We start from the raw sequence: 57,671 nt of genomic DNA on the forward strand, positions 1-57,671 counted from the left end.
GGTAGCGGACAAGCCCATCGCCATGACGATGATGGCCGCGCTGCTGTGAACGACGGCCGTAATGATCATGCCGGCCGCAAGCGCCCAGAGCAGACTGTCGTTGGACCGCTCGAGGAACCAGGTGAACATGCCGCGGTGCTGCAGCGGCCCCCCGATCTGCTTCATCCATTCGATGCCGAGCAGAATGAGGGCGAAGCCGGCGGCGGCCAGCGAGCCGAACTGCAGCGGATGCAGCAGGGAGGCGAGCCGCTTCGGCAGGGGCAGGCGGTATTCGCCGCCCAGAATCGCCGCGCTCCAGCAGGCGAGCGAGCCGATAAGCAGCGGCAGCGCGTAGCGGCTGATGTTGAGTCCGATCAGCTCCGTCGTCAGGCAGGTGCCGACATTCGTACCGAGAATGATGCCGAGCGAGCGCGAGAAGCTCATCAGCCCGGCGTTCACCAGCCCGATGGTGATGACCGTGATGGCGGTGCTGCTCTGAAGCAGCGCCGTCATGCCGGAGCTGAACAGCATGCCGTGCAGCGGCGTCCGCGTGGAACGGTGCAGGAAGCGGTTCAAATAAGGCCCTGCCCATGCGTGAAGGGCGAGCTCCATCGTTTTCATGCCAAAAAGAAACACAGCCATTCCGCCTAGCAGCGGATACCAGATTTCTGCAAACATATGCCGGACTCCTTCGTCATTCCACACAAAATGCGGGTTCTATCATTCGAGCTGGAACAGCTTGAGAGGGAATAAGTGAACAGCCTATACTGTCACTGTATGCTTGCGGATGGACAACAATGACAAGCCCGGCTGAAGCCGAGAGGGGACATGCAATTGAAGCAATCGACAACAGCAACAGTAATCTTGAGCCGGAATCGCAAAAAACGGACGGAGCACGGGCACCCATGGGTGTTCCATTCCGAAATCGAGCGCGTGGAGGGCAATCCGCAGCCGGGGGCGCTGGTCGACGTCATGAATGCCCAAGGCCAATATGTGGCAACCGGATACTATAACCCCGCTTCCAAAATCATGGTGCGCGTCATCGGCTATCAGCCTGCCGACGCGATGGATGCCGGCTTTTTCAAGGAGCGGCTGCGTCAGTGCCTGGAGCATCGCAACCGGTTCCTGCCGGGAGCGACGGCATACCGGCTCGTCTATGGCGAGGCCGATTTTCTGCCGGGGCTGATCGTCGATCGATTCGGCGATGTGCTCGTCGTGCAACTATTGACGCTCGGAATGGACCTGGCGCGCGATGCGATTGTGCAAGCCTTGGTAGAGGTTATGAATCCGCGCGGCATTTACGAACGAAGCGATGTGCCGATTCGGGAAAAGGAAGGCCTCGAACAGAGAACGGGCGTGCTGTACGGGGAATGCCCGCGCCATGTGCAGATTACAGAGAACGGACTGCAGCTTGAAATCGATATTGTCGAAGGGCAGAAGACAGGCTATTTCTTCGACCAGCGCGAGAACCGGGCAGCGATAGCGCCGCTGATGACCGGATGGGGCGCCCGCAGCGGGATTACGCTCACGGATATCGAGACGGAGGCAGGGATACGCACCGTGCCGGTCAACGCGAACGGCAAGGAAGTGACCTTTCCTTGGTGGGACGGAGCCACCGTGCTGGAATGCTTCTCCCACACGGGAAGCTTCACTTTGCATGCTTGCAAATATGGGGCCAAGAAGGTGACTTGTCTCGATATTTCTGAGCATGCGATCGAGAGCGCAAAGCGCAATGTGGAGCTGAACGGATTTGCGGATCGGGTGGAATTCGTGGTGGCGGACGCGTTTGCGTATTTGCGGGAGCAAGTGCAGGGGAGAGAGGAGCGCATCCAGCGCGGCGCAAGCCAAAAGACGGATACGTCGAAGCCGATGACCGCGGGCGGCGGCCGCACCTGGGATGTCGTCATTCTCGACCCGCCTGCGTTCGCCAAGACGAGACAGGCGGCGGACGGGGCGTACCGCGGCTACAAGGACATCAATCTGCACGGGATGAAGCTCGTTAATGAGGGCGGATATTTAGTGACGGCGAGCTGCTCCTATCATATGAAGCCGGAGCGCTTCCTGCAGGCGATCCAGGACGCCGCCCATGACGCGGGCAAGGTGCTGCGCCTCATCGATTGGCGCACCGCAGGGAAGGATCATCCGCAGGTGGCCGGGGTCGAAGAAGGACATTATTTGAAATTCGGCATTTTCGAAGTCCGCTCCAGACGATAGCATGATGAAGAAGCACCTCATGGCCAATCCCGCCGCGAGGTGCTTCTTGCGATTCCGGTATATTGTTGATTGACAAGCTGTGACTTATGGAGTCGGATTGGTAACGAAAGCGCCGCCAAGCCAGCGCGCGTATCCCCGTTCGCGGGCCCAATTGCTCTCGCCGCTTCGCACTCTCCGGCCCGCCTCGGTGAGCAGGAGCCGTCCGGCGGACGATTCGACCGGCCGCAGCGGCTCCGGCAGCGGATCGGAAGCCGCGGACAGGGACAATAGCGGGACTTCTCCGGAAGTCAACCGGCGCAAATATCCCCAATACTGCATGTCGCCGAGTCCGTACTCCGGCACATGCGGTCCGATATGCTGATACAGCTCCAGGAAGGAGCTGGCTCCATCGGCGACGGCATCCAGCGTAAGCCGCTCCACGACGCCCAGCCCGTCGTCGCGTGAAGGGAAGCGGCGGAGATGGAACCGCATCGCTTCTACGATGGCGTCAAATGGAGCCTCCACTGTGCCGGATTCCTCGATCCAGCGCACCAATTTGCGCGGATTCGGGCTCGTATAGGCAAGCCAGGCATGGTGCATCCATGAGATCGCTTCCACATTCAGCCGGATGCCGTGCTCGCGGTAGAGCGCCAATTGGTCCGCGTCGAGGGCTCCGAAGCCGTGGTAACGGTCATGCCCGGGCACGGCCGAAATGTCGATCCAGTAGACGGCGGCCTCCGGATGCTCCCGGGACAGGCGCTCAGTCAATCGCAGCAGCATCGTGATATCGAACAGATCATGCTCGAACCAGAGGGCGATTTCCGGGTGCTGCAGCACCTCCGCTTTCCAGGACCGCTCCTGCTCGTTGCTCATTTGCAGGTAGAGGGATGCGGGCAGGCCGCACATTTTTTCCAATTGAAGCGCGCGGTACGCCAAATAACGTTCAAAAATGGGATAAACGGGTCCTTCGGTCAACAGCTCGCGATAGACCCATACTTCTTCGTTCCAGCGCTCCCGGGCGACCGGGCGAAGCCGTTCTGCCACAATATCTCCATTCACGATATGAATCACGCGGTGTGCCTCCTTTTCTCTCCGGCGGTAACGTCAGCCAGGGGCTTGAATTCCTTCCTGCACATTCCAAACGTGTGTTCCAGTCTGCTCGCGATAATATGCTATAATAAAGCAAGGTTTCCGTAAAAGAGACGATTTGCGCAGTCTCTGTCTAATGAGGAAATACCGGGATCCGGCCTTTTTGGACTTATTCTTATTTTTAATCCTTTCTTGCGATTTGTAAATACACTTTTACACACGGCTTTTTTGGAAAAAGTCAGCATACGGCATGGCAGCGTACATATTCAGTGGTCAGTTGTACGGGAAAGCGGGGGATATACATTGGCTTTGCATTTCGTAATCGGACGCTCGGGGAGCGGCAAGTCGGCGCATCTGCTGAATGAGATTCGGCAGAGGCTGGAGACTCAGCCCGAAGGTCCGCCGATGATTCTGCTCGTGCCTGAGCAGGGAACGTTCCAGGCGGAGCATGCGCTCGTCACCTCGGAGCGCCTGTCGGGGATGCTGCGGACGCAAGTCCTGAGCTTCCGGCGCTTGGCGTACCGCGTCATGCAGGAGACTGGCGGCACGGCGCTCACGCCGATTGGAGAGGAAGGCAAGAAGATGCTGCTGTACAAAATTTTGCAGCGGCGCAAGTCCGACCTGCCTCTGTTCGCCGGAGCGGCGGAGCAATTCGGCTTCATCGAAAAACTGAATGATCTGTTCGACGAGATGAAGCGGTACCGGATCCAGGCTTCCGAGGTGGATGAGCATGCCGCGTTCGTCCAGGAGCATGTGGACGGCCAGCCGCTCCTGTCGGCCAAGCTGCACGATTTGTCCGCCGTGCTGCACGAGTTCGAGACAGAGCTGGAGCAGCATTATTTGGACGGCGAGGATGTGCTTGTCCGGCTGGCGGAAGGCATTCCGCACTCGGACTATGTCCGGCAGGCGGAGATATGGATTGACGGCTTCAACGGCTTCACGCCTCAGGAATATGCCGTGCTGGCATCGCTGCTGCTGCATGCCCGCCACGTCACCGTAGCGCTCTGCCTGGATCGGCCTTACGCCTTGGGGGAGGAGCCTCATGAGCTGAACCTATTCCATCCTACGGCGACGACCTTTCTCAAGCTGAGCAGCATCGCCGGTACGCTCGGCGTCGATATGGGAGAAGTCATACAACTGGGCGGACAGGGCAGGCTGCCAAGATTCGCTTCCTCGCCGATGATCGCCCATCTAGAGCGTCATTTCGACCGGCGTTCGGCTTATCGTCCCGCCTCCCCGGCCGGCGAGCGGGCGGAGATTCGCGTCCATGCCGCGGTCAACCGCCGCGCGGAAGTGGAAGGGGCAGCGCGCGACATTTTGCGCCGGGCGCAGACGGAGGGCGTTCGCTGGCGGGAGATGGCCGTCATGGTCAGGAACTTGCCGGATTACGCGGAATTGATCGATACGGTCTTCGGCGATGCGGGCATTCCTTATTTCACGGATCAGAAGCAGGCGGTGCTCCATCATCCGTTCGTCGAGATGACGCGCGCCGCGTTGGACATCCTGATCGGTTGCTGGCGCTATGATGCGGTATTCCGCTATGTGAAGACGGACTTCGTCCTGCCGGAAGACGGGAGCGTGACGAGGGAATCCTTCGATCGGCTGGAGAACTATGTGCTGGCCTGCGGCATCGAGGGCTCGAAATGGACGAACGGACGCCCGTGGCCGGCCGAACCGCGGCAGTCGCTGGATCCTGACGATCCGGCCGCCGCCGAGACGGCCGAGGCCGTGCCGCAGCATGCGCCGGAATGGGCGGAGCAGTGCCGCCGCCGGATTGTCGAGCCGCTCTCTGCGCTGCAGCGCTCGCTCGCGCGAAGCCGGCATGTGCAAGACATGTGCGAGGCGCTGTACACGTTCTGGATCCGTCTTGGGGTGCCGGACAAGCTGGAGCGGATGAGTCAGGAGGCGCTGCTGGACGGCGATGTGCAGCGTTCCCGGGAGCATCGCCAGATCTGGGGCGAGATGCTCAATATATTGGACCAGATGGTGGAGATGCTGGGCGGAGAGAAAATGCCGCTCGAGCTGTTCGCCGGGATGCTGGAGACAGGCTTCGAGAGCGTGAAGCTGGCGCTCGTGCCTCCCGCGCTTGATCAGGTGCTGATCGCGTCCATGGATCGGACGCGATCAAGCCAGATCAAGCATCTGTACGTGCTTGGGGTCAACGACGGGGTGATGCCTGCGCGCCCGATAGAGGATGGGCTGTTGACCGAGTATGAGCGGGATCTGCTGCTCACGATCGGGATGGAGCTGGCGCCCGGCATCCGGCGCAAGCTGCTGGACGAGCGCTTCGTCATCTATCATGCCTTCACTTCTCCGAGCGAGAGCTTGTGGCTCAGCTACGCGCTGGCCGACGAGGAAGGCCGCTCGCTGCTGCCTTCGGAGACGGTGCGGCAGATCCGTGGCCTGTTCCCGGGCATGCAGGAAGCGCTCCTGTTGGCGGAGCCGAATGAGTTTCTGCCGGAAGCGGAGCAGGCCGATTTCATCGCCTATCCGGAAGCGGCGCTTAGACAATTGATTGCCCAGCTGAGGGAATGGCGGCAGGGCCGCCCAATCGCGGATCTGTGGTGGGACGTGTACCGGTGGTTCGCAGGGCAGCCGGCTTGGCGGGATCGGCTGAAGACGGTGCTCGGATCGCTCGCCTACCGCAATCAGGCGCAGGCGCTGACGGCCGACACGAGCCGGCAGCTGTACGGGCAGCTGCTGCGGACGAGCGTCTCCCGCATGGAGCGGTTCGTTGCCTGCCCGTTCTCGCATTTCGCCTCGCATGGCTTGAAGCTGAAGGAACGAAGGCTGTATCGGCTGGAGGCGCCGGATATCGGCCAGCTGTTCCATGCGGCGCTAAGCCGCTTTGCCGGCGAGCTGCAGGCCCAGCACCGCTCCTGGGCGGAGCTGACGCCCCAGGAATGCGAGGCGGAAGCGGATCGCATCGTCGATCTGCTGGCGCCCCGGCTTCAAGGGGAGATTCTGCTCAGCTCCGAGCGGTACGGCCATATATCGGGCAAGCTGAAGCGCATCGTCGGCCGGGCCGCGGCCGTGATGGGCGAGCATGCCAAGCGGGGGCAATTCGAGCCGGTGGCGCTGGAGATGGATTTCGGCCCCGACAAGCCGCTGCCGCCGCTTCGCTTCACGCTGGACAACGGCTGCACGATGGAGATCATCGGCCGCATCGACCGCGTCGACAAGGCGGAGAGCGAGCGGGGCGTCCTGCTGCGGGTGATCGATTACAAGTCGAGCCAGACGGATCTGGCTCTTCATGAAGTGTACTATGGGCTGTCGCTGCAGATGCTCACCTATTTAGACGTGCTCCTTACGTATGCGGAGGAGTGGCTCGGCACGGAGGCGCTAGCCGCCGGAACGCTTTATTTCCATGTGCATAATCCGCTCCTTCAGGCGGCCAACGGCTTGAATGAGGAGCAGGCTTACGAGCAGCTGCTCAAGCGATTCAAAATGAAGGGACTCGTCCTGGCCGACCGCGAGACCGTCCGCCTGATGGACGGATCGGTCGAGCAAGGGCATTCCCAGGTGCTTCCGCTCGCGGTGAAGGCGGACGGATCCTTCTACAGCAATTCCTCCGTCGCTACGGAGGAGCAGTGGGACCTGCTTCGGGGGACCGTCCGCTCGGTCATCCGGGATATCGGCACGCGCATCACGAACGGCGATGTGGTGATCGATCCGTACCGGAGCGGCACGGCGACGGCATGCGATTTCTGTTCCTATAAGCCGGTCTGCCAATTCGACGAATTGGTCGACGGCAATCAATATCATCTATTGCCGCGGCTGGGCAAAGACGAAGTATGGGCGAAGCTGAAGGGAGGCGAAGCGAACGATGGACAATAACCGTGATGAACGGAATAGCCGTGAATACGAGAGCGGCAGCGAGGCTGGCGGGGCTTCCCGCTTGCCTGTTGCTGGGGAGGACGGCGAAGGACGCGTCCTGACAGCCGCAGCGGCGTCTGTGGGCGAAGCAGAAGCGCCTGCGAAGCTGCCGCCGAGGCCGCCCGAGAGCACGTGGACCGAGGAGCAGTGGCAAGCCATCGTCGACGGCGGCGAGAACATTTTGGTCGCGGCGGCAGCCGGTTCCGGGAAGACGGCCGTCTTGGTCGAGCGCATTATCAGCCGCATCAGCGATGAAGCGGCGATGCTGCATGTCGATCAACTGCTCGTCGCCACCTTCACCAAGGCGGCCGCCGCCGAGATGCGGGAGCGCATCCGGCTGGCGCTGGAGCGCAAGCTTGAGGCGAACCCGGATTCGGAGCATTTGCGCCGCCAGCTCGCCCTGCTGAACCGCGCCTCGATCACGACGCTGCACTCCTTCTGTCTGGAGGTGATTCAGCGGCATTTCCAGGCGGTCCAGTTGGATCCGGCCTTCCGGGTCGCGAACGAGACCGAGATCGAGCTGCTGCGCCAGGACGTGCTGGAGGAGCTTTTTGAAGAGCGCTATGCCAGTAAAGAGCCCGCCTTTGCGCGGATGGTCGATTGGTTCAGCGGAGAGCGCAATGACGAAGCCGCATTCCGGCTCGTCCACCGGCTCTATGATTTCTCCCGCAGCCATCCGTGGCCGGAGGAATGGCTGGACAGCATGACGGCTTCGTTCGGTCCCGCGGACATCGCCGAGCTGGGCCGCTCCCCGTGGGCGGACAGCATTATGGCGGCGGCGCGGCTGACGCTGAACGGCATCGTCGAGCTGCTGCGCCAGGCGATCGCCCTGACGACGGCTCCGGGCGGTCCGGAGCCGTACCGCGCCGCACTGGAGCAGGAGCTGGCCGGAGCGGCTGCCTTGGCGGACGCCGCCTCCTCCGTCCCGTGGGAACGGATGCATGAATCGTTCGGGCTGCTGAGCTTCGGACGGCTGGCGGCCTGCCGCGGGGATCAATATGACAAAGAACTGCAGGAGCAAGTGAAGCGACTGCGCGATCAGGCGAAGAAGCGCCTGCAGCAGGTGAGCGACGAGCTGTTCCGCCGGACGCCGGAGCAGTTCCTGCAGGAGCTGCATGCGATCCGGCCGGTGCTTGAAACGCTGGCTTCTGTGGTGCGCGAATTCGGCGCCCGGTTCGAGGCGGCCAAGCGGGCGAAGGGATGGCTTGATTTCGCCGATTTGGAGCATTACTGCCTGCGCATTTTGCGCGATCCTTCCTCTACGCCGGAACGGCCGGTGCCGTCGGCAGCCGCGCTGCAGTACCAGGAGCAATTCGCCGAGATATTGCTGGACGAGTATCAGGATACGAATATGGTCCAGGAAGCGATCGTGGACTTGATTACCCGGCCCGGACAGGGGAACCGGTTCATGGTAGGCGATGTAAAGCAGAGCATCTACCGGTTCCGCCTGGCGGAGCCGGGCTTGTTCCAGAGCAAGTATACTTCTTACGGGAAGCAAGGCCGCGGAGATGGCATCCGCATCGATCTGGCCCGCAACTTCCGCAGCCGTCAGGGCATCGTCGATACGGTCAATATGGTGTTCCGCCAGATTATGAACGCCGACGTGGCGGAACTCACCTATGATTCCGCGGCCGAACTCGTATGCGGGGCGTCCTACCCGTCTGCCGAAGAGATTGCGGCGGAGAGCCGCCGCAGCCGGGATGAGTTCGGCATGCCGTATTTCGCGACCGAGCTGCTGCTTATTGACAAGGGCGTGCCGGCCCCGGCGGACGAAGCGGCAGAGGATGAGGACGGCGAGACGGAACGGGCTGCGGCGGATGCCGCCGAGCTGGAGACCGCGCGCCTGGAAGCGAGGGCAATCGCTTCGCGCATCCGCCGCATGACGGGAGACGAAGGGGAGCCCCCTTATCTCGTGTACGACAAGGATCAGAAGCGGATGCGCCCGGTCACGTACCGGGATATGGTCATTCTGCTGCGGGCGACCCAAGCCTGGGCGCCGCTGATGCTGGAGGAGCTGAGACGGGAAGGAATACCGGCTTATGCCGAGTTCAGCACCGGATATTTTACGGCGACGGAAGTGGAGATCGTCTTGTCCCTGCTTCGCGTCATCGATAATCCGCAGCAGGATATTCCGCTCGCCGCGGTGCTGCGTTCGCCTATCGTCGGCTTGCAGGAGGAAGAGATGGCCCAGATTCGGCTGTACGGAAAGGGCAAGCCTTTCTATTACGCGGTCATGGAAGCGGCTCGGGCGGAAGCGGAGGACGGCTCTCCGGCAGCGATGCAGCTGGAACTGGAGCTCCCTCTGTCAGCGGATGAGGGAGCGGATATGCCCCCTCGGCAAGGACGCGGCAGCTGGCAAGCGAAGCTGATCCGCTTCCTCGACCGGCTGGAGCAGTGGCGGATTGCCGCGCGGCAAGGGCGGCTGTCCGAATTGATCTGGCGAGTGTACCGGGAGACCGGGTACTACGAGTGGGTCGGGGGGCTGGCCGGCGGCCTGCAGCGCCAGGCGAATCTTCGCGCCTTATATGATCGGGCCCGGCAGTATGAATCGTCCTCGATCCGGGGACTGTTCCGCTTCCTGCGGTTCATCGACCGGATGCGGGATACCGGCGGGGATCTCGGTACGGCCCGCGCGCTCGGCGAGCGGGAAGACGTCGTCCGCATTATGACGATTCACAAGAGCAAGGGGCTCGAATTCCCGGTCGTTATCGTCGCGGGGCTGTCGAAGCGGTTCAATCAGCAGGATCTGAACGCGTCCTTCCTGATGCACAAGCATCTCGGGTTCGGTCCGAAGTATGTCGATGAGGAGAAGCGGGTCGCTTATCCGACGCTGCCGAATCTGGCGATTCGCCGGCAGATGAGGCTGGAGCTGCTGGCCGAGGAGCAGCGCGTGCTCTACGTGGCCTTGACCCGGCCGAAGGAGAAGCTGATTCTCATCGGCACGGTGCAGGACGCGGAGAAGTCGATTCGCAAATGGGGCGAGGCGCTTGATGTCGAGCGGCTGTTGCTGCCGGATTATTTGGTGGCGGAGGCCCGATCATATCTCGACTGGATCGGGCCTGCGATCATCCGGCACCCGGCCGCGGCCGAATGGCGCCGCTATGCCGGCCTGCCGAACCGGAACGGGGAATGTCTGCTGGAGGATTCGTCCCGGTGGCAGCTGGCGATGGTGCCGGCATCCGTCATTGCGGCGGACGAACGTCTGGCGGAGATGCCGGAAGATGAAGAGCGGGCGCGCCGCATGAAGGCGCTGCGCAAGCTGGAGACGGATGACTCGTTCCCCCGTTCCGCTTGGGCGGACCTGATCGGGGAACGGCTATCCTGGCGCGATCCGCACCGCATCGTGACGCTGCTGCCGTCGAAGACATCGGTCACGGAGATGAAGCGGCTGGCCGCTACTGATGATTGGCCGCCGGAGGACTGGGTTGGCGCTCCTGCCGGGGCTGAAGGAGAAGCGGAGGAAACAGCGGAGAAGCCAGGGGGCCTAGAGGCCGCGGAGACAGCAACGGGCGGCAATGAACCGGCCGCAGCGGCGGGAGCGGCTGCAGGCGGCGATCAGGCGGCGTCCGGACCGTATGCCGATCCGTCCCGCACCTTGTATCTGCGGCGGCCGAAGTTCATGGAACGGCGCGGCATCACTCCTGTCGAACGGGGGACAGCCTACCATCTGCTGATGCAGCATCTTCCGCTGGATCGCCGGCTGACAGCGGCCGAGGTCAATCATACCCTCGACGCTCTGGTGGCCCGGCTTATTATGACCCGGCTGCAGGCGGATGCGCTGGATGCGGAGAGCGTTGCCGCTTTCTTCGACAGCGAGGTCGGCCGGCAGCTGGCCGAAGCATCGTGGGTAAAGCGGGAGCTGCCCTTCAGCTACGGCCTGTCGGCAACGGAAGCGTACACGATCGAGGGCCTTCGCCGGCGCGAATCGGTAACGGCCGCCGCCGAAGCGCTGGGAAGCGGGACTGCTTCCGCATCGGGGAATGAGCCGCGCTTCGTCGCGACCCCGGCCTTCGCCGCGATGGATTCATCCGGGCAGCTCGATCAAGAGATGGTGCTCGTGCAAGGGATTATCGATTGCCTGTTCGAATGGAACGGGGAGCTGGTTCTGCTCGATTACAAGACCGACAAAGTGCTGGCCCATCGGGGCGGTCTCCGCGGGCTGACGGAGCATTACCGGTTCCAGCTGGAGCTGTACGCGCGGGCGATTGAAGACATATGGAAGCGGCCGGTCAAGCGGAAGGTGCTGTACTTCTTCGACGCGAAGCAGGCTTGCGAGCTGTAAGCGAACGGCGGGCGGCTGCGGCTGCCTGCGCGGGGGCCGGCGATCTGCATTGCTCCGGCGCAAGTCCTTGCGAGGTTGCGGGGATAGTCTTCGCGTTCCGGGCGTCGTCCGGGTCGGTCTACCGATCTACACGTGTTCGGGTTTTAGTTCGGGCGCGGGTCCGGCAGCCGTCTATACGTGCCCGGGCATTCGTTTGCATGTGGCGCCAGTGTGCTCGGGTCCGCGTCGTTAATTCGGATGTGGATCTGGCGACGGTCTGTGCATGTGCGGGCGTTAGTTCGCATGCGCTCTGCTGCCCGTCTGCTTATGTCCCGGCCGAGTCTGTGTGCGGGCCTGGCGTAAAGCCTGGGGGTGGCGATAGAGCCGCTGAAGATGGGCGGTTCTTCATGGTTGGTTTGAATTTAGTTTTGGCGAGGATGGTGATAGATTCATGCGTATATTACATACCGCCGATTGGCATTTCGGACGGACGCTGGAAGGGCGGAGCCGTCTGGAGGAACAGGCGGCGTTCGTAGACGAGCTGGTGGCGCTGACGGAGGAGGAGCGGGTCGATCTCGTTCTGATCGCGGGGGATGTCTATGACTCCGTCAATCCTCCGGCTGCCGCGGAGCAGCTGTTCTATGAGGCGGTGGCCCGCTTGTCGGACGGGGGCCGCCGACCGATCGTCATTATTTCCGGGAATCATGATCATCCGGAACGGTTATCAGCCTCGGCTCCGCTCGTCGGGGAGCGGGGCGTTGTCCTTATCGGCCAGCCGACGCTGGAGGCGGTCGTCGTGCCGTGCGCGCGGACGGGGGAAGAGGCGGTCATCGCGGCTCTGCCGTACCCGTCGGAAGCGCGGCTGGGCGAGCTGCTGTCGGATGAGGCCGAGGAGCAGGCGGTACGCCGGGCCTATAGCGCCCGCGTGTCGCAATTGCTGGCGCGTCAGGCGCAGCGGTTCCGGCCGACGGCGGTCAATCTCGCCATGAGCCATCTGTATGTGCTGGGCGGGGCGGAGTCCGACTCGGAGCGCCCGATTCAGGTCGGGGGCGCCTATACGGTCGATCCGTCCGCCTTCGCCTGCCAGGGCGCGCCGGCCGCGCCCCAATATACGGCGCTGGGGCATTTGCACCGGCCCCAGTATGTCAAGGGCCCGGGCGTCATCCGCTACAGCGGCTCTCCGCTCGCCTACAGCTTCTCGGAGGCCGGGCAGGCGAAATCGGTGACGCTGCTCGATCTGGCGCCCGGGGCAGAGGCGATGGTCGAGGAGCGCTATCTGTCATCCGGCCGTCCGCTTGCGGAGTGGAATGCCCGCGGAGGCTATGAGGAAGTGATGCGCTGGATCGAGGAAGGGCGGGACAGCCGCGCCTGGCTGGATGTGAGCTTGACGCTGACGGAGGCGCTGACGATGGACCAGATTCAGAAGCTGCGCCGCGCCCATGACGGCATCGTTCATATCCGGCCGGTATATGCGGAAGCGGAACGGGAGACGGAGGACGAGGTCCGGCTGAGCGAGCTGCCAGTGCAGGAGATGTTCCGCCGCTTCTATGAGCGGCAGACCGGCGGCGCTCAGCCGGATGACGCGCTTGTCGCCTGCTTCCTCGAATTGATTGAGCCGGAAACCGCAGAGAAGGAGGAGAGCGCATGAAGCCGATCGAATTGAGGCTGGCAGGCCTGCAGAGTTACCGCGAAGAGCAGCGGATCGATTTCGAGAAGCTGTGCGAGACCGGGCTATTCGGCATTTTCGGCCCGACGGGAAGCGGCAAATCCTCCATTCTCGACGCAATGACGTTGGCACTGTACGGCAAGGTCGAGCGCGCGGCGGGCGGAACACAGGGAATCCTCAACCAGATGGAGAATACGCTGTCGGTCTCCTTCACCTTCGCTCTGCACGGCGCGACCGGCAAGCGCACATTCCGGGTCGAACGGCGCTTCAAGCGAACCGGCGAGGTGACGGTGGGCAGCACCTTGACCCGCTTCATCGAGCTCCGGCCGGAAGCCGATATCGTACTGGCGGACAAGCTGGCGGATGTGAACCGCTGCGTGGAAGAGCAGATCGGGCTGAAGATGGACGATTTCACGCGGGCGGTCGTGCTGCCCCAAGGCAAATTCGCCGAGTTCCTCTCCTTGAAGGGAAGCGAGCGCCGGCAGATGCTGCAGCGGCTGTTCTCCCTGGAGAAATACGGCGACGAGCTGGCCGCCCGGCTGGCCCGCCGCGTGAAGGAAACGGATGTCCGCTTGAAGACGTGCCTGGCCGAGCAGCAAGGGCTGGGCGACGCGTCTGAAGAGGCGGTCCGCGAGGCGGAGACGGCGCTGGCTGCGGCGGTGCGCCACGCCGAAGAGGCCAGATCTGCCCGACTGGAAGCGGAACGGGTTCAGCGGGAGCTGACCGAGCTGCGGGAACGCCTTCAGGAGCAGGAGCGGCTGCTCGCCAGACGGGGCGAGTTGGAGCAGGAGGCGCCGAAGCGCGCGGCGGAGCGGACAGAGCTGCAGCAGGCGCGGGAAGCGGACGCGCTGCTTCCGTATGTCAGCGAGCTGGAAGAGCTGGAAGCCCGGCTGGAGAAGGCTGCCGCCGGGCTCGAGGCAGCCCGGGCCGCCGCAGCCGCAGCCGCGGAGCGGGCGGCGCAGGCGATTCGGGCGGCCGACGATGCGCTCCGGCGCAAGGAGGCGGAGGAGCCGGAGCTGATGAGCCGCCATGCCCGCCTGCAGGAAGCGGTCCGCCTGTATCAGGACAGCGTGCGGCTGCGGGAGGAGGCGGAGCAATGGACCGCGAAGCGGACCGGGGCCGCCGGCCGGGCGGAGCGGGCGGAAGCCGAAGCTGCCCGGGCCCGCGACATGCTGCGGAAGGCGGCCGACCGGCAGGCGGAGCTGCGCGAAGCGATGCAGGCGCGCGAGAAGCCGGCCGAGGAGCGCGACCGGTTCCAGCAGGCGGTGAGCGAGCGGCAGCTGCTCGCCGTGCAGCACGGCCGGTGCCGAGAGCTGGAGGAGAACTGCGGCAAGCTGGCCGCCCGGACGGAGCAGTCCGGGCAGACATGGCTCGAGCTCCTGCAGGCGTTAACCGGCCAAGTGTTAGCCGGACAGGCGGCGGCACTGGAGGGCCGGCGGCTCGAGTCGGCGTGGCAGCGGCTGCATGCGCAGGCAAGCGATGCGCTGGAGGAAGCGGAACGCGAGCTGGCGGCGGCGAGGGAGCGGCAGTGGCAGCAGGCGGCCGAGGAGATGGCGGCCAAGCTGGCTTCCCGGCTGGAGGACGGCCAGCCGTGCCCGGTCTGCGGCTCGACTTGTCATGCCCATCCGGCGCAGATGCCGGCCGCTTCCGAAGCGGTCAGCGAAGGCTGGCCGGAATGGGAGGAAGCGAGAGACAAGCGGCGGGAGGCCGTGAGGCTGGCAGAGCAGGGCAAGGAGCGCTGCGCCGGCGCGGTGCGCCAATGGAGCGAGCGGATGGCGGAGCTGAACAGCCGGCTGCGGCCGATGCTGCGCCTCTGGGAAGCGGGCGCGGCCTCCCTGCCGTCACCGGCGGCGCAGATGGCGGCCGCCTTGGAGGAAGGCGTTCCGGTTCCGGGCGAGCCGGACGGCCCGGGCGGGCATGAAGCGGATGCCTCCTGGGAGGCGGCGCTATTGAGCCTGCAGGAGCGGACCGCAGCTTGGGAACGCGGCATGGAGCAGAGTCTGCAGCGGATTACAGACAGCCAATGGGAGCTGCAGCAGGCATGGTCGGCATATGAGTCGGCCGAGGCGGCCCGGCGGGAAGGCGAGGCTGAATGGAAGCGGACTGGGGCCGAATATGCCCGTTCGGCGGAACGGTGGGCAGCCCGGTATGAGCCGGCGGGCTGGAGCTTGGGCGAGATGGATGCGATCGCCGAGCGGTGGCGCGAGGATGAAGCGTTCGTGAACGATTGCCGGGCCCGGCTGGACAAAGGGGCCGCCTATGTCGAGGAGATGCAGCAGCGGCTGCGTCAGCTTGAAGCGGAGATGCAGCAGGCGGAGATGCAGCGCGTCCAGGCGGAGTCCGAGCTCAATGGCGTCAACCGGCTGCTGTCCGAGTACGGGCAGCGGCTCGAGCCGTGGGCAGGCGGTCCTCCGATCGAGCGGCAGGCCGCCGAGGCGGAAGCGCAGCTGCATGCGCTGCGGGAACAAGCCGCCCGCACCGCCAGAGAAGCGGAAGGGGCGCGCCAGGCCCAGGGAGAGGCGGAACGGATCGCGGCGCTGGCAGAGCAGCAGCGGGCCGATCTTGGCGAGCGCGCAGACGGTGCGCGAGAGCGCCTGGCGGTGAAGCTGGCGGCTTCCTCGTTCGAGGCTGCCGGCGAAGTGATGGCGGCGCGCCGCAGCCCGGATCGCTGCCTGGAGCTGGAAGGCGGCCTGGCGGCATATGACGAGGAGCTGCGCGATCTTCAAGCCCGGCTGGCCCGGCTGACGGAGCAGCTTGGCGGCCGCACCGTATCCGCCGCGGAGTGGCAGGAAGCGAAGGAGCGGTGGGAGATGGCGGTCGAACGGGACGAAGCGGCGCTCGGCAGCCGGGCCCGGGCCGAACGCGACGCCGAGCATATTCGCAGCAAGCATGAGCGCTGGATGGCGCTCGAGGGCGAGCGGCTGCGCGCGGAGGAGCAGCTGGGAAGACTCCAGCAGCTCCAGAGCATATTCCGCGGCAACGCCTTCGTTGAGTTCATCGCAGAGGAGCAGCTGATGCAGGTAAGCCGGGCCGCGTCGGAACGGCTGAAAAACTTGACCAAGCAGCGGTATGCGCTCGAAGTCGATTCGGGCGGCGGCTTCGTCATCCGGGACGACGGGAACGGAGGCATCCGGCGGCCGGTATCCACGCTGTCCGGAGGCGAGACCTTCCTGACCTCCTTGGCGCTGGCCTTGGCGTTGTCGGCCCAGATTCAATTGCGGGGAATGTACCCGCTCGAATTTTTCTTCTTGGACGAAGGATTCGGTACACTCGACCCCGAGCTGCTCGATACTGTCGTTACGGCACTGGAGAAGCTGCATCACGATCGGCTGGCGGTCGGGGTTATCAGCCATGTGCCGGAGCTTCGGGCCCGCTTGGCGCGCAAGCTGACCGTGCTTCCGGCGGAGCTGACCGGTTCCGGTTCGCGCATCCGGATGGAAAAAGCGGATTGAAGCGGCGCGCTCGAACGGACTGTGAAGTTCGTCACAGTAACAGTTGTAACCCGCTGTTATAATACAGATAGCCGACATCTTATCCAATGGCACCTCGATGACCGTACTGCTTCTGCAAGCGGTGCAGGCTCTCTGCAGCCGCATTTCGCTTGCAGGTGCACTACGTTCATAGCGTCCGTGACGCTGCCCGCTTGCGAGCGGGGGACGAGGTGCTCTTTTTTTTGTCTTGAAAACGATAGGTTTTGCGTTCATGCGGCTCTTGCAGTGGAGAAAACCGTTTTTTTCAAGCCGCCACGACAGGAGCCATTCCCTCCTCTGCACTTCTGGGCGATTGGGCGAATACAGTATCGTATAGCAACAATTCGTGCAGAAAGTGGGAGAGCGTGATGGAGAAGAAGGTTACGGGCGTGAAGCCGATAGTCAAGCCGGCTCCCGTCGCGAAGAAGGGGGCGTGGCGGGAGAGAAGCACCCGATGTAGGAATTGTGTCTGAAGCATATGCACCGGTATGTGAAGGTTCACACCCATGACGGCTGCTGCTATAACGGCATTGTGGAGCATGTGGATGACGAGCACCTTTACCTTGCGGTTCCGGCGGGGCAATGGATGCATTACGGGGAGCGGGGGCTTCGATGGATCGCGCTTATGTGCCGTACGGCTATTTTGGCGGAGGCTATCCCGGCTATTACCGGGGCTATTATTATGGCGGCTATTATCCGGGGTATTACCCGTACGGCTACTACCGGCCGTTCAACCGGTTGATTCTGCCGCTGGTTGCGCTGACGGCCTTGGCGCTGCTGCCGTATTATTGATGGGAGAAGGCTTGTCTGCTTCGGGCGAACCACTGCTGCAGACAGGCCTTCCTTTACGTTCCGGATACATGTAACGTTGCGATCCAATCGACAATCGTGCCGACCGTTTCCCGAATTTGCTCATCGTCCGATATGGTCGCGCCCTTGTCCTTCTTTTGCACGCCGTAGTCTCCGAACTGGGCATGATTGCCTCCCTCGATGACACGCTCCTCGAAGGAATCCGGCATATAGGATTTACTGTTCGTATACCGCTCCAGATCGAGTACCCCATCCTGGGAGCCATAGATAGAGAGGACCGGGATGTTCAGATGGCTGATGTCGCTGTTAGGGTATGAGGCCAGAAACACGATGCCCTGAACGTTGATCGTAGAGTTCTTCACATATTCAGCCGCCATCGTACCGCCGAGCGAATGCCCGCCGATAATATTGATCCCGCGGGGATTCAACAGCGGAAGCGCCCGCTTGGCGCCTTGGATATCGAGAACCGCCAGGTTGAGCGGCATCGCGATAATATACGTATTGACCCCTTTGGCGGCCAAGGAGCGAGCCAGCACGGCGTAGCTTTCCGGCTCGACCAATCCTCCCGGATAGAAGATGAAGTTGGCCACCGGCTCGGCGGTCGTCTCGAACCGCAGCACGCCGTCTTCCTTCGTGACGGTGACATCCTCGCCGGGAGCCATGGCCTGCTCCGCCTTCGTGCCCGCGGGGTAGGGGCGCAAATAGATGGCGAGAGCGGCGGCAAGCACAAGCAGGACGGCAGCGGCCCCGATAAGGATGCGCATCCCTCTGCGGCGCCTCGGCTGGTCATGGGGTGAAGACATCGGGATATCCTCCTTTCAGTTGGACGAGCCCTTAGTTTTTGATATGATAACAGTATCCGAGATTAACCGACTGATCCGTTATCAGATGGTGAGAAAATAGAAGGAGGCCGTTCAAATGGACTGTATTTTTTGCAAAATTATCGAAGGTTCGATCCCTTCCAAAAAGGTATTGGAAAATGATCATGTCGTCGCCTTTCACGACATTACGCCCCAAGCGCCTGTACATATTCTTATTATCCCCAAAAAGCATATCGCAACGATGAACGATCTACAAGCAGAGGATGCTTCCCTGATGGGGGAAATCCACCTGGCTGCGCAGCAGATCGCCCGGGAAATGGGGATTGCCGATTCGGGCTACCGCTTGATCAACAACTGCGGGAAAGACAGCGGACAGGTTGTGTTCCATCTTCACTACCACCTGCTGGGAGGAGAGCCGCTGGGCGCTCTGATCGGGCCTAAAGCGTAATGGACAGGAAGAGGATTCCAGCGGCCGATTCGCTGTTCCTGATTTCCGATGCATAAATGTAGATAGAATGCGCCGTCAAGGTTGACACTCACTTTTACAATCACATATAATGTAGTTTGATAACCGTGTTGTTGTTCTTGGACGGTCTGGTCGGAGGGAGGGAAAACTGGTGTCTGAAACGAAAGTTCGCAAAAACGAGACAATCGATGCTGCACTTCGTCGCTTTAAGCGCTCCATTGCAAAAGATGGCGTATTGGCTGAAGTTAAAAAGCGTAAGCACTATGAAAAGCCAAGCGTTAAGCGCAAGAAGAAGTCCGAGGCTGCCCGCAAGAGAAAGTTCTAGGAGGAATACGCACCAATGGATCTTAGCCAAAGATTGAACGAAGATATGAAGCAAGCGATGAAAAGTCAAGACAAGTTCAAACTCTCCACCATCCGGATGGTACGTTCAGCGATCAAGAATGTTGAGATAGATGTTAAGAGAACTTTGAATGACGATGAAGTGCTTGAGATTCTAGGTCGTGAAATCAAACAGCGGAAAGATGCCCTCCAACAATTTGAAAGCGCAGGTCGAGACGATTTAGCTGATTCATTGAAAGACGAGATCGAGATTTTGACACAGTATCTTCCTGCCCAACTTTCCGAAGAAGAAATTAAAGAGATTGTACAGAAGGCTATCCAAGAGACCGGTGCTTCTTCGAAAGCCGACATGGGGAAATTGATGGGTGCCCTGATGCCGAAGGTAAAAGGGCGCGCCGACGGAAAGCTGGTCAATACGATAGTTCAACAATATCTGCAGTAAGCGTCTTTGACAGCCTTATGCAACGTGACAAAAACACTCCTTTTCAAGAAAGGGAGTGTTTTTTTCTAGCGATTTCCTGGAACGTACGTAAGGATTGTAACGTATTACTGCATAGACTGACTGAATAGGGAAGGGGGTACACTAGAGAGATGAAACACCCGTTCAAGCATCGATTAGCAGCCATAGGCATTATATGGCTGATGGCCGCAGCCGTTCTTCTCGGCATGCTGGGAACCGCCGTCTCATTCGTTCAGGCCGAAGGAGAAGCGGGCAAGGGCATCGCGGTCGTTATTCCAATCAAGGGGACGGTCGATCCGGTCATGAAGTCTTTCCTGTTCCGTGCGCTTGAGGAGGCGGAGCAGCTTCAGCCGGACGCTGTCATTTTCGATATGGATACTCCTGGAGGATATGTAGATGTATCGATGGAGCTTAGCCAGCGGATCATTGAGAGCCCTGCGCGGACGGTCGTGCTCGTTCACGGCAAGGCGGCTTCGGCGGGGAGCTTCCTGGCCCTCAGCGCGAACGAAATCGCGATGACTCCGGGAAGCGCTATCGGCTCTGCCGCGCTGGTCGATTCCTCCCACAACTATGTGGATGATCCGAAGGCCGTCGCGCTGTGGGTCAGCCAGATGGTATCGGCCGCGGAGAACAACGGCCGGGATACCGGCGTCGCTACGGCGATGGCGGATCTGCAGGCCAAGGTGGAGCTTCCGCAGTTGAACCGCACGAAGCAGCCGGGAGAGGTCCTCTCCCTGAGCGTCCATGAGGCGAAGAAGGTAGGGTATTTGGAATATGAGGCTTCTTCCGTGCCAGATTTGCTGTCCCGCATGAAGCTCGACGGCGCTCAAATCGTTCACATCGAGCCGTCGACAGCGGAACGAGTCGCATCTTATGTCGTAACTCCGGCGATTGCAACGCTTCTGCTGTTCCTTGGCATCGCGGGTGTGGCGATTGAATTGATCGTGCCAGGCTTTGGCGTTCCGGGTGTTCTGGGCGTCATCGGATTCGGTTTATACTTTTTTGGCCATTTTATAGCCGGACTAGCGGGGGTGGAGACCATCGTATTGCTGCTGATTGGGTTAGTGCTGCTGGCACTGGAGATGTTCATTCCAAGCTTCGGAATTCTGGGCATCCTGGGTGCGATCAGCTTGATTTCCGGGGTGGTCCGCGCGGCCTACGATACGGGGAACGCGCTCATGTCCTTGGGCACCGCCTTCGTCGCAGCCGTTATCGTCGTCGTCATTATTGCGCGAATCTTCAAGCATCGCGGCATCTGGAACCGGTTCATCCTCAAGGATGCGCTTACGACGGAGCAAGGCTTTGTATCGACGGCCGATCATGCGGATCTGATCGGCAAGGTCGGGAAGGCGATTACGCCGCTTCGTCCGGCCGGGACCATCCTGCTCGACGGCCATAAATATGACGTTGTCACGGACGGCACTTTTATCGCGAAAGATGAGCAGGTCGTCGTCGTTATGACGGAGGGCTCGCGCATCGTCGTCAGCCCGCATGAAGGTTCTTGAGAGAGAAGGCTGGATTCATTTTAGTGTCTCCAGATGATTCATTGACCCTGGAACACTTTCATTGTATCGTTGATAAGAATCGACTGCCGATATGGCAGTCCCGCATTTACATATTACAAATGGAGGTTTGACTGCTTATGGATCCACTTGTTAGCACCCTGCTTATCGGGGCGATTATTGTTATCGCTCTGAGTGTGTTTTTCAGCTTTTTCCCGGTGATGCTCTGGATATCCGCCATTGCATCCGGAGTCCGCATCGGCATTATTACGCTGGTGGCGATGCGTCTGCGCCGGGTAACCCCGAGCCGGATCGTTAATCCGATGATCAAGGCGACGAAGGCGGGACTTGGACTGTCCATCAACCAACTGGAGAGCCATTACCTTGCCGGAGGTAATGTTGACCGCGTTGTCAATGCCCTTATCGCGGCGCAGCGGGCCAACATCAGCCTCGAATTCGAGCGTGCGGCCGCGATTGACTTGGCAGGCCGGGACGTTCTGCAAGCCGTGCAAATGAGCGTTAACCCGCGCGTTATCGAGACGCCGATCGTCGCTGCGGTGGCGAAGGACGGGATCGAGGTCAAGGTTCGTGCCCGCGTGACGGTTCGGGCCAATATCGACCGTCTCGTCGGGGGCGCCGGGGAAGAGACGATTATCGCCCGTGTCGGCGAAGGTATCGTTACGACGGTCGGTTCGAGCTCCACGCACAAGGATGTTTTGGAGAATCCCGACCTTATTTCCCGCACTGTGCTTGGCAAGGGTCTTGATGCCGGAACCGCGTTCGAAATTCTGTCCATCGATATCGCCGATGTCGACGTAGGCAAGAACATCGGTGCGCATCTGCAGACCGAGCAAGCGGAAGCAGACAAGCGCATCGCTCAGGCGAAGGCAGAGGAACGCCGCGCGATGGCGGTCGCGGAAGAGCAGGAGATGAAGGCCCGCGTCGTCGAGATGCGCGCCCGCGTCGTTCAGTCCGAATCCGAGGTTCCGATCGCGATGGCGGATGCTCTTCGCACAGGCAAGCTCGGGGTCATGGATTACATGAACCTGAAAAACATCGAAGCCGACACCCATATGCGCGGCACGCTCGGCAAAATGGGCGAAAACGGCAGCGACAACAAATCGGAAAGCTAGGCGATGAGCCATGGATATCTTTGAAAAGGTATTGCGTTTTCTGTTGAACAATCCATTTCTGGCCGTCATTCTGATCGGCTTCGTGTTCTCCATCTTGCGGAAGGGCAACAAGCCGGCCAATCGGATGCCGAGCTTCGGCGGCGATACGGCGGGGAACCGGCCGGGCTCCGAACCGGACGAGCGCGATGACGAGCCGATGCTGGATGAGGAACGGTCCTATCCGGTCTATGCGGAGGAGGAGCGCAGCTCCCAAGCCGGGCTGCCGCAAGGATATGCTTCACAGGACAGCATCACGTTGGAAGAGAGAATTGCCGCAATGAAGCCTTCGGTGCGTCCGGCCAGCGCCCCGCGGCATGCGGAGTCAAGCAACAAGGAATCCGCTGCTGCAGCTTCTGCGGTGATTCGCCCGGAGGAGGCGCTGAAGGGCGTTCTCTGGTCCGAGATTCTGGGACCGCCGCGGGCAAAGCGCCCTTATGGCCGCCGCTCTTCCTGAACTGTTGCTCTACTCGGTTTGAAGCGGCTTCTCGCATCGTCGAGAGGTTCGTCTGTTCATTGGTTACTATGTTTTTGTTAGCCGGCTCTGAGAGCTGCAAGCCAGGTCCACGCGGGGATGATGTGACGGGACACCGTACGAATCTTCGCGGGCCTGGCTTTTTTAGATGTGTGACCTTAGAGGAGGGAGTTAGCGCCAGCTCTGACTCCCTGTCTAGAATACAATCCTGCTAGAATGCAGTATTTTTCTTTTGTTAAAGCAATTTGGGTGCAAATTGCTGCAAAACCCAGGCTGTTGAGAAAGTCCAAGGGATTTTTTGGCACTTCATCAGGACCTGTCTCTCAGTAGAAAAATTTTATCTGATCGAAGTGCCTGAAAACTGCACAATGAAATGTCTATCCGATAGGCGAAGTCCTCAAAACTGCACGGTTTCGCAAGACACGTTGATTCAGTAGGCAAAATCCTGCACAAAAAGTCAATTTCATAATTCCTTTCGTTCAAAGGGGTTGGACTAAGCCAAAATTGCAGATTCATTTTTTTTTGAAGATTACGCAACCTTCTTAGCTCCAAGGATGCTTTTGTTTAGGCGGTCTAACGCAAGTTTGCATAGGGTGTATGTCAGACAACTCAAGTCTAGATCGACAAAAGCACGTTTCTTCAGTTTTCTGCTTGAGCCCAATTCCATGTACAGCTTCAAATAGGCAAAAACACGTTCAATCGCTACTCGCTGCTTGAATAGTTCAGCAAACTTTTTGCTTCCACGTCCGGGTGCAGTGTATTTCCGAACATCTTCATCAATGCGAAATTTGAAAACTTTCTGGCAGCCGTCCGTTTGAAACGGGCAGGAGGCGCATTCCTTTGGCCTTGTGAATTTTATGGTATCTCGCTTGGCATCGTAACTATCATAGACGTACGCATGACCTTGCTTGCAAGTCGGGCGAAAGTGCTTATCCACCCCTTCAGGTAGCTTGCTGCGATGAATAAGCGGGATGATCGGTAACGCACCAATATCCCGGATTTGGCGGTAAACCGGTTCGCTGTCATACCCCTTATCAGCTAGCACATAGTTTGGTTTGAGAGAGGGAAATCGCTCCTTCATATATTTCAGAAGAACAATCGCCGCTCGCTGATCGTTCACATGAGCAGAACAGGTCACTCCGGCCACAATGTACTGGCTTTGGCAATCCACCAAGAGATTCTGTTTGTAGCCATGCCAATATTTCACCCGGCGCCGCCCTCCCCGTGGGTCACCCTTTGCACCTACACTTGCGTGTTGCGGCATATCAGCGAGAAGCTGCTCGTAAGTGGCGGGCAACATATCGGCGACCTCCCGTTCAAATAGGCTGAGCGAGGCCTCGTACGCTTCAACTTCGGCACGCCAAGCCGCTTCTTCGGCTTTCGGAACGCGTCCACGCTTTGCACGCTTGGGTTTCTCTGGTTTAGGTTTCTCTTCTGCCTTGCTGGAAGACTCGTCCAGAAAAGTAGGTTCATCGGTTTCGGGCGTGAGCTTCGGTAATGATTTACCGGCGTCCAAATGGGGATTGCGATCAAAGGACTCGATGTGAGAAGAATCTATGGCCAGTACGTTTCCCTCAAGAAACCCTTCCGTAATCGCCTGGTTTACAAGGTCCTCCTGTGTCGTTCGAAAGAAACCGCATTGACTGAGCTTTGTAGTGAGCCGGGAATAGGCTGCTTCGCTGGGCACACGATCGGAACCGGTAAAACGGCAGCGAGTACGAAATTCAAGACTCTCCTTCAAACGGCTGACCAAATCCTTGGTAAAGCGGATGTGCTCCATTTTGCCGATGACGAGTGAGTATATCATCGCTCTTGTATTTAAACTTTCAGGACGGCCCCGACGATTGTAGCTGCTAATGGCGTGAAGAATTTTTCCGATCGGCAGATGTTCTAAAACGAAATCCGCTTTAGGGGAAGGCGCCATTTTCATCATTTCCTCAAAGGAAAATAGCTCTTCTTGTCGAATATGATACATGGGAGTACTCCTTTCTCAGTTTTTGGTTTAGTCACCTATAACTTCGAGAAAATGGGGAGGTACTCCTTTTTTCTGTGCCTAAAACTCCAGCAACCGCAAGGGTTTCGAATTATGAAATTGACTTCAAATACAGCAATTCGGTAGGGACGACTTCACCAGAAAGGGAATCCTGTAAAACTGCAGCAATTTCACCCGTTTCTCCTCGACTTAGCTAAAAAGGGCCTAAAATGATGTAGCCGTGCAGCAATTCCTCGAAATGTGGACTCATTGAGCCGAAAATCCTGTAAAATAGCAGCAATTCCCTCCACACGTTAAAACCCCAGGAGATTAGGATGTCTCCAGAAGGCGATGACGCTCTGAATGCCAAGTTTCGATTAGGTACTCACCCTAAGCATCTTCTTCAATCGAATGAGCTCGGCAGGGACTTGCCCCTCACGGATTCTCTTCCTCACTCGGCCCGTTGGTTCCCCCAACTCGGGAGGCTAGCCTGCCAGAGGCGCGCTGCAACCGCTGATCGAGGCGATGCGCCAAGCCCCGAGGGAGCAGAAGCCTGGATCTGAGCCGCTGGCGGACAAACCTTGTCAAGCCGCACTGCGGCAGCAACACGCTCCGAGGGAGGGATGCGTGTCCTATCTGCCGCAACGCGCTCTCCAGGGAGTCGTTCGCTCCGGCCGCCGCAACGTGCTCCCAGGGAGGGATGCGTGTCCTGTCTGCCGCCACGCGCTCTCCAGGGAGTCGTTCCCCCCGGCCGCCACAACGCGCTCCGAGGGAGCAATGTGCTCTCAGCCGCCACAACACGCCCCAAAGGAGCAAAGCGCCCAAGCCGCCGCAACGTGCTCCCAGGGAAGGATGCGTGTCCTATCTGCCGCCACAGCCTCAATGTAGCAACGCCCCTGGCCCGCCAACGCGCCCCCGCCGCCGCATGTTCACGCGTGACGGCAGCGACTTCGCCGTCCGCCCTTTCCGTCCCCCCATATTTCATAATCCGGCCTTGTTCCGCATAGGTTGTAAAGTACAGGAAGGGGGCCTTTGCCAAAATGAGCCGCATTGCCCGCAAATTGCGCCAGTGGTCCGTAAATTGGTTCGATCTGCCGCAGGATATGATCACGGATATGCCCCGTCTGGTCATGACTGGCAATCGCAAGCTGGTCGTAGAGAATCATCAGGGCATTCTTCACTTCTCCGATCAGCATATGCGTCTCGCCTTGGCAGCGGGCCAACTGGAAGTGTACGGAACCGACTTGACGATTCGCGCCATCTATACCGAGGAAATCTGTATCGAGGGCGTTATCAACGATATCAAGTATCACGGAACGGGGGGAACGTCGTGAAAGCTCCTTCATTTGCCCGCCTGCGCGGCTATGTCCGTGCCAGTCTGCGCGGCGACAAAATCGAAACCTTTATCAATGCCGCCTCACTGCAACACATCAGAATTTGGGATGTCCGGCGTCTCCCGAACGGTAAGGCGGAATGTTTTTTGCTGGTCGCCGATTACTTGCGCCTTCGTCCGCTGTTGAAGGAGACAGGCTGCCGCATTCACGTGGAACAGCGGTTCGGGTTTCCATTCTCTATCGTACGCATCCGCCGGCGTAAGTTTTTTGTCATGGGCGGAATTCTTTTTTTGCTCGGATTGTACATGCTGTCTTCTCTCGTCTGGAGCATCGAGGTAACGGGCAATGTCCGCATTCCGACGGAGGAAGTGCTGAAGCAGGCGAGACAGCAGGGCATTTACCCGTTCCAATGGACCTTCCGGCTGCGTGATCCGGACGCCGTCTCCAAGGCGATGAATACGCAGCTCAGGGGCGTCTCGTGGATAGGCATTGAGCGGAACGGGACAAGAATCCGGATTCATGTCGTGGAGTCGACCTTGCCTGACAATAAGGGGCTTGTTAACCCGCGGCATCTTGTGGCCAAGACAGACGGGATCATTACGCATATTATCGCGGAACGGGGCCGCCCGGCCGTCAGGCAGCATTCTCGGGTCAAGAAGGGAGACATTCTCATCTCGGGGCGAATCGGAACCGAGGAGCTGCCGAGCACGGTGGCGGCCAAGGGAGAGGTGCGGGCGCTCGTATGGCATGAATACGATGTCGCCGCCCCCCTTGTCACCAGGCGCAAAGTATATACCGGAGAGGAAAAAGAGCTTCGCTACGTGACGGCAGGAGAGAGGCGCTTGCAGATTGGCGGCTATGGCAATATTCCATTCGACAGCTATGAGACGATCGTGGAAGCGAAGCGGCTGCAATGGAGGCAGTGGGTGCTGCCGTTCGGCTGGCAGACGGAGGTGCTGAAGGAAGCTCATATCATCTCGGAAGAGCGAAGCGAGCAGGAGGCGGCGGCTGCGGGGCTGCAGGAGGCCCGTGCCGATGTGCTTGCCAAGAACGGTCCCGATGCACGCATTCATGAGGAAAAAATTTTGCATCAGAAGGCGGAGAATGGTAAAGTGGTCATGAAGGTGCTTTTTGAAGTGGAGCAGTCGATTGCGGAAGAATTGCCGATTGTGCCGCAGGCACAGCCGGACCCGGGTGCGCAGGATGAGAACGCGGCGCCTCCACAAGCGAGAGGATAATGAACGTTTAAGGAGACTGAGATTTTTTGACGCAACCAACAATTGTCAAGCTTACACTGCAGAACGTTGCCGAGGGACTGGCTCTCTTCGGCCCCCAGGACAAGTACCTGCGCCTGATTCAGAGCAGCACGGACGCGAACGTTATGTCGCGGGATGCTGAGATTTCTATTTCGGGAGAGGCGATGGAGGTTGAGAAGCTGCAGCAGCTGTTTGAAGTCCTGCTGGAGCTTGTGCGGAACAATATCGCTCTGTCCGAACGCGACATTCAATACGCCATCGATTTGGCGCAAGATTGGAAAGTCCACGAACTGCTCGATCTGTTCAAAGGCGAGATTGCCCATACGTACCGGGGCAAGCCGATACGGGTAAAGACGATCGGGCAGCGGCATTATGTATCCACCATTAAGAAGAAGGACATCGTGTTCGGCATCGGTCCGGCCGGGACGGGCAAGACGTATTTGGCCGTCGTCCTGGCGGTGATGGCGCTGAAGGAAGGAGCGGTCAAGCGGATTGTATTGACCCGCCCGGCCGTAGAGGCCGGCGAGAATCTGGGCTTCCTTCCGGGGGATCTGCAGGAGAAGGTGGACCCGTATTTGCGTCCGCTCTATGATGCGCTGTACGACGTCATAGGCCTTGATCAAGTCGGGAAAGCATTGGAACGGGGACTGATTGAGATCGCGCCGCTTGCTTACATGCGCGGCCGCACGCTTGATGACGCGTTCATTATTTTGGACGAAGCCCAGAATACGACGCCCGAGCAGATGAAGATGTTCCTGACACGGCTCGGATTCGGCTCGAAGATGGTCATCACCGGAGACATTACCCAGATCGATCTGCCGCGCGGCAAGCGCTCGGGCCTGGTGGAGGCTTCTCATATTTTGCATGAGATTGAAGAAATCGGCTTTGTGCACTTTGCCGAGCAGGATGTCGTTCGTCATTCCTTAGTGCAGAAAATTATTACAGCTTATCAGAAGGATAGCGAAAACCAAGGATAGAGAGGGTTGTTCTCTATGCTAAAGACAAATCGTTCCGGCGACGGAAGCAAGCCGGCCCGGCAAGTGAATATGTCCGGTTGGAAATACAGCGTCGGCGTGCGCTTTCTTTTGTTTTTTCTCATCACGCTGTTGTTCTATCTCAGTCTGGCTCCGAGCGTGCTGCCGGAGAAATTCGATATCGAGGTCAACGTGCGGAGCGAGAAGGACATTATCGCGCCGATTCAGATACCCGACAAGAAGGCGACGCTCAAAGCCCAGGATCAGGCGGCCGAACGGGTGCAGCCGATTTACGATATCATTTCCTTGCGCAACGAGCGTCTGTCCGACAGCATATTCGATCGGATTGAGCAATTGAACTCGGACGAGACGATCTCCTATTCCCAGAAGGTGGACGTGTTCCGCCGGGAAATTCCGGAGATGGTGAAGGATCATGTGCGCCAGTTCCTGACGACGGGACGGAATACCAACACCTATTCCAGCGTGATGCTGGAGGAAATTAGCAAGCGTCTCGAAGAGCAGACGTACCGGATTCCCGAGGAAACGTATATCAAGATCGCGAGACTGACCAAGGAAGATATTACGGAAATGAAATCGGTCGCGCGGGAGCTCGTATCGAAGCTGATGAGCGATGCGGTTCCCGAAGCGGCGATCGCCAGGGCGAAGGTGCCCGAATACGTGAACGCCAGCTCCCTGAACAAGCGCTCGGCGCGTGAAGTCGTGCAGGAACTGGTCCGGCTCGTCATTACGCCGAACAAGTTCTATGATGATGAAGCGACGAAGGAAGCGAAGGTTCAGGCGCGCGAGAATACGCCGCCGGTATTTATTAAGCAGGGCGATATTTTCGTCAAAAAGGGCCAGCTGATTACGCAAGAAATGTATGACTTGCTGCGTGAGAACGATCTGCTGAAGACCGAAGTCAATTATTGGCCGCAATTCGGCCTGCTGCTTCTGTCGGCGCTGTTCTCGCTCGTCTTGTTCATGTTCATGCGCCAGGCGAGCCATACGCATTTCAAATTCAACAATGTTCAGCTGCTGATGCTGCTGCTTATTTTCACGATCAATATCATTGCCGTCCATATTATCGCGTACTCGCAGACGGAAGACGCGATATTTATCGGCTACGCGGCGCCGGTCGCCATGGGCGTCATGCTGATCACGCTCCTGATCGATCTGCCGCTCGCCTATATTAGCGCGGTCGTGCTGAGCGTCGTCGCGAGCATTATTTTGAATACGCATCAGGGCGCGGTGTTCGATTTCCATTTCGGATTTTTCGCCCTCGTTACATCCTATGCGGCGATATTCGCGATTCACCGGGCGAGCCAGCGCTCGACGATATTGAAGGCAGGCATTATGGTATGCATCTTCGGCAGCTTGACGGTACTGACGCTGTCCATGCTGAACGGGGATGCGCTCAACCAGCGCGATACGATGCTCGCTGCGGCGTTCGCCTTTGCGAGCGGACTGTTGAATGCGGTTCTGGTGATGGGACTGATGCCGTTCTTCGAAGTGACCTTCGGTATTTTGTCCGCGCTGAAGCTGGTCGAGCTGTCGAACCCGAACCATCCGCTGCTGCGGAAGCTGCTGACCGAGACGCCGGGTACGTATCATCACAGCGTCATGGTCGGCAATCTGGCCGAGCAGGCGGCCGAAGCGATCGGAGCCAACGGGCTGCTCTGCCGCGTGGGTGCGTTCTATCACGATATCGGCAAGACGAAGCGTCCGAGCTATTTCATCGAGAATCAGACGAATATGGACAATCCGCATGATTTCATCGATCCGAAGCTGAGCACTTCGATAATCGTGGCGCATGCCCGCGACGGGGCCGATATGCTGAAGGACTACAAACTTCCGAAGCCGATTCGGGATATAGCCGAGCAGCATCATGGCACGACATTTTTGAAGTACTTCTATTACAAGGCGTTGAAGCTGGCCAAGGAGCAGGGCAAGGAGCCCGATTTCACGGAAGATGACTTCCGTTATCCGGGGCCGAAGGCGCAATCGAAGGAGGCGGCCGTCGTCGGCATTGCCGATTGCGTGGAAGCGGCGGTCCGCTCGCTCCGCCACCCGACCGTGGAGCAGATTGAATCGATGATTCAAAAAATCATTAAAGACCGTCTGGATGACAATCAATTCAACGAATGCGATCTAACCTTGCGTGAGCTAGACATTATCGGTCATTCGCTGAAGCAGACCGTAATGGGTATTTTCCATTCCCGCATCGAATATCCGGACGATCCGAAGGCCAAGCAGGACGGAGCCAAGCCGGAAGTCGCTTCGGATGCTGCCGCCGGCGAGAAGAAGGAGCAGCAGGCGGATGAGGCGGTTGTCGAGGCGCAGTCCGACCAAGCGCCAAGGCCGGGAGCCGAGCCGAAGCCGGAAGCGTCAAGCAGCGAACCGGGTCCGGAACGGGACAACAAATCGTAGAGCGTGATGAAGGAGATTACGGAACATGCACACTGTGAAGCTGGAATGGAACAATGAACAGGAGCGGCTTCCGATTGAACCGCCGCTAATCGAGCTGCTGGAGCGGATCCTGCAGGAAGCGGCCCGGACAGAGGGAGTAGATGGAGGAGAAGTGGCCCTTACCTTCGTCGACGACGCGGGCATCCACGAGCTGAACCGCGAGTATCGCGGCATCGATCGCCCGACGGACGTGCTGTCCTTCGCGATGCGCGAATCGACCGATGAAGAGATGGACATCTTATACGAAGTGGAAGAGGATGCCGAGCTGGCCGGCCTGGACGATGATTTGCTGGGCGACATCATCATTTCCACCGAACGTGCGCAGGCCCAGGCCGAGGAGTACGGGCATTCGCTTGAACGGGAAATCGGATTTTTGTTCGTGCACGGCTTCCTTCATCTTCTCGGCTATGATCATCAGGACGAGAAGAGCGAGCGCGAGATGATGGACAAGCAGGAGGCGGTTCTTGGCCGGGTTGGGCTGATCCGCTAATGAGACGGCCGTGGGCGGATACATTCCGGGCAGCATGGGAAGGCATCCTCTATGCCCTCCGCACCCAGCGGAATATGCGCGTCCATACGGCGGCCGCCGTGGCCGCCTGTCTGTTGGGAGCAGGCTTCGGGATATCGGCAGGCGAATGGCTGTGGCTTGCCCTCGCCATCACGCTGGTGGTGTCGGCCGAATTGATGAATACTGCGGTGGAATCAGCGGTCGATCTCACGATGCCCGACCCGCATCCTCTGGCCAAAATTGCGAAGGATACCGCCGCAGGAGCCGTGTTCGTGACAGCGGTATTTGCCCTTATTGTCGGCGTGGTCTTGTTCGCGGGGCGTCTGCTGCAGCTCCTGCGGACCTTCTTATAAGGGTTGTTCCCTATGTCGGCTTGTGGATCACGAAGCAGTGCAGGAAGTAACCCGGCATTCGCCGGAACGCCGGCAGCAAGCCGAATCGAATCGCAGCGGAACCGATGGAACGCATCGCAAGCGGTGACTGCCGGAATTGCATTTATTTTGCAGCGGCGGTCACCGCTTGCGTACATATATGATAAAATAAACAGGAGGCAATTTGCGTTGAACACATTTCAAGACGAACCGAGATCGAACCGAACCTCATTCAAATCCGGCTTTGTAGCCATCGTCGGCCGGCCGAATGTCGGCAAATCGACGCTAATGAATCATGTCATCGGGCAGAAAATCGCCATTATGTCCGACAAGCCTCAGACGACGCGGAACAAAATCCACGGCGTCTATACGACGGAGGACACGCAAATCGTATTTTTGGATACGCCGGGCATTCATAAGCGCAAATCGAAGCTGGGCGACTATATGAACCAGGTGGCCTACAACACCTTGAACGAGGTTGAGGTCATTTTGTTTCTCGTCGATGTTTCAGCGGGCCTCGGCAGCGGGGATAAATTTGTTATGGAGCAGCTGGCGAAGGTGAAGACGCCGGTCATTCTTGTGATGAACAAAATTGATCAGGTGCATCCCGATGAGCTGCCTCCGATGATTAAGTCGTATCATGAACTGTTCGATTTCGCGGAGATCGTGCCGATCTCTGCGCTTCACGGCAATAATGTCACCCGGCTGCTGGAAGTGCTCGGCACCTACATGCCGGAAGGGCCGAAGTACTATCCGGACGATCAGATTACCGATCATCCGGAGCAGTTCGTCGTGGCGGAGCTGATCCGGGAGAAAATTTTGCACTTGACCCGGGAAGAGATCCCGCACTCGATTGCGGTCGCGATCGAGGATATGAGAGTCCAGGACAACGGCGTCGTCTATATTTCCGCCGTTATCTATGTGGAGCGGGATTCGCAGAAGGGCATCGTCATCGGCAAGCAAGGAGCGCTCTTGAAGGAGATCGGCAAGCTTGCCCGACAGGATATTGAGCATTTGCTCGGATCGAAAACGTTCATAGAGCTATGGGTCAAAGTGAAGAAGGACTGGCGCAATCAAGATCGGATTCTTCGCGATCTCGGCTTCCGCCACGATGCGTAAGAATGGCGGCAGGCGGATTCTTTCGCGCATATGTCCGAGCCGATCGTGACCAAATATTGCATGGGATAATCTTGATACCGCAGCGCAACCTAAGGATGGAACGCATAGTCATTTCCAACGAAAGGGGATATACGGATGCATGATTTCTCGTGGAACGTATTTGCCATGACGGGAGATGTTGATGCTTATTTGTTGTATAAGCAGTCCAGACAGCTGTCGGAAACGGAAGAATCTTCCCTAGACGTACCGCCGTTGGAGAGTTCAGCGGAATCATAGATTTATAGTGGTTGTTCAAAAGTCTGGAAACCGGCCTTTTTGAACACGTATTAACACAGAATTCAGGAAATGGAATGCGCATGGGAGGACGAGCGTGCTATATCGGGTGGAAGGAATCGTCATCCGCAGTATGGATTACGGGGAAGGGAACAAGATCATCACGCTATGCACCAAGTCGCACGGCAAAGTCGGCGTCCTGGTGCGGGGAGCCAAAAAGGTGCGCAGCCGTCATGCGGCTGCCACTCAGCTCTTTACATACGGGGAATATGTCTTTTTCCGCGGGATGGGGCATATCGGCACCTTGAATTCATGCGAGATTCTGGAGGGTCATCATACGCTGCGCGAGCAGCTTCATCTGGCCGCCTACGCCTCTTACGCAGCCGAATTGGTTGACCGGGCATTGCAGGACGAGGAAGCCGGCGGCGCCATGTTCGATCAGCTGCATGCGTATTTGGAGGCGTTGGAGGCGGGCAAGGATGCGCAGGTTACAACGCATCTGCTGGAGATGAAGCTATGGCAGCGCACCGGCGTCGGTCCGCAGCTGTACGCCTGCGTCAGCTGCGGCAGGGAGGACGAACTGGCCGGAGTAGGCTGGCGTCTCGGCGGCGCGCTCTGCCGCGCCTGCCTGATGCGGGAGCATGACCAATATAAGGCGGGTCCCGCGATGCTGACCCTGCTCCGCCAGTTCGAGAAGACGGATCTTCGCCGGCTGGGGAATGTGACTCTGAAGCCGGAGACGAAGCTGCGGCTGCGCGCGTTCATGCGCGGCTATATGGACACGCATGTCGGCGTCCGTCTGAAGTCGCAGCAGTTCCTCGACCAGATGGAGAAGTATGATTTGGCCAATCTTGACGAGTAGAATGCCATTCGTTATAATGAATCCAAGCTGTAGATAGATTGGCTTGCGTTGAAGAAGGAAGTAGTTCGTCCAAGCTTCGAGATATAGCGATCCGGGGATGGTGGAAGCCCGGACGAACGGGCGAATGAACAGGCACTTTGGAGCAAGGAACGGAGAAAGTGGAATGATTGCGGCTTGGGCGCACGGCAACATCAAGCGCAATGGCCGAGGCAATCGTTCAAGTAGGGTGGAACCGCGGGAAGATAACTCTCGTCCCTACGTCTGGCAGCAGACGTAGGGCGGGAGTTTTTTTGCGCGCTCGTCGGGCATGCCGCGAATGTATAGGCAAAGGAGAGAAAGCCATGAATTTTCAGCAAATGATTTTGACGCTTCAACAATTCTGGTCCGAGCAGAACTGCATCCTCGTGCAGCCTTATGACGTGGAAAAGGGAGCCGGCACGATGAATCCGATGACGTTTTTGCGCTCCATCGGGCCGGAGCCATGGAATGTCGCCTATGTGGAGCCATCCCGCCGCCCGGCGGACGGCCGCTATGGCGAGAACCCGAACCGGTTGTATCAGCATCATCAATTCCAGGTGATTCTGAAGCCTTCGCCGGACAATATCCAGGAGCTCTATCTCGACAGCTTGCGCCGCCTCGGCATCGATCCGCTTCAGCATGACATCCGGTTCGTCGAGGATAACTGGGAAGCTCCGACGCTGGGCGCATGGGGGCTCGGTTGGGAAGTATGGCTTGATGGTATGGAGATTACGCAATTCACTTATTTCCAGCAGGTCGGAGGCATCGACGCGCATCCGGTATCGGTCGAGATTACGTACGGGCTGGAGCGTCTGGCTTCTTATATACAGGACAAAGAGAATGTGTTCGATCTGGAATGGGTCGATGGGGTCACCTACGGCGACGTCTTCCACCAGCCAGAGTACGAGCATTCGAAATATACGTTTGAAGTGAGCGACACGGCGATGCTGTTCTCGTTATTCACGATGTATGAGCAGGAAGCGAACCGGGCCATGGAGCAGCATCTCGTATTCCCGGCATACGATTATGTGCTCAAGTGCTCGCACGCGTTCAATTTGCTGGATGCGCGCGGAGCCATCAGCGTAACCGAGCGCACCGGATACATTGTCCGGGTGCGGAATCTGGCCCGCCAGGTTGCGGCCACGTATTTGGAGGAACGGGAGAAGCTCGGCTTCCCGCTGTTGAAGAAGGGAGAGGAACGCCATGCCTAAAGATATATTGTTGGAGCTTGGACTGGAAGAAGTGCCGGCACGCTTCATGCGCCCTGCGATGGAGCAACTGCAGAGCCGGATGGAACGCTGGCTGACGGAATCGCGGATCGGATTCGCCAGCATTCAAGTGTATGGAACGCCTCGCCGCCTGGCTGTCATCGTTCGCGAGGCGGCCGATAAGCAGACGGATATTCACGAGGAAGTGAAGGGTCCGGCACGCAAGATCGCGCTGGATGAGAACGGGGCTTGGACCAAGGCCGCGCTGGGCTTCGCCCGCAGTCAGGGCATTGAGCCGGAGCAGCTGTTTTTGAAGGAACTGAACGGCGTTGAATACGTGTATGCCAACAAGAGCAGCATCGGGACGGAGACGTCTGCCGTGCTGGGCGACGGCCTCGCTTCGCTTATTCAGGCGATGACCTTCCCGAAAAACATGCGTTGGGGAGACAAGGAAATGCGCTATGTTCGTCCAATCCGCTGGATCGTGGCACTGCATGGGACAGATATTGTTCCACTGGAAATCGCCGGTGTGCAGGCAGGGAATATATCGCGCGGCCACCGCTTCCTCGGCGCAGAGGTGACGATCGACGAGCCGGCTCACTACGTGGAACGCTTGCGCGAGCAGTATGTGATCGCCGACGCCGATGAGCGGGTGGCGGAGATTACGCGCCAGATTGACGCATTGGCCGCAGAGAAGGGCTGGCATATCGCCGTCAAGGACGATCTGCTGGAAGAGGTGCTGTTCCTGGTCGAATATCCGACCGTGCTGTACGGCACATTCGATGAAGCGTTCCTGCACATTCCGCAGGACGTGTTGATTACGTCGATGCGCGAGCATCAGCGTTACTTCCCGGTACTGAATGCGGAGCGGCAGCTGCTGCCATTCTTCGTGACCGTCCGGAACGGCGATGCGACCGGACTGGATCAAGTCGTCAAAGGCAACGAGAAGGTGCTTCGCGCCCGCTTGTCGGACGCCAAATTTTTCTACGAGGAAGATCAGAAGCTGCGCATTATCGATTGCGTCCATAAGCTCGATTCGATCGTGTTCCACGAGGAGCTGGGCACCATCGGCGATAAAATCCGCCGGCTGCATGCGATTGCCGACGCGCTCGCCCTGGCGGTTGAGACCGATCGGGAGACGGCGTTGTGGGTGAGCCGGGCTGCAGATATTTGCAAGTTCGACCTCGTGACGCAAATGGTTTATGAATTTCCGGAGTTGCAGGGCATGATGGGAGAAGATTATGCCCGCAAGGCCGGGGAGCCGGAAGCGGTCGCACGCGCCATCAATGAGCATTACAAGCCGCGGTATTCCGGAGATCCGGCGCCGGACACGCTTGTAGGCTGCATTATTAGCTTGGCGGATAAGCTGGATACACTCGTCGGCTGCTTCGCCATCGGCATCATTCCGACAGGCTCGCAGGATCCGTACGGCCTGCGCCGCCAAGCGACGGGGATTGTCCAGGTGCTGCTGGAGCGCGGCCTGCCGTTGACGCTTCATATGATGCTCGACATTGCGCTGGACGTGCACGAGAAGGCGCAACTGCTGAAGCGGAGCAGCGAGGAGGTCCGGCGGGATCTGATTGAATTTTTCGGCTTGCGTGTGAAAAATGTATTGGCGGACACCGTTCGCTACGACGTGGTCGATGCCATCATGGCCTCGGGCTATGACGATGTGAAGCAGACAGTAGCGCGCGCGGAGGCACTGATGCAGGCTGTCGCCGCAGAGGAGTTCAAGCTGACGGCCGAATCGTTCAACCGCGTATGCAATCTTGCGGCCAAGGCGGAATCGGAAGCGATCGATCCCGATAGGTTCGAGCATGATGCGGAACGCGAGCTGTTCGAGCGCTGGAGCGAAGTGCACCAGGCATATGAAGCGGCGTTCGCGGATGCGTCTAAGGCGCTTGCCGTGTTGGGACGGCTTCAGGATCCGGTCAACCGCTTTTTCGACCAGGTGATGGTCATGGCCGAGGATGAAGCGGTCCGGGCGAACCGGCTGGCGCTGCTTGCCAACATCGCGGCCGACATCCGCCGGTATGCCGATTTCTCCAAGCTCGTCTGGGCATCCTGAACATACAACGTGGCCGGCGCAGCGACATGCGCCGGCGTGGCTGGAACATGAAGAAGATTTTCTTCGACATGTTCCTTCCTTTTTGTCCGGACTTCGACACAATACGCCGAAATCCATTCGGAAATTCACGTTTGCGAAGCAGGATTTTTACGGCTTACAGCGTATATAATAGTAACGGTGAAAAATATAACTTTCCGTTGATGCCGTCTTTATGAAATGGGTGAGTCGCATGTCTGACAAGCTTCGTATCTTAGTGGATGCGGATGCCTGCCCGGTCAAGAACGAGATCATCGCCGCTGCGCTGGAGCAGGAGGCCGCGGTTTTATTTGTCGCTTCCTATGCGGCATTTGCCCCGGACTGGCAGCTGGCGAACTACGACATTCATACCGTATTTGTCGATCAGGCGTTCCAGGCGGCGGATATCTATATCGCGAATGCAGCGCGGTCAGGAGACATAGTCGTGACAAGCGACTATGGGTTGGCCGCGCTCTGTCTGCCGCGCGGAGCTTCCGTATTGATGCCGCGGGGCGGCGAATTGACAACCGATAATGTGGATGAGTATTTGTCGAGGCGGCATTTTTCGGCCAAGGCCCGCAGGGCGGGACTTCGCACGAAGGGGCCCCGGGCGATGAGCGAACAGGACCGGATCAACTTCCAACATAAGTTGACAAAACTTTTGCAACGGGAGCAGGAGAAATTGAGCCCGTAGCGAAATAGTAATACGTGTTTAGATGAAGGTGGTTGGACGAACAGTGAGCAATTACGGACTGATTCCCGACGAAGTGCTGGACGAAGTGCTGCAGCGCAATGATATTGTCGATGTCGTCGGCCAATATGTCCATTTGTCGAAGCACGGTAAGTATTTGAAGGGATTGTGTCCGTTCCATTCGGAGAAGACGCCCTCCTTCACCGTTACGCCGGAGAAGCAGATTTTTCATTGCTACGGCTGCGGGAAGAGCGGCAATGTCATTCACTTCATGATGGGAATTGAAGGATATTCTTTTCCGGAGGCGGTTCGGCGTCTCGCTGAATCGGCGAATATGCCGGTTACGTGGGGGACGGGGAACGCGAAGGCGGAACGGGATCCTTACCATGAGGCGAAGGAGCGGCTGATCGAGGCCCATGAGCTTGCAGCGAAGCTGTATCATTATATTTTAATGAATACGACGCATGGCCAGGCTGCCCTCCAATATTTGCGGAACCGGGGAATCCATGACAAGCTGATCGAGCAGTTTCAGATAGGGTATGCCCCTCCGCAGTGGGATACGCTCGTACAGCTGCTCGGCAAGCGCGAATTCGATCTGGAAGGCATGGAGAAGGGCGGTCTTGTCTCGAAGCGGCAGAACGGCAGCGGTTATGTCGATCGCTTCCGTGATCGGATTATGTTCCCGCTCTGGAACCGGAATGGTCGAGCGATCGCCTTTGCCGGCCGAATATTGGGGGAAGGACAACCCAAATATTTGAACTCGCCGGAGACGATGCTGTTCAACAAATCGAAAGTGCTGTACAACTTGCATCATGCTCGGCCTTATATTAAGCGAACCGGCCATATTATTCTGCTCGAAGGGTATGCGGATGTCATCCAAGCCTGGGACGCCGAAGTGTATCATACGGTGGCGACCATGGGGACGGCCCTGACGCCCGACCATATTTCCCAGATGAAGCGGATGGCGGACAGCGTGACCTTGTGCTACGACGGCGATGAAGCAGGACAAGCCGCGGCGATGAAGGCGATCCCGATGCTGGAGGAGGCAGGGCTTCACGTTGCGGTAGCCATGATACCGGACCGGATGGATCCGGATGACTTCATTAAGGCGCACGGCGCGGAACGGTTCCGTCATACCGTAACGGCAGCGGCGGTCACTCCTACGAAATTCAAGCTTATTTCTTTGCGGAGGAATCATATACTGCTAGAGGACGATGGAAAGCGGCGCTTCAAGGATGAAGCGATGCGGGTCATTGCGGCGGTTGAATCGCCGGTGGAACGCGAGCTTCATTTGAAGGAGCTGGCGCAGCAGCTTGAATTGCAGGGCGAGTCGTCGTTCGACGCGCTCAAGCAGGAGTGCGCCACGATAAGACAGCGGCAAAAAATGAACGGGCACGGGGATAATCAAGACAATTGGTGGAATAATGGTAGAAATGATAAGCGTACCATTGCCCAGCCTGCGCTGCGCCCGGCCTATGTCTATGCGGAGCGGAGCCTGCTGGCTCTTATGTTCCAGGATATCGAGGTTGCCGATTACGTGGAGCGGCATCTTGGTGAACGGTTTAATGTAGATGATCATGCGGCACTTGCCGCTTATCTATATGCTTATTACGCGCAAGGCAAGGAGCCGGATTTCAGCCGGTTCCTGGCAACATTGCATGACGAACGCTTGGAGAAAGTCGCTGCCTCCATATCGCTCTCCGAAGTATCTCTTCGTTATGATACCGAGCTGCTGGATGATTATATTATGCAGATTCTTAAAGTGCCCAGACAGCGCGAGATCGAGCGCAAAAGAGAAGAAATGGTGCAAGCGGAACGTTCCGGCGAAGTATTGCGCGCGGCGCAAATCGCACAAGAAATTATAGCCCTAGAGCAAGAACTGAAGCGGTAGCAGGCGGAGGATTCTAGGGAGGAGGGAGTCGGAAAATGGCGAATGATCAACATACTGGACTTGAAACGGAAACGGCGCTGGAACATGCGAAGGACCAGTTGATTGAACTCGGCAAAAAGCGAGGATCGCTCAGCTACAAAGAGATAGCCGAGAAAATGGCGACGTTCGACCAAGACCCGGAACAAATGGATGAGTTCTATGAGCAGCTCTCCGATCTGGGTATTGAAGTAAGTGAAGCCGATGATGAGATGGGCGTTCGTGCCAACGACCGCGATAACGATGATTCGGACGATTTTCATTTTGATGATGATCTGTCACTGCCGCCGGGCATCAAAATCAATGACCCGGTGCGGATGTACCTTAAAGAGATCGGCCGTGTTCCGCTCTTGTCGGCAGAAGAGGAAATTGAACTTGCGAAGCGGATCGAGCAGGGCGATTCGGAAGCGAAGAAGCGCTTGACCGAGGCCAATCTGCGGTTGGTCGTCAGCATTGCCAAGCGTTATGTCGGGCGGGGCATGCTGTTCCTTGATCTGATCCAAGAAGGAAATATGGGGCTTATCAAAGCGGTGGAGAAATTCGACCACAGCAAAGGATATAAATTCAGCACCTATGCGACCTGGTGGATTCGCCAAGCGATTACGCGGGCGATCGCGGATCAGGCGCGGACGATCCGGATTCCGGTTCATATGGTCGAGACGATCAACAAGCTCGTTCGCGTATCTCGTCAATTGCTTCAGGAGCTGGGACGCGAACCGACGCCGGAAGAGATTGCGGCCGAGATGGAATTGAGCGTAGAGAAGGTGCGCGAGATTATGAAGATTGCACAGGAGCCGGTTTCCTTGGAGACGCCAATCGGCGAAGAGGACGACTCGCATCTGGGCGATTTCATCGAGGATCAGGAGGCGCTGGCTCCGGCGGACGCCGCCGCGTACGAGCTGCTGAAGGAGCAGTTGGAGGATGTGCTTGACACGCTGACTGAGCGTGAGGAGAACGTGCTTCGCCTGCGCTTCGGTCTGGACGACGGCCGGACGAGAACGCTGGAAGAAGTGGGCAAAGTATTTGGCGTTACGCGCGAGCGGATTCGTCAAATCGAGGCGAAGGCTCTCCGCAAGCTGCGCCATCCAAGCCGCAGCAAGCGGTTAAAAGATTTCTTAGAATAATGGTGTGCAAGAGACCTTCTGATGCCCTTGCCGGCGTGATGAAGGTCTTTTGCATAGAGGAAGCAGCGAAGGACCCGCTGTCCTCGGCCACTCGGCCAACAAGGCAGGGCGGCGGCATGACGTTCCTGGAGGTGTACAGGCAATGGATCCTCAGCAACGCCAATGGATGGCCCAGGAAATCGCCCGCTGGCGGAAAAACCGGCTGCTGCCTGCAGCCTATTGCAATTTCCTGGCCCAACTGTACGATGTACCGTTGGATGCGCAGGAGGAAGGATCGAAGGAGCCCGCCCGTTCCTGGGCGGATCGCATCGCTTCCTTGCGGCCAACGTCCTGGATGGTTGTTTTTTTCATTTTTGTATTGTTTTGTATTGTCGGATTTTATTTTACCGCTTTTGCGGCCCCAATGCAAATTGGCGTCATTGCGGTCCCAGCGCTTGTGCTGACCGCCTTGGCTTGGCGGACCCGGAAGACGAATCTGCGGAGGACTCGGTGGCGGGCACTTCTGGCTTGCCTGACCTTGTCCGGCGGCGGCTGGCTTGTGCTGCAGACTCAGGGATGGCCGGCATGGTGGCCGACCGTGGTCTGGCTCGTTGTCTCCGCTATTGCCTGGCTCTTATGCGGCATGCTGGCGCGTTCCGGACTGATGCAGGGAGCGGGCTGGCTTCATGCCGCTGCCGCTTATGGCTGCATCCTGCAGATCGCGATGACGGATCTGACCCTCGGCGAGAGCCAATGGCTGTGGCTCCCGGAGAGCGGCTTGTTCGTCTGGATGGCATGGGCGGTTCACCGCCTGTCTCCGAGGGTCTCGGCTGGCCTTCTTATCGCCTCCGCCGGACTCTGGTTCATGCCGGAGGCGGCCTGGGTTGCCGCTCGCGGATGGAGTGAGCTGGAAGCGGATCAAGAGCTGCTTTCGTTCCTGTTGGGGAAATGGATCATTTTATGGTGTAGTGCTTTTTACTTCAGAAAACAGTGGGTGAAATGGATACGTGAACATCAAACTGTCCAAACGGCTGCAGCAGATCGCTGATTGGGTGCCGGCAGGCAGCCGACTGGCCGATATCGGCTCGGATCATGCATTGCTGCCGGCCTATCTGGCGGAACAACAACGAATTGAGATGGCGGTGGCCGGAGAGGTGAATCAAGGGCCTTATGAAGCGGCCTGCCGCCAGATTGAAGGCGCCCGGCTGGGTCATCGCGTGAGCGTGCGCCGGGGCGACGGCCTGGCCGTCATCTCGCCCGGCGAGGTCGATGTCATATCGATCGCGGGCATGGGCGGGGGGCTTATCGTCCAGATTTTATCGGCCGATCCGGGCAAGCTGACGGGAGTGACCCGCTTGGTCCTGCAGCCGAATGTGGGAGAGGCCCATGTCAGGGCCTGGCTGCGCCGGGAAGGCTGGAATCTGATGGAGGAAGCCTTGATTGAGGAAGACGGCAAGCTGTATGAGGTGCTCCTGGCCGAACGCGCTCGCAGCAAGGAAGAGGCCGTACAGCATGATCGCCGATTGTACGCTCCCCGCGAGTTGAACGAGCAGGTGACGCTGACCGAGGAATGGCTGGTGCAGCTCGGCCCGATGCTATCGGCTGCGCCAACGCCGGAATTCATGAAGAAGTGGCAGCTGGAAATTCGCAAAAGAGCGCGCATTCTGCGCACGATGGAGCAGGCTGCGACGGAAGAAGCCAGACAGCGCCGCGCGATGTTCGCGGACAGCCTGGCACAATTGGAGGCGATATTGGCATGTATGCACACGCGCAAACCGTAATTCAATGGATGGAGCAGCTCGCTCCCAAATCGATGGCGGTTCCCGATGACCGCATCGGCCTGCAATTGGGCACGTTGAACAAAAAGGTGTCCCGGGTGCTTGTCGCCCTGGACGTGACCGAAGAGGTCGTCGACGAAGCGATCCGGCTGGAGGCGGAGCTCATCATTGCCCATCACGCTATTATTTATCGGCCGCTTCCCCATTTGCAAACTGACACGCCGGCAGGCAAGCTCATGGAGAAGCTGATCAAGCATGATATTGCGGTCTACATTTCTCATACGAACTATGATGTTGCTCCGGGCGGGATGAACGATCTGATGGCAGATCGGCTCCGACTGACCGAGGTGAAGGTGCTGGAGAAGCTGCAACAGGAGCCGCTGCAGAAGCTGGTCGTCTTCGTGCCGGTAAGCCATGCCGATTCGGTGCGGATGGCGATTTTGGATGCCGGGGCAGGGCATATCGGGGCCTACAGCCATTGCAGCTTCTCACAGCCGGGGACCGGGACGTTCCAGCCGCAGGAGGGAACCAATCCGTTCATCGGCGAATCCGGGAAGCTGGAGTCCGTCGAGGAAGTGCGCATCGAGACGATCGTTCCGCAATCGCGGCGCAGCCGGGTGCTGCAAGCGATGTTCAAGGCCCATCCATACGAGGAAGTGGCCTACGATCTGTATCCGCTCGATCTGGAAGGGACGGCCTATGGCCTTGGCCGGGTTGGCAAGCTGCCGGCTCCTGTGACGCTGCAAGCCTGTGCCGAGCAGGTGAAGAAGGCTTTCGACGTGCCGCATGTGCGCGTCGTAGGAAGCCCGGAACGCGAAGTGAAGAAGATCGCTGTGCTGGGCGGCTCCGGATCCCGCTATGTACGGCATGCGCTCTTCCATGGCGCCGATGTCCTCGTCACGGGCGATATCGATTATCATACGGCCCACGATGCGCTGGCTGCGGGGCTGGCCATCATCGATCCGGGCCATAACGCCGAGAAGATGATGAAGGAGGATGTCGCTTCGCGTCTCCAGCAGGCCGCTGACAAGCATGGCGTGAAGACGGTCTTCCATGCTTCCTCCGTAAATACCGAACCGTTTCAATTTATGTAAAAGTTACTTGTTGAGTTTCTGGCCAGAACCTAGTATACTAACGATTGTTGACGGAAAGTTTGACAGACAATCGCTGGTGACATGCGTCACGAGAGGAAAGTCCGGGCTCCATAGGGCAAGGATGCTGGATAACGTCCAGTCAGCGCAAGCTGAAGGATAGTGCCACAGAAATGGACCGCCGATGGCCGTCTTCATGACGGCACAGGCAAGGGTGGAACCGTGGTGTAAGAGACCACGAGGAACGCTGGTGACTTCGTTCCTGGTAAACCCCATCTGGAGCAAGACCTAATGGGACGCACGCCTGTCTTTACAGGCACCTCGGCCCGAGGCGCGTCTGGGTTGGTCGCTTGAGCGGTGCAGCAATGCACAGCCTAGATAGATGATTGTCGCTTAGTAGTGGAAGGGTTGCCCCCGTGATACCACGATGAGTACAGAACCCGGCTTATGACAAGCTTTCCGAAGCTGCAACTTTCTATGTTATCCAATACACGAACACACCCGCAGGATTTTCCTGCGGGTGTTTTATTTTTTACATGCCGATAAAGCGGGAGATGAAGCGGTTCAGCTTCCGCTCGATGTTCTGCGGGTAGAGAGACAGGGAGGAGTTGCCCTGTTCCGCCATGCTCAACGCGCGGGCGACGTCGATTTTGCCATAGCCGAAGTCGATGTCCTTGCCTGGCGTACCCAGATCCGTCGCGCTCTGGCGCATGATCTCGTACACCTCTGTATTTTTGAGCCCCGGGTTGATCGAACGGATAAGTGCCGCAAGCGCCGTCACATGCGGAGATGCCATTGACGTGCCTGACAAGGCGGCATATTGATTGTTCGGGTAGGTGCTGGCGATCGAGGTGCCGGGCGCCACGACATCGACGTAATTGCCGTAATTGGAATAAGAAGCGCGCTTGTCATCGGCGTCAGTCGCAGAGACGGCGAATACTTCGGGATACGCTGCCGGGTAGCCCGGGCGCTTCGTATTGTCGTTGCCTGTAGCGGCGATGAGAACGACATCGCGCTCGAAGGCGTATTTGACGGCATCATGGAGGAATGCCCCATCCACATAGTTGCCCAGACTCAGATTGATGACTTTGGCCCCGTTATCGGTGGCCCAAATAATCCCTTCCGCGACGGAATAGGTGGTTCCCGAGCCGGTGCTGTCCAGCGCCTTGATCGGCAAGATCGGATTGACCCAGGTCATGCCGGCGACGCCTTCCCGGTTGTTCACATTGGCTCCGATAATGCCTGCCACATGGGTGCCGTGGCCGACATCGTCCTGGGGCGCTGCTTCCGGATCGAACACATTATAGCCGTCCATTAGCCGGCCCTTCAGATCATGATGCTTCATGTCGACCCCGGTATCGACGATCCCGATAATGACATTGTCGGCCCCTTTGCTGATGGACCAGCCCCGGTTCGTCTGAATGCTGGGCAAGTTCCATTGATAGGGCTTGTACAAGACGTCGTTCGGCTCTTCGACGGCTACGCCGGCCGGCTCGTTGCCAACCATCGGCAATATGCTTGTCGGGCGGGTCGTGCCGTTCGTCATGTACAGAAAATGGGGCTCGACATACAGCGGATTATACTGGGCGAAATATTGGGTCATTTGTTCCGCCGTCATCCGCTTGGATCGGAACACATAGGTAGCTCCCAGCCTGTGCTTGCGCGGCTGTTCGCTTCCGGTATCCCGCATCATGCGCTCCAACGAATCCGCCGTCGGCTCGTCCCGGAACCGCACCACGACTTCGTTCTCGTAATAATGGCTCGTTCCGGCATTGTCTTCTCCATCCTTCACCTTCACGTCCCGCATCGAATCTGAATCCACGGATTTGACGCGGAATCTGGATTCGGGCGGATAAGGGACGAGGCGCAAATTTTTCTGCTGAAGCTTACGCACGGTCTGAACGACATGCTGATTGACGAGGGCCACGATGGCATGGTTCTTGCCGGGGGCCGGTATCCCCATGACGATATGATGCTTGCCTTGGATGGTCATCTGCGGGGATACGTACGATTGCTGCTTTTTGACGGACGATTCCGCGATTTTCAAGTGCTCCGTCAGTTTTTGATTGCCAGTCCGCGTCGTATCCTTCGGCAGCTCGCCTTTGACCCATACCGTTCCCTCGCCGAAATCCATCCATTTCATATAAATGAAATGGGGGTGCGCTTGTATAAATTCCTCGGCAAGCGTATTCATCTGCTTCGGCGTCTGCCCATGCCACTCTTCGAGGGCCGCATCGATGTCTCTGCGGGCGTCCATGGTGAACAAGCGCTCCGTAAAATGCATATCCTGTTGAAGGACCTGATTTTTGATATGGATTTCCTGCATCGCGGCCGTACGTCCATTCTCAACCGGAGCGCGGTTCGCGGACCAGAGTAACGGAATGGCCAGAATTGCCGTTCCCAGAGCGGCAATGCCTACCCAATGGCGGGGTTTCAACATATGATGTTCCTCCTTGTCCGGGCCGTATCCATCTGCTCCAGCCACACGGAACATTCTCGTCTGCGGAGCGCGGGGTATGGAAGATTTGGCTTTAGCTTGAGACGTTGCGAACCAAATTATTCGGACAGCAAAAGGAAGCCAAACATTGGTTGCGGACAGTACCTTTTTGCTTTTATTTATGGTAGGATAAAATGGCAAAATGGTATTCGGTTGAAGCGTTCAGGTATGCAATGACGCGATTAAGGGAGGAGCTTTTTCCATGTCAGCATCCACAGTAAGACAGCAATGCGAGTTGGCCCGGGGCCATGTGGCACAAGCAGCAGACAAACTGGAGCAGTTTTTGAACGGGCATACGCTGGCCCAATTGGCCGGTGAGCAGACAGATGAAGAAACGTTGGCTTTTTACAAAGGACTACTGGCAGATTTCCGGCACTTGCTCGTTTTTTCCGAGATCAGTTATGAGAGGCTCGGCGTAGCGCTGCGGCGGGCGAATTTCGAGCAGCCGTTTGCGGAGAAAGCGCTGTATGAGCTGTATCATCATTGCGTGCATGCCTTCTTCAATCCGAAGCATGAAGCGTACACCGAGGATGGGCGGTATGCGTATACCGGCCGGGAAGCGATACGCTTCCGCATGACCCCCGAGCCCGGGGTGAAGCGCCTGGTTCAGGAATTGTCCCGGCTGTTCGAAGAGCTGCGGGAGGAGCTAAGCTACTACGAAAGCGATTATATGTCAGAGCGGCGAATGCAGCTTATCCCATGAACGGGCGAAGCTTGGCCGATGGCCAGCCGCACAAATAACGGAATTAGAGTCAATGACGCTTCGGATTGGAACGGAGCGTCTTTTTGTGTTGGAAATGGGCATGGCGGCACGGCATAGGGGCGGCGGCGGCAGGACATCCTGTGTAATGGAGGTGACTGACATGAGTGACAAGCCATTGGTGAATTGCAGTGTATCCAACTGCAAGTTCTGGGGCGATTACCGCTGTCAAGCCAGCGAGATTATGATTGAAATCGATAAGCACGCATCCGCGAATTTGAAGTCAGAATTCGCTGATGAGTATGGCCCTCACAAAGATACAGCTTCCAAATCATCCGTAACCTGCTGCCAAACGTTTGAACCGAAATAACATACGGTACGGGAGGGACAATGGGATGAAAGCGAAAGGCCGCCGCCACAAAAAGAACCGCCACCGCGAGTCGAAGGCGCGGGATACCGAATTCGCTGCCGAAGCAGGGACTCTTCCTCCCCGGGAGGCGATGAACGCTGACGCTGAGAAGGAACGGGGAAAAATTGATCATTTTTCCGGAGTGGGCGCCATTGCCGTAGGGTTTTCTCTTGTATCGGTCATCATGTTTCCATTTGTGCTTGGCCTGAGCGGCATCGCGCTTGGAGGCCTGTCGTATTTGCAAGGGAGCCGTTCCTTGGGGATGATGGCCATGATCGTTGGTGTTTTCGCCATCGTGCTTCGTCTGATGCTGCTGGCATCCATGTAATCATACTCTGTTTCGGGCTTGTAACCGCTGCGGCGGGGACAAGCTCTTTATCATATAGAATGAAAAGTCCAATGCAAAAAAGATGGTGCGATCAGCGGAAAACGTGTAAAATAACAAGTAATGTCGAAGTTGCAGGGGATCAACAACGGCGGAAGCGGGGATAATGGCGCGCTTCCCATGCTGTTTTGATCTTTTTTGTTTACAGAGGATGTTCAAAAAGTCCGCTTTTGATAACGAAGAAAAGCTGTAAGTAACTCGGCATCGAATCTTGCATTCACTCTTGAAGTCCACTGCTCATGTAGTCTCGCCTACACTGCGCTGCTCCTTCTTCGAGTTCTTGCAACCTTCTCGGTGCTGAAAACCGGCCTTTTTGAACGTTCTTGATAAGGGTGTTCCCCAATTCGGCAGGAACACGGCTATAAGGAGGATTAGCTTGAAAACATCAACGGCGTCAATGCTATATTTTGATCATAGCGCCTCCACGCCTCCGCATCCGGACGTCATTCGGACGATGACGGAAGTGATGGAGCAAATATATGCGAATCCCTCTTCGATTCATCACATGGGTGGCCAGGCGGAGCAGTTGGTCCGGCGGGCGCGGGAAGTCGTGGCCGGCGCGTTGAACGCGTCCCCGAACGACGTCATTTTCACGTCCGGAGCGACCGAGAGCAACAACCTCGCCATACTGGGAACGGTCGGCGCTCTTGCCGGGGGCCGCTCGCGGCATATTATCACGTCGGCTGTAGAGCATGCCTCCGTCTACGAATGCTTCCGTGAGCTGGAGCGGGAGGGTACAGCCGTCACGTATTTGCCCGTAGATGAGCATGGGCGCATCCGTCCCGAGGATCTGGAAGCCGCGATCCGTCCGGAGACGGCGCTCATCTCGCTAATGCATGTCAATAATGAGACCGGATCGGTGCAGCCTCTTGCCGAGGCAGGCCGCATCGTGCGCGAGCATCCGGGTATCGTGTTCCACGTGGACGGCGTACAGGGCCTTGGCAAGCTTCCGGTCGATCTGGAAGGATGGGGTGTACATCTGTACAGCCTTTCCGGGCATAAAATCCGGGGCCCGAAAGGAGTCGGGGCCTTGCTGCGGCGCGGACAAGCTCCGTTGAAGCCGTTGTTCGCCGGAGGAGCGCAGGAGCATCGTCTCCGGCCGGGAACCGTCAATGTGCCGGGCGTGATCGCTCTATCCAAGGCGGTTCGTCTCGCCGTCGAAGAGCAGCAAGCGAATTACGAGCGCTGGTCTGAGCTGCGCGGACTGCTGCTCAGCCGGTTGGAGGAATGGGATCCGCTTGTATTGAACAGTCCGCCGCTTCCTCTTGCCGCGCCGCATATCGTCAATCTGTCGTTCCCCGGCATGAAATCCGAAGTGGTGGTGCATGCGCTCGAAGAACTGGGCATTATCGTCTCCACCCAATCGGCCTGCTCCTCCAAGCTGCACCAGCCGAGCCGGGTGCTGATGGCGATGACGAACGATACGGAACGCGCGGCGAGCGGGCTTCGCATCAGCATGGGCGCCGATACCGATGCGGCAAGCATCGAACGTCTGTCCGACGCATTGGCGGAAGTGACGAAGCGGCTGGCTCCCATGCGGACAAGCCGAAGATAAACAGGGGAAAGGACCGAACCAGCTATGAATTACGATATGATACTTCTCCGATACGGGGAATTGGCCATCAAAGGAAAGAACCGCGGCAGATTTGAAAAAGCCGCCTACCAGCATGTCAAGTTCGTGCTGGCGCCGTTCCCGCAGGCGAAAATTATCCGGGTATACGGCCGGATGTACGTGGAATTGAACGGAGAGCCGATAGAAGAAGTGGTCGGCGCCCTTCGCCGGGTGTTCGGCATCGTATCGCTAAGCCCGGTGAAGCGGGCTCCTTCGGAGCTGGAACCGATTGTGGAGACGGCGCTGCAGCTCATGGCCGAGATGAATCCGGGGGAAAATACGACCTTCAAGGTCACGGCCCGGAGAGCCTGGAAAGCCTTCCCGCACGGATCGCAGGAAATGAATCATCTGGTCGGCGCGCCGATTCTGCGCCAGTACCCGCAGCTCACCGTCGATGTCCGCAAGCCGGATATCGAGCTGCATGTCGAGGTCCGCGAGGAAGGGACCTATCTGTTCAATGAGGTTATTCCGGGCGCGGGCGGCTTCCCGCTGGCATCCAACGGGCGGGCGATGCTGCTGCTGTCCGGCGGAATTGACAGCCCCGTTGCCGGGTATCAGGCGCTGCGCAAAGGTCTGGAAATCGAGGCAATTCATTTCCACAGCTATCCGTTCACGAGCGAACGCGCCAAGCAAAAGGTGCTGGATCTGGCTCAGGTGCTCGCGAACTATGCCGGACGGATCCGCGTGCACCTCGTCCCTTTCACCGAGATTCAGACGCGGCTGCATCAGGACGCGCCGGATAATTTGATGATTACACTGATGCGGCGGGCGATGATGCGCATCTCAACCCGGTTGGCCGAACAGCGCAAAGCCGGGGCGCTCATCTCGGGGGACAGCCTCGGGCAAGTGGCGAGCCAGACGCTCGGGAGCATGAATGTCATCGGGCGTGTAACCGATCTGCCGCTTCTGCGCCCGCTTGTCACGATGGACAAAAATGAAATTATCCGAATTGCGGAGCAGATCGGAACATATGACCTGTCCATCCTGCCTTACGAGGATTGCTGCACCTTGTTCGTGCCGAAATCGCCCTCGACCAATCCGAATCTGCGTGTCGTCGAATATGCCGAGCACTCGATGAAGGATTACGAAGCGCTGCTGGAAGCGGCGGTGGCTCAGACGGAGTCCCTCGTATTACGGGCCGGCGGAAGTCCTGACCATGCGATTGTCCTGTCCGGGCCGGAACGGCAAGACGCTTCTCAAGCGGAGGTATCCGGCAAGCCGGACGAACAGCCTGCCCGGACGGATGACTGGTTCTAAGACCAGGTTGATTCTTGCGCTTCACGCCAAAAAAACGTCATAGCCTGTCTCCTCTGTTCATACATGTAGTAGACAGGGGGGACGGACTGTGGACTCGATATGGGTAATAGGGGAAATACTGCTGATCAATATGGTGCTGAGCGGGGACAATGCGGTGATTATCGCCATGGCTTCCCGCCATCTTCCCGAACATTACCGCCGCCAAGCGGTATGGTGGGGTGTAGGGGGCGCCGTCCTGATGCGTTGCGTGCTTACGGTTGTGGCCGTAACGCTGCTGCGAATTCCGCTGCTCCAAGCGGCGGGCGGAGCGATGCTCTTCGCCATCGCCGTCCAACTGACCACCTCACCCCGGCAAGAGCCGGATGCGATGAGAGAGGCCGGCTCCTTAGGGACGGCGATCCGCACCATTCTGATCGCGGATTTCGTGATGAGCCTGGATAATGTGCTCGCTATCGCGGCCATTGCGAAGGGGCGAATGGAATTCGTCATCATCGGCATTGCACTCAGCATTCCGCTTATTGTATGGGGCAGCGCGATCATCAGCCGCTGGCTGGAGCGGGTGCCGCTGCTCATGTATGCGGGAGCGGGAATTCTCGCTTACACCGCCGGGGAGATGATTGCGTCCGATACACAGATCGCCGCATGGCTAGGCCGGTCGGGCCTTCGCTTGGAAGGGAGCTTGCCTTGGGTAATGGTCGGAATGGCAATGCTTCTCAGTGTATTTTTTCGCGGCCGGGGCAAGATCGGAACAGAATAACACCCGTATGGTGCGATGATGCGGTATATGCATACGGCCGCTGCCCCTTTCGGGGAACGGCTGTTTTTTTGCGCCGTCTGCGGATTTTGCAAATTTTCAGGTGATGGTGGTATTTTTCCGGACTTTCATATACACTAGAAAAGATAAAAATGACGCACCGAACGCCGCACCCTGTTATCACATCGTAACCATGATGCATGGAGGTTTTGTCGAATGGGCAAAAATCAACAATTGATCGGCATCGTTATCCTCGCTGCAGGCTTATTTATATTGTTGGGCAAATGGGGAGTCTTTGCTTTTATCGGTGGCACACTGTGGCCGCTCATCATGTTTCTTGTCGGATTGGGCGCGTACGCCCTCGTTCGGGCGAGAATTGCCCCGCCTGTTACGATGGTGCCTGCCGGCATGCTGACCGTCTACGGCGTGCTGTTCATGCTGACGCATTGGATTAGCGCCAGTCTGTTCACATGGCTGTGGCCTCTGCTTCTGATTGGGGTCGGGGCAGGGTTGTACGGCTATTATGTGGAAGATCCGCTTCACCCCCGCAACGCATGGCTCGGCTCGCTGATGTTCGGCGGGGTAGGGATCGGCATTTTTATCCTGATGCTTATGATTACAATCAGCCTGTACATGATTGCGATTGCGCTCATCGTGGTTGGAGCCGCCCTCGTGTTCGGCCGCTTAGGCCGTAGATATTAAGAGGCATGCCGCAACATGGAGACACCATTCCGTCCGAGTAGAAACGCCGCCTTATTCCGGCGTTTTTCTTGATGAATTGCCTTGTTCGTCTAACCGCGGACGAGGACGATTCCAAATGCTTGTCATTCACATCCAGAAGGGAAAGGTTCAAGTATGCAAGATCGAAAAAACATTCGCAATATCGCAATTATCGCCCACGTTGACCATGGCAAGACGACGCTCGTGGATAAGCTTCTCCAGCAGTCCGGCACGTACCGCGAGAATGAAGTGGTGCAGGAACGCGTCATGGACTCCAACGATCTGGAGCGTGAACGCGGCATTACGATTTTGGCCAAAAATACGGCGATTACGTATAAAGATTACTTGATCAATATCGTGGATACTCCGGGTCACGCCGATTTCGGCGGAGAAGTGGAGCGCATTATGAAAATGGTCGACGGGGTGCTGCTCGTCGTCGATGCCTTCGAAGGCTGCATGCCGCAGACGAAGTTCGTGCTTCGCAAAGCGCTGGAGCATAATCTGACGCCGATCGTCGTCGTCAACAAAATCGACCGTCCGAATGCCCGGCCGCATGAAGTCATTGACGAGGTGCTTGAATTGTTCATCGAGCTCGATGCCAATGACGAACAGCTCGATTTCCCGGTCGTCTATGCATCCGCTCTGAACGGGACGTCTAGCTTGTCTCCGGAGCAGCAGGACAGTAACATGCAATCCCTCTATGACACGATCGTGGAGCATATCCCTTCTCCAACGGAGAACCCGGATGAGCCGCTCCAGTTCCTCGTCACCCTGCTTGACTACAATGAATATATGGGCCGTATTGCGATCGGCCGCGTGAACCGGGGCCGCATCCGCCAAGGGCAGACCGTCGCCGTCATCAACCGTGAGGGTCAGGTGAAGCAGGCGCGGATTGAGAAGCTGTTCGGCTTCCAAGGATTGAAGCGGGTCGAGCGCGACGAGGCCGGGGCCGGAGATATCGTGGCCATTGCCGGAATCAAGGATATCAATATCGGCGAGACGCTGGCCGATCCGGCGCATCCGGAAGCACTGCCTGTCCTTCATATTGACGAGCCTACGCTGCAGATGACCTTCGTAGTGAACAACAGTCCGTTCGCCGGAAGAGAAGGAAAATGGATTACGTCCCGCAAGCTGCGCGAACGGCTGATGAAGGAGCTGGAGACCGATGTCAGCTTGCGGGTGGAGGACACCGACAGTCCGGAGGCATTCATCGTCTCCGGTCGGGGCGAGCTTCACTTGGGCATTCTGATCGAAAATATGCGCCGTGAAGGCTATGAACTCCAAGTGTCGAAGCCGGAGGTCATCGTCAAAGTGATCGACGGCAAAAAAATGGAGCCAATCGAGCGGCTTGTTATCGACATTCCTGAAGATTGCACCGGTCCGGTCATGGAGAGCTTGGGCACCCGGCGGGCCGAGATGGTCAATATGATCAACCATGGCAACGGCCAGGTCCGCCTGGAATTTCTGATTCCGGCCCGCGGACTCATCGGATACCGCACCAATTTCCTGACGCTGACCCGCGGCTACGGCATTATGAACCATGCGTTCGACCATTACGGTCCTTATGTTGGCGGCCAAGTCGGCGGACGGCATCAAGGGGTGCTGGTCTCGACCGAGACGGGCACAAGCACCATGTACGGCATGTTGTCGGTAGAGGATCGCGGCGTGCTGTTCCTTCAGCCGGGAACCGAGGTGTATGAAGGCATGATCGTAGGCGAGCATAACCGCGACAACGACATCGTCGTCAACATCTGCAAAGAGAAGGCTTTGACGAACGTCCGGTCGGCAACGAAGGATGAAACGGTCCGCATGAAGACGCCGCGCCTGTTCTCGCTGGAGCAGGCTCTGGAATATTTGAATGATGATGAATACTGCGAGATCACTCCGTCCACAGTCCGGCTCCGCAAAAAAATTCTGAACAAGAGCGAACGCGAACGGGCAGAAAAAGTGCGCAAAATGTCCGAATCCCATGTATAATGAGATTTGGACAACGTTGGAAAAGGAGTGACCCTCGATGCAAGCGTGGTTGGCATCCCATCCATATATAAGCTACGTGCTTATTTTTGCGTTCATGGTGTACATCTTCAATAAAGTGTTCCGTACGCAGCAGAAGCTGCCTTTGCTCAAAGAAATTTTGGTGTATCTGTTTATGGCGGTCGGGGCGTTCATTCTGCTTATTTTCCAGATTGACAAGCTGCCGATCGTGCAGTGTCTGTCCGTGGCTGTCATCTTAATGTTCATGGTGCGCATCCGTTACTTCGTCGAAGAGCGGCGGCGCAAAAAAGAAGCGAATAATCAAGGCTGATTCGAGTTGACCCGCTGCCGGAAGGCAGCGGGCATCTGAACAGAAGGGACGAGGGCGCATATGATGAAGCTGCCGGTTGCGCTGTTCAATTGGCTGCAGATTAAGATCGTGGCAGATGCTCGCCCCGAGGATGGGGCGGCCAAGGAGACGGTTGCTTTTTTTGAAGATATTTTGCGCGAAGATCATCGGCTGGGTTCCGTCGCCGCGGTGTGGAACGAGGCGGAAGACAGCTATGTCGTTACCTATGAGCAGGACGGGGCCACGCATTCCGAGCGGTTCGAGCGGGACGAAGCGGAACGGCTGTGGAAAGACATTGAAGCGAATCCGAAATACAACGAGTAACATGATGTGGGAGGAACTATGAATTCATCGACACCATTGCCGCCGAGAAAACAACAGAGCGTAAAAGCAGCTCCGGCACGCAAAGGCATGCCGAAATGGCTAAAGGCCATTCTCATTGCGATTATCATTCTATCTCTCGGCGTCATCAGTTACGCCGGATACATATTGCTGTATGCCAACAATAGGCTGGATGACATCTCTACGGCCAAGGCCGGAGGAGAGGGAACAAGCACGGTTCAGGCCACGCTGACGCCGAAGAGCGAGCCGTTCTCGTTCGTGCTGCTCGGGCTGGATTACCGGCCGGAGCTTCCGGGGAAGAGGACGGATGTCATTATGGTCGGCGCGATTCATCCCGACACGCAGGAAGCGGTGCTCGTCTCGCTGCCACGGGATACGTACTTCAATATTCCGGGATACGGACCGGATAAGCTGAATCATTTTTATCCTAACTTCTATGTAATGAAAGAGCGGGGCACCTTGGACAGCGACACGCCGGAGGACGAGATGCGGGTGATGCTCGGCCAATATTTAGGCGTCGATCTGGATTATACGGCCGTCATTAACTTCAAAGGCTTCGTCGACCTGGTCGATGCGGTCGGCGGTGTCGATGTCAATGTCGATCAAGATATGTGCTACGTTGACAAAGAAGATGGCACGCATATTAATTTGAGCAAAGGCTTTCAACATTTGGACGGCAAAAATGCGCTCGACTTCGTCCGTTACCGCAAATCGAACTGGCGATGCAGTCCTCAGACGCCGGGAACAACCGATTTCGACCGCAATAAGCGCCAGAATGCCGTGCTGAAAGAGATCGTCAGCAACATGCAGTCGTTGGGCGGCCTTACAAAGGCGACGGATGTCATTGACGCCCTTGCGGACAATTTCACGATCGACATGCTGCCATCCCAGATTCGCAGCGCCCTGACAACGTATATTACGATTGATAAGGACAATATCCATTACATCTCGGTCGACGGAGACTGGAAGAGCCCTTATATTTATCCGTTCGAGAATAAATTGGAAGAGGCGAAGCAGGCAATTAAGGACGTCTTGGCAGGCAAATCGCTCAAGGAGCCGGCCGTTCCGGAAGGTACGACGGATCCGGCGGAGACGCCTGCTGCGCCGGCGGCCTAGTTATACAGGTTGTATGCAATTTTTGTTACATCGATTAATACAATAGAATGACAGGAGCGAACTTTGTATAGGAGGTCGAAGCGATGCCGACGCAGCCAGCCGCCATGCAAAATGGACAGCAGGACAGAACGCTGAACATGCCAGGCAGCGGCATGCTGCCGCCCGACACTGTGACGGCCTCCAGCCGGCGCGCGTCTATTGATGGGGCCGACGCGAGTTCGGTTCCCATGAGCAAAAAGCCTAGTACACACTAGGCTTTTTGCTGCATTTAGGAACGGTCCGCGGCTGTCCTGTCTGGCATGGCAGCAGCCATGCTCGTAGAGCCGCAGGCCGCTGCGCCTGACGGCTTGCCGTTAACGCGCCTGCTGGGAGCGGGCTCCGTTCGTCGGGCTCGGTTCCGGCGCATTCGACTCGATCTGCTTGACGTCATTCGGAATTTGCGGAACGATGCGCCCCACGATATCGGCGAGCTCATTCGCGAAGCCGGATATCGGCCGGCCCTGCCGAATATCGGCGGTCATCTCGCGCAGTCTTGCATTAATGTCCATGTCGGCCGTCACGAGCGCGTTGGCTCCATACTTATCCTTGCTCAAGGCCTCGGCTACGGAATATTTAACGGTTCCGACCCGGGAGCGTTCCATCCCGGAATCGACATCAATGCCGACGATCGCCGTATTTCCGAAGACGACGCAATTCGCGTTTTTGACGCCGGGAACTTTACGGGCCAGATTGGCCAGATGTTGGCTTACCGCCCCCGCGTCTTGAATGTTGCCCTTGCCGTCCTGGATCGGCTGAGCCTGACCTCCCGCGTAACCTCCCGGTGTCGCTTGCCTGTTCGCATTGCCGCATCCGGCGAGCATCCCTACGATCACGATAGCAACCAGCAATCTATGCATCACGTATCAACCTTTCCTTTTGTTTGACAATAAAAATGAGACTTCCGATTGAGTATAGTGTGAACGGCCGCGGCATTTTTTATGTAATGTAAAATGAATCGCCACACCCTCCCTCTTGGAACGGTCTGTTCGGCGAAAGGAGAATCCAATGAGCAAAATATTTGTATTGGATACGAACGTGCTGCTGCATGATCCGAATGCGCTGTTTGCTTTTCAAGATAATGAAGTGATCATTCCTGCCGTTGTGCTCGAAGAAATGGATTCGAAAAAACGCAATGCCGATGAGCTCGGACGCAATGCGCGATCGGTATCCCGGCTGCTGGACGGCTTGCGGGAACACGGTCATCTGCATCATGGCGTCCGTCTCCCCAACGGAGGCACGCTAAAGGTGGAATTGAATCACCGCAGCTTCGTCAAGGTACAGGAGATGTTCGGAGAGGTATCGAACGACAACCGCATACTGGCTGTCGCCTTGAATTACCATTTGGAGCAAAAGCAAGCGGAGCATCCGGCGGAAGTCATCCTGGTGAGCAAGGATGTGCTTGTCCGGATTAAGGCCGACGTGCTTGGATTGCATGCGGAGGACTATTTGTCCGACCGGACGGTTCAATCGGGTGATGAATTGTACAGCGGCCTGTTCTCCGTTCATGTTCACCCCAGCATCATCGATGAATTCTACTCCTGCCGGATGCTCCAGCTGAAGCAGCTCGGGCTGCGGCTGCATCCGCATCAATTCGTCATTTTGAAGGACGAGATCGGCACGAGCAAATCCGCCTTGCTCAAGGTAAATGCCGAGGGCACCAAGCTGGAGCCGCTCTATTTGAGCAATGATCCGGTATGGGGGATTACGGCGCGCAACGCCCAGCAGCGGATGGCGCTCGAACTGCTGCTCAACGACGACATTCCACTGGTGACGCTGACAGGGAAAGCCGGCACGGGCAAGACGCTCCTGGCGTTGGCCGCCGGGCTGATGAAGGTGGAAGATGAGCGGAAGTACAAGAAGCTGTTGATTGCGCGGCCGGTCGTGCCCATGGGCAAGGATATCGG

49 protein-coding genes and 1 other RNA gene (2 of these 50 cut by a window edge) are annotated in these 57,671 nt (G+C 57.9%); 42 read left to right on the forward strand and 8 right to left on the reverse strand.

The genetic code is table 11. The features are described from left to right. Nucleotides 1-657, reverse strand: the 5' portion of a protein-coding gene (locus NNL35_RS12070) for a Na/Pi cotransporter family protein (protein ID WP_006676242.1). It extends 309 nt beyond the left edge of the window; only the first 657 of its 966 coding nucleotides appear in the window; the start codon lies at nucleotides 655-657; its stop codon lies off the left edge, out of view. A gap of 150 nt (nucleotides 658-807) precedes the next feature. Here NNL35_RS12070 and NNL35_RS12075 point away from each other — a divergent pair, with 150 nt between their 5' ends. Then, complete coding sequence (locus NNL35_RS12075; RefSeq protein WP_254553383.1) at nucleotides 808-2,193, forward strand: class I SAM-dependent rRNA methyltransferase; 1,386 nt, start codon at nucleotides 808-810, stop codon at nucleotides 2,191-2,193. A gap of 84 nt (nucleotides 2,194-2,277) precedes the next feature. Here the strand turns inward: NNL35_RS12075 and NNL35_RS12080 are convergent, their stop codons facing one another. Next, on the reverse strand, nucleotides 2,278-3,243 hold the full coding sequence (locus NNL35_RS12080; protein ID WP_006676240.1) for a DUF1835 domain-containing protein: 966 nt from the start codon (nucleotides 3,241-3,243) through the stop codon (nucleotides 2,278-2,280). A gap of 321 nt (nucleotides 3,244-3,564) precedes the next feature. Between NNL35_RS12080 and addB the strand changes: the two genes are divergently transcribed. From addB to NNL35_RS12105, 5 genes are all read left to right on the forward strand, one after another. Continuing rightward, complete coding sequence (addB, locus tag NNL35_RS12085; protein ID WP_040730783.1) at nucleotides 3,565-7,098, forward strand: helicase-exonuclease AddAB subunit AddB; 3,534 nt, start codon at nucleotides 3,565-3,567, stop codon at nucleotides 7,096-7,098. Then, nucleotides 7,088-11,419, forward strand: coding sequence for a helicase-exonuclease AddAB subunit AddA (addA, locus tag NNL35_RS12090; RefSeq protein ID WP_006676238.1), 4,332 nt, complete (start codon nucleotides 7,088-7,090; stop codon nucleotides 11,417-11,419). Before addB ends, addA begins: the two co-directional genes overlap by 11 nt. A gap of 430 nt (nucleotides 11,420-11,849) precedes the next feature. Then, nucleotides 11,850-13,046: an exonuclease SbcCD subunit D gene (locus NNL35_RS12095; protein WP_006676237.1), complete on the forward strand. Its 1,197-nt coding sequence runs from the start codon at nucleotides 11,850-11,852 to the stop codon at nucleotides 13,044-13,046. Beyond that, the gene (locus NNL35_RS12100) at nucleotides 13,043-16,516 is read left to right on the forward strand and encodes an AAA family ATPase (RefSeq protein WP_006676236.1); all 3,474 of its coding nucleotides are present in this window, start codon (nucleotides 13,043-13,045) and stop codon (nucleotides 16,514-16,516) included. The genes NNL35_RS12095 and NNL35_RS12100 overlap by 4 nt, the downstream gene beginning before the upstream one ends. A 600-nt stretch (nucleotides 16,517-17,116) precedes the next feature. Further along, complete coding sequence (locus NNL35_RS12105; RefSeq protein ID WP_238535317.1) at nucleotides 17,117-17,326, forward strand: hypothetical protein; 210 nt, start codon at nucleotides 17,117-17,119, stop codon at nucleotides 17,324-17,326. A 53-nt stretch (nucleotides 17,327-17,379) separates the two neighbouring features. On the opposite strand, the gene NNL35_RS12110 is transcribed toward NNL35_RS12105, so the two are convergent. Beyond that, nucleotides 17,380-18,147, reverse strand: a complete 768-nt coding sequence (locus NNL35_RS12110; RefSeq protein WP_006676234.1) for an alpha/beta hydrolase — start codon at nucleotides 18,145-18,147, stop codon at nucleotides 17,380-17,382. A gap of 115 nt (nucleotides 18,148-18,262) precedes the next feature. Here NNL35_RS12110 and NNL35_RS12115 point away from each other — a divergent pair, with 115 nt between their 5' ends. From NNL35_RS12115 to NNL35_RS12140, 6 genes are all read left to right on the forward strand, one after another. Next, on the forward strand, nucleotides 18,263-18,613 hold the full coding sequence (locus NNL35_RS12115) for a histidine triad nucleotide-binding protein (protein WP_006676233.1): 351 nt from the start codon (nucleotides 18,263-18,265) through the stop codon (nucleotides 18,611-18,613). 169 nt (nucleotides 18,614-18,782) lie between these two features. Beyond that, nucleotides 18,783-18,956 carry a 30S ribosomal protein S21 gene (gene rpsU, locus NNL35_RS12120; protein WP_005547957.1) on the forward strand — a complete coding sequence of 58 codons (174 nt, stop codon included), beginning with the start codon at nucleotides 18,783-18,785 and terminating at the stop codon, nucleotides 18,954-18,956. Between the two features lie 15 nt (nucleotides 18,957-18,971). After that, entirely contained in the window at nucleotides 18,972-19,415 is a 444-nt protein-coding gene (locus NNL35_RS12125) for a GatB/YqeY domain-containing protein (RefSeq protein ID WP_006676232.1), read from the forward strand. Nucleotides 19,416-19,564: 149 nt separating this feature from the next. Then, nucleotides 19,565-20,938 (forward strand): NfeD family protein, encoded by a 1,374-nt coding sequence (locus NNL35_RS12130; RefSeq protein WP_006676231.1) that lies wholly within the window; start codon nucleotides 19,565-19,567, stop codon nucleotides 20,936-20,938. Nucleotides 20,939-21,075: 137 nt separating this feature from the next. Continuing rightward, on the forward strand, nucleotides 21,076-22,068 hold the full coding sequence (gene floA, locus NNL35_RS12135) for a flotillin-like protein FloA (protein ID WP_006676230.1): 993 nt from the start codon (nucleotides 21,076-21,078) through the stop codon (nucleotides 22,066-22,068). Between the two features lie 10 nt (nucleotides 22,069-22,078). Beyond that, nucleotides 22,079-22,561 carry a hypothetical protein gene (locus NNL35_RS12140; RefSeq protein ID WP_006676229.1) on the forward strand — a complete coding sequence of 161 codons (483 nt, stop codon included), beginning with the start codon at nucleotides 22,079-22,081 and terminating at the stop codon, nucleotides 22,559-22,561. Between the two features lie 547 nt (nucleotides 22,562-23,108). On the opposite strand, the gene NNL35_RS12145 is transcribed toward NNL35_RS12140, so the two are convergent. Beyond that, on the reverse strand, nucleotides 23,109-24,554 hold the full coding sequence (locus tag NNL35_RS12145; protein ID WP_254553384.1) for a transposase: 1,446 nt from the start codon (nucleotides 24,552-24,554) through the stop codon (nucleotides 23,109-23,111). Between the two features lie 1,037 nt (nucleotides 24,555-25,591). Here NNL35_RS12145 and yqfC point away from each other — a divergent pair. From yqfC to NNL35_RS12175, 6 genes are read left to right on the forward strand one after another with little or no spacing between them, the layout of a single operon-like run. Then, the gene (gene yqfC / locus NNL35_RS12150; protein ID WP_006675584.1) at nucleotides 25,592-25,885 is read left to right on the forward strand and encodes a sporulation protein YqfC; all 294 of its coding nucleotides are present in this window, start codon (nucleotides 25,592-25,594) and stop codon (nucleotides 25,883-25,885) included. Next, nucleotides 25,882-27,123, forward strand: a complete 1,242-nt coding sequence (gene yqfD / locus NNL35_RS12155) for a sporulation protein YqfD (protein WP_006675585.1) — start codon at nucleotides 25,882-25,884, stop codon at nucleotides 27,121-27,123. The genes yqfC and yqfD overlap by 4 nt, the downstream gene beginning before the upstream one ends. Before the next feature lie 26 nt (nucleotides 27,124-27,149). Beyond that, a complete protein-coding gene (locus tag NNL35_RS12160) occupies nucleotides 27,150-28,118 on the forward strand; it encodes a PhoH family protein (protein WP_254553385.1) in 969 nt (322 codons plus the stop codon). Between the two features lie 15 nt (nucleotides 28,119-28,133). Beyond that, nucleotides 28,134-30,542, forward strand: a complete 2,409-nt coding sequence (locus NNL35_RS12165; RefSeq protein ID WP_006675587.1) for an HD family phosphohydrolase — start codon at nucleotides 28,134-28,136, stop codon at nucleotides 30,540-30,542. 25 nt (nucleotides 30,543-30,567) lie between these two features. Next, nucleotides 30,568-31,071 carry an rRNA maturation RNase YbeY gene (gene ybeY / locus NNL35_RS12170; protein ID WP_006675588.1) on the forward strand — a complete coding sequence of 168 codons (504 nt, stop codon included), beginning with the start codon at nucleotides 30,568-30,570 and terminating at the stop codon, nucleotides 31,069-31,071. Further along, on the forward strand, nucleotides 31,071-31,442 hold the full coding sequence (locus NNL35_RS12175; protein WP_006675589.1) for a diacylglycerol kinase family protein: 372 nt from the start codon (nucleotides 31,071-31,073) through the stop codon (nucleotides 31,440-31,442). The genes ybeY and NNL35_RS12175 overlap by 1 nt, the downstream gene beginning before the upstream one ends. A gap of 10 nt (nucleotides 31,443-31,452) precedes the next feature. On the opposite strand, the gene NNL35_RS30380 is transcribed toward NNL35_RS12175, so the two are convergent. Next, nucleotides 31,453-31,584, reverse strand: coding sequence for a hypothetical protein (locus NNL35_RS30380; protein WP_276540131.1), 132 nt, complete (start codon nucleotides 31,582-31,584; stop codon nucleotides 31,453-31,455). 65 nt (nucleotides 31,585-31,649) lie between these two features. Here NNL35_RS30380 and era point away from each other — a divergent pair, with 65 nt between their 5' ends. The 12 genes from era to rnpB all read left to right on the forward strand — a co-directional run bounded on the left by era (nucleotide 31,650) and on the right by rnpB (nucleotide 44,076). Then, nucleotides 31,650-32,579, forward strand: coding sequence for a GTPase Era (gene era / locus NNL35_RS12180; protein ID WP_006675590.1), 930 nt, complete (start codon nucleotides 31,650-31,652; stop codon nucleotides 32,577-32,579). Nucleotides 32,580-32,714: 135 nt separating this feature from the next. After that, nucleotides 32,715-32,855, forward strand: coding sequence for a YqzL family protein (locus NNL35_RS12185; protein WP_083835502.1), 141 nt, complete (start codon nucleotides 32,715-32,717; stop codon nucleotides 32,853-32,855). Nucleotides 32,856-32,949: 94 nt separating this feature from the next. Then, complete coding sequence (recO, locus tag NNL35_RS12190; RefSeq protein WP_006675591.1) at nucleotides 32,950-33,714, forward strand: DNA repair protein RecO; 765 nt, start codon at nucleotides 32,950-32,952, stop codon at nucleotides 33,712-33,714. Between the two features lie 341 nt (nucleotides 33,715-34,055). Beyond that, entirely contained in the window at nucleotides 34,056-34,943 is an 888-nt protein-coding gene (gene glyQ / locus NNL35_RS12195) for a glycine--tRNA ligase subunit alpha (RefSeq protein WP_006675592.1), read from the forward strand. Next, nucleotides 34,936-37,008 (forward strand): glycine--tRNA ligase subunit beta, encoded by a 2,073-nt coding sequence (glyS, locus tag NNL35_RS12200; RefSeq protein ID WP_006675593.1) that lies wholly within the window; start codon nucleotides 34,936-34,938, stop codon nucleotides 37,006-37,008. The genes glyQ and glyS overlap by 8 nt, the downstream gene beginning before the upstream one ends. A 211-nt stretch (nucleotides 37,009-37,219) precedes the next feature. Further along, nucleotides 37,220-37,717, forward strand: a complete 498-nt coding sequence (locus NNL35_RS12205; protein WP_006675594.1) for a YaiI/YqxD family protein — start codon at nucleotides 37,220-37,222, stop codon at nucleotides 37,715-37,717. A gap of 22 nt (nucleotides 37,718-37,739) precedes the next feature. Then, nucleotides 37,740-39,605 carry a DNA primase gene (dnaG, locus tag NNL35_RS12210; protein WP_193372682.1) on the forward strand — a complete coding sequence of 622 codons (1,866 nt, stop codon included), beginning with the start codon at nucleotides 37,740-37,742 and terminating at the stop codon, nucleotides 39,603-39,605. Nucleotides 39,606-39,640: 35 nt separating this feature from the next. Next, complete coding sequence (rpoD, locus tag NNL35_RS12215; RefSeq protein WP_006675596.1) at nucleotides 39,641-40,765, forward strand: RNA polymerase sigma factor RpoD; 1,125 nt, start codon at nucleotides 39,641-39,643, stop codon at nucleotides 40,763-40,765. 142 nt (nucleotides 40,766-40,907) lie between these two features. Further along, entirely contained in the window at nucleotides 40,908-41,792 is an 885-nt protein-coding gene (locus NNL35_RS12220; RefSeq protein WP_006675597.1) for a hypothetical protein, read from the forward strand. Beyond that, on the forward strand, nucleotides 41,752-42,525 hold the full coding sequence (locus tag NNL35_RS12225; protein WP_006675598.1) for a tRNA (adenine(22)-N(1))-methyltransferase: 774 nt from the start codon (nucleotides 41,752-41,754) through the stop codon (nucleotides 42,523-42,525). The genes NNL35_RS12220 and NNL35_RS12225 overlap by 41 nt, the downstream gene beginning before the upstream one ends. Continuing rightward, nucleotides 42,501-43,616, forward strand: a complete 1,116-nt coding sequence (locus NNL35_RS12230) for a Nif3-like dinuclear metal center hexameric protein (RefSeq protein ID WP_006675599.1) — start codon at nucleotides 42,501-42,503, stop codon at nucleotides 43,614-43,616. Before NNL35_RS12225 ends, NNL35_RS12230 begins: the two co-directional genes overlap by 25 nt. A gap of 54 nt (nucleotides 43,617-43,670) precedes the next feature. Next, nucleotides 43,671-44,076: RNase P RNA component class A (gene rnpB / locus NNL35_RS12235), an RNA gene on the forward strand. Between the two features lie 69 nt (nucleotides 44,077-44,145). On the opposite strand, the gene NNL35_RS12240 is transcribed toward rnpB, so the two are convergent. Beyond that, nucleotides 44,146-46,053, reverse strand: coding sequence for a S8 family peptidase (locus NNL35_RS12240; RefSeq protein ID WP_006675600.1), 1,908 nt, complete (start codon nucleotides 46,051-46,053; stop codon nucleotides 44,146-44,148). Nucleotides 46,054-46,312: 259 nt separating this feature from the next. On the opposite strand from NNL35_RS12240, the gene NNL35_RS12245 reads away from it, so the two are divergent. The 11 genes from NNL35_RS12245 (at nucleotide 46,313) to NNL35_RS12295 (ending at nucleotide 55,728) form a co-directional block, all read left to right on the forward strand. Next, nucleotides 46,313-46,813, forward strand: coding sequence for a DUF3907 family protein (locus NNL35_RS12245; protein WP_006675601.1), 501 nt, complete (start codon nucleotides 46,313-46,315; stop codon nucleotides 46,811-46,813). Nucleotides 46,814-46,973: 160 nt separating this feature from the next. Further along, complete coding sequence (locus tag NNL35_RS12250) at nucleotides 46,974-47,180, forward strand: DUF1540 domain-containing protein (RefSeq protein WP_040730299.1); 207 nt, start codon at nucleotides 46,974-46,976, stop codon at nucleotides 47,178-47,180. Between the two features lie 25 nt (nucleotides 47,181-47,205). Continuing rightward, nucleotides 47,206-47,547, forward strand: a complete 342-nt coding sequence (locus tag NNL35_RS12255; protein ID WP_006675603.1) for a hypothetical protein — start codon at nucleotides 47,206-47,208, stop codon at nucleotides 47,545-47,547. Between the two features lie 454 nt (nucleotides 47,548-48,001). After that, the gene (locus NNL35_RS12260) at nucleotides 48,002-49,159 is read left to right on the forward strand and encodes a cysteine desulfurase family protein (protein ID WP_040730271.1); all 1,158 of its coding nucleotides are present in this window, start codon (nucleotides 48,002-48,004) and stop codon (nucleotides 49,157-49,159) included. 24 nt (nucleotides 49,160-49,183) lie between these two features. Then, entirely contained in the window at nucleotides 49,184-50,473 is a 1,290-nt protein-coding gene (gene thiI, locus NNL35_RS12265; protein WP_006675605.1) for a tRNA uracil 4-sulfurtransferase ThiI, read from the forward strand. Nucleotides 50,474-50,561: 88 nt separating this feature from the next. Next, the gene (locus tag NNL35_RS12270; protein ID WP_006675606.1) at nucleotides 50,562-51,230 is read left to right on the forward strand and encodes a TerC family protein; all 669 of its coding nucleotides are present in this window, start codon (nucleotides 50,562-50,564) and stop codon (nucleotides 51,228-51,230) included. A gap of 213 nt (nucleotides 51,231-51,443) precedes the next feature. After that, the gene (locus tag NNL35_RS12275; RefSeq protein WP_006675607.1) at nucleotides 51,444-51,929 is read left to right on the forward strand and encodes a hypothetical protein; all 486 of its coding nucleotides are present in this window, start codon (nucleotides 51,444-51,446) and stop codon (nucleotides 51,927-51,929) included. Between the two features lie 153 nt (nucleotides 51,930-52,082). After that, nucleotides 52,083-53,924, forward strand: a complete 1,842-nt coding sequence (gene typA / locus NNL35_RS12280) for a translational GTPase TypA (protein ID WP_006675608.1) — start codon at nucleotides 52,083-52,085, stop codon at nucleotides 53,922-53,924. Between the two features lie 37 nt (nucleotides 53,925-53,961). Continuing rightward, nucleotides 53,962-54,252 (forward strand): YlaH-like family protein, encoded by a 291-nt coding sequence (locus tag NNL35_RS12285; protein ID WP_006675609.1) that lies wholly within the window; start codon nucleotides 53,962-53,964, stop codon nucleotides 54,250-54,252. 60 nt (nucleotides 54,253-54,312) lie between these two features. After that, the gene (locus NNL35_RS12290) at nucleotides 54,313-54,594 is read left to right on the forward strand and encodes a hypothetical protein (RefSeq protein WP_006675610.1); all 282 of its coding nucleotides are present in this window, start codon (nucleotides 54,313-54,315) and stop codon (nucleotides 54,592-54,594) included. Between the two features lie 18 nt (nucleotides 54,595-54,612). Further along, nucleotides 54,613-55,728: an LCP family protein gene (locus NNL35_RS12295; RefSeq protein WP_006675611.1), complete on the forward strand. Its 1,116-nt coding sequence runs from the start codon at nucleotides 54,613-54,615 to the stop codon at nucleotides 55,726-55,728. A gap of 34 nt (nucleotides 55,729-55,762) precedes the next feature. Here NNL35_RS12295 and NNL35_RS12300 read toward each other — a convergent pair whose 3' ends face one another. Together NNL35_RS12300 and NNL35_RS12305 are read right to left on the reverse strand one after the other, a co-directional pair. Then, nucleotides 55,763-55,957 carry a hypothetical protein gene (locus NNL35_RS12300; RefSeq protein ID WP_138985609.1) on the reverse strand — a complete coding sequence of 65 codons (195 nt, stop codon included), beginning with the start codon at nucleotides 55,955-55,957 and terminating at the stop codon, nucleotides 55,763-55,765. A gap of 124 nt (nucleotides 55,958-56,081) precedes the next feature. Continuing rightward, complete coding sequence (locus NNL35_RS12305; protein ID WP_040730301.1) at nucleotides 56,082-56,624, reverse strand: YhcN/YlaJ family sporulation lipoprotein; 543 nt, start codon at nucleotides 56,622-56,624, stop codon at nucleotides 56,082-56,084. Nucleotides 56,625-56,772: 148 nt separating this feature from the next. Between NNL35_RS12305 and NNL35_RS12310 the strand changes: the two genes are divergently transcribed. Beyond that, on the forward strand, nucleotides 56,773-57,671 hold the 5' portion of the coding sequence (locus NNL35_RS12310) for a PhoH family protein (RefSeq protein ID WP_006675613.1). Its footprint extends 430 nt past the window's final position; 899 of the gene's 1,329 nt are visible here — the first part of the coding sequence; the start codon lies at nucleotides 56,773-56,775; its stop codon lies beyond the right edge, outside the window.

The organism is Paenibacillus dendritiformis (assembly GCF_945605565.1).
GTDB lineage: Bacteria > Bacillota > Bacilli > Paenibacillales > Paenibacillaceae > Paenibacillus_B > Paenibacillus_B dendritiformis_A.

What these genes read in the sequence shown, in the direction of transcription:
- yqfC (WP_006675584.1), top strand. Translation starts at nt 25,592, where the DNA reads ATGAGCCGCATTGCCCGCAAATTGCGCCAGTGGTCCGTAAATTGGTTC.
- NNL35_RS12300 (WP_138985609.1), bottom strand. Translation starts at nt 55,957, where the DNA reads ATGGGAACCGAACTCGCGTCGGCCCCATCAATAGACGCGCGCCGGCTG.
- NNL35_RS12285 (WP_006675609.1), top strand. Translation starts at nt 53,962, where the DNA reads ATGCAAGCGTGGTTGGCATCCCATCCATATATAAGCTACGTGCTTATT.
- NNL35_RS12130 (WP_006676231.1), top strand. Translation starts at nt 19,565, where the DNA reads ATGAAACACCCGTTCAAGCATCGATTAGCAGCCATAGGCATTATATGG.
- NNL35_RS12125 (WP_006676232.1), top strand. Translation starts at nt 18,972, where the DNA reads ATGGATCTTAGCCAAAGATTGAACGAAGATATGAAGCAAGCGATGAAA.
- NNL35_RS12145 (WP_254553384.1), bottom strand. Translation starts at nt 24,554, where the DNA reads ATGTATCATATTCGACAAGAAGAGCTATTTTCCTTTGAGGAAATGATG.
- NNL35_RS12275 (WP_006675607.1), top strand. Translation starts at nt 51,444, where the DNA reads ATGGGCAAAAATCAACAATTGATCGGCATCGTTATCCTCGCTGCAGGC.
- NNL35_RS12240 (WP_006675600.1), bottom strand. Translation starts at nt 46,053, where the DNA reads ATGTTGAAACCCCGCCATTGGGTAGGCATTGCCGCTCTGGGAACGGCA.
- NNL35_RS12140 (WP_006676229.1), top strand. Translation starts at nt 22,079, where the DNA reads ATGGATATCTTTGAAAAGGTATTGCGTTTTCTGTTGAACAATCCATTT.
- NNL35_RS12245 (WP_006675601.1), top strand. Translation starts at nt 46,313, where the DNA reads ATGTCAGCATCCACAGTAAGACAGCAATGCGAGTTGGCCCGGGGCCAT.
- NNL35_RS12175 (WP_006675589.1), top strand. Translation starts at nt 31,071, where the DNA reads ATGAGACGGCCGTGGGCGGATACATTCCGGGCAGCATGGGAAGGCATC.
- NNL35_RS12230 (WP_006675599.1), top strand. Translation starts at nt 42,501, where the DNA reads ATGTATGCACACGCGCAAACCGTAATTCAATGGATGGAGCAGCTCGCT.
- NNL35_RS12290 (WP_006675610.1), top strand. Translation starts at nt 54,313, where the DNA reads ATGATGAAGCTGCCGGTTGCGCTGTTCAATTGGCTGCAGATTAAGATC.
- NNL35_RS12255 (WP_006675603.1), top strand. Translation starts at nt 47,206, where the DNA reads ATGAAAGCGAAAGGCCGCCGCCACAAAAAGAACCGCCACCGCGAGTCG.
- ybeY (WP_006675588.1), top strand. Translation starts at nt 30,568, where the DNA reads ATGCACACTGTGAAGCTGGAATGGAACAATGAACAGGAGCGGCTTCCG.
- dnaG (WP_193372682.1), top strand. Translation starts at nt 37,740, where the DNA reads ATGAAGGTGGTTGGACGAACAGTGAGCAATTACGGACTGATTCCCGAC.
- NNL35_RS12165 (WP_006675587.1), top strand. Translation starts at nt 28,134, where the DNA reads ATGCTAAAGACAAATCGTTCCGGCGACGGAAGCAAGCCGGCCCGGCAA.
- NNL35_RS12105 (WP_238535317.1), top strand. Translation starts at nt 17,117, where the DNA reads ATGGATGCATTACGGGGAGCGGGGGCTTCGATGGATCGCGCTTATGTG.
- NNL35_RS12075 (WP_254553383.1), top strand. Translation starts at nt 808, where the DNA reads ATGCAATTGAAGCAATCGACAACAGCAACAGTAATCTTGAGCCGGAAT.
- NNL35_RS12185 (WP_083835502.1), top strand. Translation starts at nt 32,715, where the DNA reads ATGCATGATTTCTCGTGGAACGTATTTGCCATGACGGGAGATGTTGAT.
- glyQ (WP_006675592.1), top strand. Translation starts at nt 34,056, where the DNA reads ATGAATTTTCAGCAAATGATTTTGACGCTTCAACAATTCTGGTCCGAG.
- floA (WP_006676230.1), top strand. Translation starts at nt 21,076, where the DNA reads ATGGATCCACTTGTTAGCACCCTGCTTATCGGGGCGATTATTGTTATC.
- addA (WP_006676238.1), top strand. Translation starts at nt 7,088, where the DNA reads ATGGACAATAACCGTGATGAACGGAATAGCCGTGAATACGAGAGCGGC.
- NNL35_RS12250 (WP_040730299.1), top strand. Translation starts at nt 46,974, where the DNA reads ATGAGTGACAAGCCATTGGTGAATTGCAGTGTATCCAACTGCAAGTTC.
- NNL35_RS12220 (WP_006675597.1), top strand. Translation starts at nt 40,908, where the DNA reads ATGGATCCTCAGCAACGCCAATGGATGGCCCAGGAAATCGCCCGCTGG.
- NNL35_RS12295 (WP_006675611.1), top strand. Translation starts at nt 54,613, where the DNA reads ATGAATTCATCGACACCATTGCCGCCGAGAAAACAACAGAGCGTAAAA.
- NNL35_RS12110 (WP_006676234.1), bottom strand. Translation starts at nt 18,147, where the DNA reads ATGTCTTCACCCCATGACCAGCCGAGGCGCCGCAGAGGGATGCGCATC.
- glyS (WP_006675593.1), top strand. Translation starts at nt 34,936, where the DNA reads ATGCCTAAAGATATATTGTTGGAGCTTGGACTGGAAGAAGTGCCGGCA.
- typA (WP_006675608.1), top strand. Translation starts at nt 52,083, where the DNA reads ATGCAAGATCGAAAAAACATTCGCAATATCGCAATTATCGCCCACGTT.
- rpoD (WP_006675596.1), top strand. Translation starts at nt 39,641, where the DNA reads ATGGCGAATGATCAACATACTGGACTTGAAACGGAAACGGCGCTGGAA.
- NNL35_RS12305 (WP_040730301.1), bottom strand. Translation starts at nt 56,624, where the DNA reads ATGCATAGATTGCTGGTTGCTATCGTGATCGTAGGGATGCTCGCCGGA.
- NNL35_RS30380 (WP_276540131.1), bottom strand. Translation starts at nt 31,584, where the DNA reads ATGCAATTCCGGCAGTCACCGCTTGCGATGCGTTCCATCGGTTCCGCT.
- NNL35_RS12095 (WP_006676237.1), top strand. Translation starts at nt 11,850, where the DNA reads ATGCGTATATTACATACCGCCGATTGGCATTTCGGACGGACGCTGGAA.
- NNL35_RS12205 (WP_006675594.1), top strand. Translation starts at nt 37,220, where the DNA reads ATGAAATGGGTGAGTCGCATGTCTGACAAGCTTCGTATCTTAGTGGAT.
- thiI (WP_006675605.1), top strand. Translation starts at nt 49,184, where the DNA reads ATGAATTACGATATGATACTTCTCCGATACGGGGAATTGGCCATCAAA.
- NNL35_RS12100 (WP_006676236.1), top strand. Translation starts at nt 13,043, where the DNA reads ATGAAGCCGATCGAATTGAGGCTGGCAGGCCTGCAGAGTTACCGCGAA.
- NNL35_RS12260 (WP_040730271.1), top strand. Translation starts at nt 48,002, where the DNA reads ATGCTATATTTTGATCATAGCGCCTCCACGCCTCCGCATCCGGACGTC.
- NNL35_RS12115 (WP_006676233.1), top strand. Translation starts at nt 18,263, where the DNA reads ATGGACTGTATTTTTTGCAAAATTATCGAAGGTTCGATCCCTTCCAAA.